We start from the raw sequence: 54,468 nt of genomic DNA, 5'->3' as shown, positions 1-54,468 counted from the left end.
GGCACCTCGACCGACAAGACCGGGCACCTCGTCAGAGGTCGGTCCAGCGGTTGCCGACCTGGACGGGTACGGCGTCGCCGGCGGTGAGCTCGGCGACCAGGGCGGCCAGGCCTCCGGAGCCTCCCGACGCCCGGTCCCCCGACACCGCCCCGTCCGCCGGCACACCCTCGTCCGCCGGTACGCCGAGGCGCAGGGTCACCCGGTCGGCGTAGGCCACGTCCAGGACGGTCACGCCGCGGGCGCGGAGCTCGGACTCGAGCCGGCCCGCGTCGGCGTGGGAGACCACCAGCTCGTGCTCGGCGAGCAGCGACCGGCGCAGGGTGCCGACCTCGTCGAGGCAGGCCCGGACCGCGTCGCCGTACGCCCGGACCAGGCCGCCGGCACCGAGCAGCACGCCGCCGAACCACCGGGTGACCACCGCGACCACGTCGGAGACCTCGCGACCGCGCAGCACCTCGAGCATCGGGGCGCCCGCCGTGCCGGCCGGCTCGCCGTCGTCGCTGGACCGCTGCACCGCCCCGGCCGGCCCGAGCACGAACGCCGAGCAGTGGTGCCGGGCGTCCCAGTGCTCCTTGCGCAGCCGTTCGACGACGGCCCGCGCGTCGGCCTCCTCGGTGACCCGCGCGACCGTGCAGAGGAACCGCGACCGCTTGACCTCGATCTCGGCGGTGCCGTTCCGGGCAACCGTGAGGTACGACGTGACCACGGTCAGCTCCACACGCCGAGGACGTCGCCGCCGATCCGGACGATGAAGGCCGAGACCACCACGATGAAGAACATCCGGACGAAGCCGGCACCGCGCGCGACCGCGACCCGCGCCCCGAGGTAGCCGCCGGCCAGGTTCGCCACGCCCATGAGCAGGCCGATGCCCCACAGCACCACGCCCTGCGGCACGAACACCACCAGCGCGGCCAGGTTCGTGGCCCAGTTCGCCAGCCGGGCCTTGGCCGAGGCCTCGAGGAAGCTGTAGCCGAGCAGCCCGACCAGCGTGATCACGAAGAACGACCCGGTGCCCGGCCCGAGCGCGCCGTCGTAGAACCCGATCGCCAGGCCGGTCACCATCGCCACCGCGGTGTGCCGGTGCCCGCTGAACCGGAGCTCGGTCCGCTCCCCCAGCTCCGGCTTGAACAGCACGTAGAGCCCGACCACGACGAGCACCACCAGGATGATCGGCTCGAAGACGTCTCGCGGGATCCAGAACGCCGCCGCTGCGCCGGCCATCGACCCGACGAACGCCAGCGCCATCAGCGGCAGGAACGTCTTGGGGTCCGGCCGCACCCGGCGGTAGTACGTCACCGAGCTCACCGACGTGCCGCAGAAGCTGGCCAGCTTGTTCGTGGCCAGCAGCTGCACCGGCGAGGCGGTCGGCAGGCCGATCACCAACGCCGGCAGCTGCACCAGCCCGCCGCCCCCGACGACCGCGTCGACGAAGCCGGCCGCGAGCGCGGCCAGCACCAGAAGCGCGACGACCGTCAGGGACGGCTCGGGCACCTCAGGCGCGAGCCAGGTAGGACAGCAGGTCCTGCCGGGTGAGCACGCCGACCGGCTTGCCGTCCTCGTGCACGAGGACCGCGTCCGCGCCCTCGAGCATCGCGACCGCGGCGGTGGCCGGCTCGGTGGAGCCGATCGCCGGCAGCGGCGGGGACATGTGCTGCTCGACCTGGTCGGTCAGCTTCGCGTGGCCCGCGAACAGCGCGTCCAGCAGGGTGCGCTCCGAGACCGACCCGGCGACCTCGGCGGCCACGATCGGCGGCTCGGCCCGCACCACGGGCATCTGGGACACGCCGTACTCCTGGAGGATGTGCACGGCCTCGGCGATGGTCTCGCCGGGGTGGGTGTGCACCAGGTCCGGCAGCTGGCCGTCCTTGCCGCGGAGCACCTCGCCGACGGTCTGCTCGGGGCCGCTCTCGCCGACCGGGAAGCCGTACGACGCCAGCCACTCGTCGTTGAAGACCTTGGTGAGGTAGCCGCGTCCGGAGTCCGGCAGCAGCACCACGATCACGGCGTTCTCGCCCTCGGGGGTGCCGGCCAGCTCGTGCGCCAGCTGCTTCGCGGCGTACGCCGCCATGCCGGACGAGCCGCCGACCAGCAGCGCCTCCTCGCGGGCCAGGCGACGGGTGTAGGCGAACGAGTCCCTGTCTGCGACCTCGATGATCCGGTCGGCGACGTCACGGTCGTAGCAGTCAGGCCAGAAGTCCTCGCCCACGCCCTCGACGAGATAGGGGCGGCCGGTGCCGCCGGAGTAGACCGACCCGGCCGGGTCGGCGCCGATCACCTTGACGTCGGGGTTCTGCTCCTTGAGGAAGCGGCCGATGCCGCTGATCGTGCCGCCGGTGCCGACGCCCGCGACGAAGTGCGTGATCCGGCCGTCGGTCTGCTTCCAGATCTCGGGACCGGTGGTCTCGTAGTGCGAGCGCGGGTTGTTCGGGTTGGAGTACTGGTCGGGCTTCCAGGCACCGGGCTGGGAGGCCAGCCGGTCGGAGACGTTGTAGTAGCTGTCGGGGTGCTCGGGGGCGACCGCGGTCGGGCAGACCACGACCTCGGCGCCGTACGCCTTGAGCACGTTGCGCTTGTCCTCGCTGACCTTGTCGGGGCAGACGAAGACGCACTTGTAGCCCTTTTGCTGCGCCACCATCGCCAGCCCGACCCCGGTGTTGCCGGAGGTCGGCTCGACGATCGTGCCGCCGGGCTGCAGCTCGCCGGAGGCCTCCGCGGCCTCGATCATGCGGGTTGCGATGCGGTCCTTCACGGAGCCGCCGGGGTTGAGGTACTCGATCTTCGCGAGCACGAGCGGGCTGTCCCCGAGGTCGTCGAGGGACTTGTCGAGCCGCACCAGCGGGGTGTTGCCGATGAGGTCCAGCACAGAGTTCACGTAGTCCACGGAGGTCACGTTAGCCCTGCGCGGCGTGCACCCCCGAATGCGCGCGACCCCCGCCCGGTGGTCTGGCCCGATCCGTAGAGTTGGGGACGTGGGGAAAGCAGGTGCGGCACGCAAGCTGGCGTCGGCCGCCGCCTACGGTGGCGGCGGCCTCTCGCTGCTCGGAGCGAGCCTCTACGGGGTGCTGACGGCCGAGGCCAAGCTGGCACGGAAGACCATCGGGACCACCCGGGACGAGCCGCCTCCGGACGCCACCGGCTGGTACGGCCGGGGCCGTCCGGCCCCCGCGATCAAGGTCGCGCTGCTCGGCGACTCGAGCGCCGCCGGGTACGGCGTGGACCGGGTCGAGGAGACCCCCGGCGCGCTGATCGCCTCGGGCCTGGCCGAGCAGGCGGACCGTCGGGTCTACCTCCGCTCGTTCGCGAAGGTCGGCGCGCTCACCTCCGACATGCACGGCCAGGTGGAGCGGGCGCTCCCGATCGAGCCGGACGTCGCGGTGCTGCTGGTCGGGGCCAACGACGTGACCCACACCGTGCTGCCGCAGACCTCGGTCCGCCACCTGTCCGAGGCCGTACGCCGACTCCGGGACGCCGGCGTCGAGGTGCTGGTCGGCACCTGCCCGGACCTCGGCACGATCCGACCGATCGCGCCGCCGCTGAAGCAGGTCGCCCGGATCTGGTCGCGCCGGCTCGCAGCCGCCCAGGCGATCACGGTCGTCGAGGCGGGCGGCCGCACCGTCTCGCTCGGCGACATCCTGGGCCCGGAGTTCGACGCGGCCCCGGCGCTGATGTTCGGCCCGGACCAGTTCCACCCGTCGGCGGAGGGCTACGCCTCGCTGGTCGGGGTGATGCTGCCGTCGACGCTGGCCGCGCTCGGCCTCGGCCGGGCCGAGGAGGCGCAGCCCGAGACGTTCCGCGGCGAGGGCGTGCTGCCGGTGGCCCGGGCAGCGGTCGAGGCCGCCCGCACGCCCGGCACCGAGCTGGACGGGACCGAGATCGGCGGCTCGCGGCGCGGCGTACGCGGGCTCTGGGTGGAGCTGCGGCACCGGCGACGCCGGCCGCGCACCGAGGGCGAGGCGCCCGAGGCCGCCCCCGGGGACACTCTCCAGGACGCCGCCGACAACGCCGCCGACAACGCCGCCGAGGAAGCCGTCGACGAGGACCTGTCCACAGGCTCCTGACCCGCAANGCCGACAACGCCGCCGAGGAAGCCGTCGACGAGGACCTGTCCACAGGCTCCTGACCCGCAACCACGCCGACCCGGCACATCTTGTGCCGGGTCGGCGCCTGAAATGCACGGTGACCCGGCACAGGATGTGCCGGGTCACCGATGTCGGAGCGTCAGTCCTGGTTGAGGATGGCCAGGATGCGCAGCAGGTTGGTGTAGATCCAGACCAGGCTGACGGTCAGCGCGAAAGCGGCGTACCACGAGTAGCGCTCAGGCAGGCCCTGGGCGATGCCCTGCTCCACGAAGTCGAAGTCCATGATCAGCATGAACACGCCGAGCACCAGGCCGCCGATCGCGAACAGGAGGCCCGCACCGCCGAACCCGAGGACGCCGGTGCCAGTGCCGAAGGCCAGAAGGACAATCTCAAGCAGGCCCAGCGCCACCATGCCGAACATCGCGGCGGTCACGAACGTGCGGAACTTGTTGCCGACCTTGATGTCGAAGAACTTGTACACAGCAAGCGTGCCCGCGAACGCCGCGAACGTGCCGATCACGGCCTGGACGACGATGCCGTGCCCGGGCGCGACTGCGTTGTCGAGGACCTTGGAGAACGCACCGAGCGCCACCCCCTCGAAGGCGCAGAACGCCAGGATCAGCGCCGGGCTGATCGTCTTCTTGAAGGAGTTCACGATCGACAGTGCGAAGGCACCGAGCGAGCCGACCATCAGGGCGAGGTAGAGCCCGCCCGCGGCCGCGTCACTGGTGAGGTCGGGCGTCATGATCCACGTGGCAGCGGCAAGCAGCACCACCACACCGAGGGAGATCGCGGTCTTCTGGACGACCGAGTCGATCGTCATCCGTCCCTGGTCGATCTGGGTGGGCGTGCCGGGCGTGCCGGTGCCCCAGGTGGAGGGGTCGGAGTAGCCCTGCTGGCCGTAGCCGGGGTAGGCGGCGCCGTTGCCCGGGTAGGCCATGTTCCCGTACGCGTTCGAGGTCTGGCCGTTGAACTCGGGCGACCGGTTGAACACCGGGTTGTTGCTCCTCATGTGGTCTCCTCCTTGGAGGCCGGGGGTGACCGTCGCTCTGACGGCTCACCGAGTGCGCCCCAGTCTAGGTGGAGCGATGTACTTGGGGAACGAACGGGAGTGACGGGTGGTTCCGATCGCCCGGTTCCGCGCGGGGTGTCGCCTCCCGCGCCGTGCGGGCCTACGCTCCCCCTGAGGTTCAGGGAGGCAGACGGGTGACGGACAAGGTACGCGTGGACGGGCGGGGCGTGACGCTCCCCTCCGGGATCGACGACCCGCTCGACGTGCTGGTCGAGGGACATCGGGTCTGGTCGTTCAACCCGGGGCGCGACGGCGCGCCCGAGGGTGACGGCCTCCGCGTGCCCTGGCACCCGGCGTTGCGGTCCTACCTGCGCGGCGCCGGGCACGTCGTCGTACGCCGGCACGTGGGCGAGGAGGTCCTCTTCGACGCCGAGGTGGCCTTCGGGAAGTCGGCGGACCGGGTCAACGTGACCGACGCGTCCGGCTACCAGCTCGCGGTCGACAAGGGCGGACGGATGCAGCGCACCTTCGCGAAGACCGACGCGGGCACGAAGGAGCTGATCGTCGAGGCGGTGCAGCGCGTGCAGCACGACCTGCGCCAGGAGTGCGGCCTCGAGGCGTTCCTGGCCTTCGGCTGCCTGCTCGGTGCGGTCCGCGACGGCCACATGATCGGCCACGACTCCGACGCGGACCTGGCCTACCTCAGCGCCCAGACCCACCCGGTCGACATCATCCGCGAGAACCACGCCGCCGCCCGCCGGATGCGCCAGCTCGGCTGGCAGGTGGTGCGCATGTCCGAGGCGGACTTCAAGGTCTGGGTCGACCTCGCCGACGGCCGCCGCTGCGGCATCGACGTGTTCGGCGGCTTCCACGTCGACGACACGTTCTACCTCATGCCCAACGTGTCCGCGCAGCTCGACCGGTCCTCGCTGCTGCCGGTCGCCCCGATGACGCTGGAGGGGCGCGAGGTGCTCGGCCCGGCCCGGCCGGAGGACCTGCTGGCGGCGACGTACGGCGCGGGGTGGCGGGTGCCGGACCCGTCGTTCAAGTTCGAGCCGGCCGTGGCGACCACGCGCCGTACCAACGGGTGGATGCGGGGACGCCGCAACCACCTGCGGCACTGGCACGAGTTCTACAAGAGCGACGCCGGCCAGGCCCTGTCCCGCGAGCACTCGGCGTTCGCGGCGTGGGTGGCCGAGCGGATCGACCCCGGCAGCCCGGTCGTGGACGTGGGCGCCGGCAACGGCCGCGACGCCGTCTGGTTCGCCTCGACCGGCCACCCGGCGACGGTCCTCGAGCCGGCCACGAACGGCATGCGGCTGGCCCGGCAGAACGCGTCGCAGCACCACGTCTCGCTCGAGCACCGGGGCGTCAACTTCAACGAGGTCCGCTCCCCGCTGCTGCTCGCGGCCCGGCTGACCCGCCGCGAGCAGGTGCCGCACCTGCACGCGCGGTTCCTGCTGGACGCCCTGACCCACCACGCTCGGCACGCGTTCTGGCGGTTCGCAGCGGTGGTGCAGCGCACCGGAGGGCGCACGTTCCTCGAGTTCCGGACCCCGGCCAGCGCGGGCGAGCGGACGACGTACCCCGACCACTTCCGGCAGTACCTCGACCCCGACGAGGTGGTCGCCGAGATCCGTCGCTACGGCGGCACGGTGGTCGAGCGCGAGCAGGGCCGGGGTCGGGCGGTGCTCGGGCGGGAGGACCCTGATGTGTGCCGCCTGGTGATCCGCTGGGGTGGCCCGCGCACGGCCGCTCCGGAGGAGCACCCGAAGGGCCACGAGGCCCGCCTGCACGCGGTGGCCCGCGAGGTGCAGGAGAGCCGCGGCCAGCACCAGCGGCTGGTCGACCTGCTCGACCTGGTCACGGGGGTCCTGGTGCCGGCCTCCGACCCGGACGATCCGCGCCTCGCGGAGGTGCTGGCCCGGCTGCGGGCGCTGCTCCCCGACGTCGGCCCGGACGCGGGCCCGGCCGGCGCCTGAGCCCGGTATCACCCGGAGCTCACACCGGGCTGGACGCGTGCAGGTGCGCGATCGCCCAGCCCTGCTCCGGGTCGCGCCGGCAGACCAGGGTCAGCCGGAACGGCATCGTCACGTCCCCCTCCCGGCGGGCGGCGGTCTCGCGGCCGAACGCGACGACCCAGCCGGCGTCCCCGGCTGCGTGCACCTCGCGGTAGTCCCACTCGAAGGTGAACCGGGTCTCCTGCTGGGCGTAGACGTCGAAGAAGAGGTGCAGCCGGTCGGTGCCGATCAGCGCCAGTCCCTCGGAGGTGACCAGGGAGGCGTGGTCGCGGGTGAACACGCGTTTGAGGCGCTCGGCGTCCTGCGCGCCGAACGCCTCCGAGAACTCGTCCAGGACGGCGTCCAGCTCGAGCATGGTTCCACCCTGTCCGGCGAGCGGCGGTCACCACAGGCCGGTCCGGACCAGCACGGGCCGTGCCCCCGGTGGGGCTCGAACCCACACTGGATCGCTTTTAAGGCGACTTCCTCTGCCGATTGGGATACGGGGGCAGGGACCAACCTAGAGGGCGGTCCGCGTCACCGAGCCAGGGCCCGTGCGCGGCCCAGCACGTCGTCGAGCATCTGCTCGGTCAGCTTCCCGGTGAACGTGTTCTGCTGGCTCGGGTGGTAGCAGCCGAGCAGCACCACCGGGCCGGCCGGGCCGACCAGGGTCGCCTCGGCACCGTGGCCGAAGCGCGGCTTGGGGGTGGGCACCGCGAAGCGGGCGCCCCGGAACGCGCGCAGTGCGGCGTCCCAGCCGAACGACCCCAGCGCGACCACGACGCGCGCGTGCGGGGCGAGCAGCCCGACCTCGCGGTTCACCCACGGGGCACAGGTGTCGCGCTCCTCGGTGGTCGGCTTGTTCAGCGGCGGGGCACAGCGGACCGCCGCGACCATCCGGGCACCGAGCAGGCGCTGCCCGTCGCCGGCGTGCACCGACGTCTCCCGGGCGGCCAGGCCGGCCCGGTGCAGCGCCGCGAAAAGCCAGTCGCCGGAACGGTCGCCGGTGAAGATCCGCCCGGTCCGGTTGCCTCCGTGCGCGGCCGGTGCGAGCCCCACGATCAGGACCCGCGCCTCCGGGTCCCCCCACCCGGCGATCGGGCGGCCCCAGTACGGCTCGCCCGCGAACGCCGCCCGCTTCTCCACCGCGACGTCCTCACGCCACTGCACGAGGCGCGGGCAGGCCCGGCAGACCGAGACCCGGGCGTCCAGGTCGTCCAGGCACGCGTCGCCGGCCAGGCGGCGTACGTCGTCGCGGTCGTGCGCAACCGGGGTGTCCGCCGTTGCCGGGTCGTCCGGCCAGCCGGTGCCGGGCGGCACCGGAGACGCGAACCGCTGCCCGATCACAGGATGGGGCAGCGGTACGGCGGACGGGACGGGGACGTCCCGGGCGTTGGTGCTCAGATCGTCGATCCCGGGGTCTCGGCGGCGTGCTCGCCTCCGCCCGGACGGACCTTGGAGACCGCGGCGCCGGCGGCGGCGGTGACCTTGTCGGCGACCACCGGGGCCTGGGCCTTCACCGTCTCCTCGGCCTTGTGCACGGTGCTCTGCACGGTCGGGTTGCTCGCGAACTGCTGGTAGCGGTTCTTGATCTGCTCGTAGCGGGCGCGACCGGCACGGGCGCCGAGCACGTAGCCGATGCCGACCAGCAGCAGGATCTTGAGCACGCGCATGGGGGACTCCTCCTCGAGACGTGGTGTCCCCCCGACCGTACCCAATCCCCCGCAGGGGCACACGACGGGCACCCACCTGGCGGGCTCACCCGTCGACGAGCGACCAGGCGATCCCGTCGAGGATGTCCGCCTCCGACACCACCAGCCCCGCGGCCCGGGTGCGGCGCAGCACCCGGTCGAGGACCAGCGCCCCCGCGCCGATCACGTCGGCCCGGCCCGGGTGCATGAACGGCAGCGCGCGGCGCTCGGCGAGCGTCATCGCCAGCAGTCGCTCGGTGGCGGCATGCACGTCCTCGACCGCGAGCACGGACTGGTCGATCGCGTCACGGTCGTACGTCGGGAGGTCGAGCACCGCCGCCGCCACCGTCGTGACCGTGCCCGCGACCCCGACCACGGTGGCCGCAGCCGCCGGGTCCACCGGGCAGGCGTCGAGGTGGGCGTCGATGTCCGCGGCCGCCGCCGCGACCTCGGTCGCGGTCGGCGGGTCGGAGCGCAGGTGCCGCTCGTGCATGCGGACCGACCCGATGTCCATCGAGTGCTCCGCGGTCGGCTCCCCGTCGCCGAGGATCAGCTCGGTGGATCCGCCGCCGACGTCGACCACCAGCACCGGCACGGCCGGCCGCTCGCGCAGGTGCCGGACCGCGCCGTCGTACGCCAGCCGGGCCTCGGCGGGGCCGGTGACCACGTCGGGGTCGACGCCGAGCCGCGCGTGGACGCCGGCCGCGAACACCGCGGCGTTGCCGGCGTCCCGGGTGGCGGACGTGGCGCAGAAGCGGATCCGCTCGACCGGGTGGCGGGTCACGAGCGCGGTGTACTCGTCGATCGCGGCGAAGGTGCGCTGCAGCGCCTCGTCGGCCAGCACCCCGGTGCGGTCGACGTCCTGGCCGAGCCGGACCACCCGGGACTCGCGTTCGAGCTCCGGTCCGTCGGGCAGGTCGGCGACCAGCAGCTTGATGGTGTTCGTCCCGCAGTCGACCGCGGCGACGACCGTCACTGCTCGTCCGGGGTCAGGCAGGGGCCGCTCGCCCACCAGTCGCCCAGCCGGTCGAGCACCTCGTCGCCGAGCGGGTTCACGCCACGGCCCTGGGCGAGGGACTGGCCGGCCAGCACGTGCAGGCACTTCACGCGGTCGGGCATCCCGCCGGCGGAGACGCCGTCGATCTCGGGGACCTCGCCGATCGCGGTGCGGGCGGCGAGGTAGGCGTCGTGCGCGGCGGCGTACGACACGGCGAGCTCGGGGTCGGTGCCGAGCCGGTCCTGCATCTCCTTCATCAGCCCGGACGCCTCGAGCGTGCCGATCCGGGACGCCGCGCGCGGGCAGGTCAGGTAGAAGGTCGTGGGGAACGGGGTGCCGTCGTCGAGGCGCGGCTCGGTGGTCACCACGTCGGGGTTGCCGCACGGGCAGCGGTGGCCGACCTCGTGGATGGAGCGCGGGCGGCGGCCCAGCTGACGCTCGACCGCGGCCACGTCGTCGTCGGAGATCACGGGATGCTCGCTCGGCTGCTCACTCGGACGGTGCCTCGATGGTGCCGGCGGGCTTCTGCTCGTCCTTCGCGGACGGCGGGTGGCCGGCTGCCTCGACCGACCGCCAGGTCGTCGACCACCAGGCGGTCGGCGCACGGTCGTCACCCGGCGTGGTCTCCGAGAGGGTGTCGCTGGGCTCGATCGGCTCGCCGTCCTCGCCGAGGAAGACGTAGCTCTTCTCCCCCACGAAGACGTAGTTGAGCCGCTGCCGCGCCTGCTGCGCGACGTACGAGTCGTCGTCCCAGCGCCGCTTCTCGCGCTCCAGCTGCTGGATGTCCTGGCCGGTCTCGGCGATCTGCGCGTTGAGGTCGTTGATGTGCTGCCGCTGCTGGAGGTACGCGCGGAGGCTGGACGCGTAGGACACGGTCAGCACCGCGAGCACCAGCACCAGGATCGCGGCGCGCCCGGTCAGCCGCGGGCGCCGGGTACCCCGGGGCCCTCCCGGCCGGCGCGGGGCGCGGCTGGAGCGGTCGGCAGCACGGTCGGCAGCACGGTCGGCGGCCCGGTCGGCGGGGCGGGCGCCGGGGGACGACGGCGTACGCCGCGACGGCCCGGGCGAGCGCCCGGGTCCGGAGCGGCTGCGCGGGCGCTGCCCCCGCGGCGTACGTCGGTCGTCGGCCATGTCTCCCCGTCAGCCCGTCCGGTCAGCGCTGGAACCGCGGGAACGCGGAGGCGCCGGCGTACCGGGCGGCGTCGCCGAGCTCCTCCTCGATCCGCAGCAGCTGGTTGTACTTCGCGACCCGCTCGGAGCGGGCCGGGGCGCCGGTCTTGATCTGGCCGCAGTTCGTGGCTACCGCGAGGTCGGCGATGGTGACGTCCTCGGTCTCGCCGGAGCGGTGGCTCATCATGCAGCGGAAGTTGTTGCGGTGCGCGAGGTCGACGGAGTCGAGGGTCTCGGTGAGCGAGCCGATCTGGTTGACCTTGACCAGCAGCGCGTTGGCGGACTGCTCCTTGATGCCGCGGCCCAGGCGCTCGACGTTGGTCACGAAGAGGTCGTCGCCGACGATCTGGGTCGTGTCGCCGAGCTGGCCGGTCAGCGTCGTCCAGCCGGACCAGTCGTCCTCGTCGAGCGGGTCCTCGATGGAGACGATGGGATACGACGCGACGAGGTCGGCGTAGTAGGCGGTCATCTCCTCGGCGGACTTCTTCTGGCCCTCGAAGGCGTACTTCTTCTTGTCGTGGAACTCGCTCGCCGCCACGTCGAGGGCGAGCGCGATGTCCTTGCCGAGCTTGAAGCCCGCGGCCTTGACCGCCTCGGCGATCAGGTCGAGCGCGGCCCGGTTGGACGGCAGGTCGGGGGCGAAGCCGCCCTCGTCGCCGAGGCCGGTGGCCAGGCCCTTCTTCTTCAGCACGGACTTGAGCGCGTGGTAGACCTCGGCGCCCGAGCGCAGCGCCTCGCGGAAGGTCGGGGCGCCGATCGGCGCGATCATGAACTCCTGGATGTCGACGTTGGAGTCCGCGTGCGAGCCGCCGTTGAGGATGTTCATCATCGGCACCGGCAGCAGGTGCGCGTTGGGGCCGCCGACGTACCGGTAGAGCGGGAGGCCGGCGCTGTCCGCCGCGGCCTTCGCGACCGCCAGGCTGACGCCGAGGATCGCGTTCGCGCCGAGGTTCGCCTTGTTGGGCGTGGCGTCGAGGTCGAGCATCGTCTGGTCGACGACGCGCTGGTCGTCGGCCTCGAGACCCTCGATCGCGGGTCCGATCTTGTCGACCACCGCGGCGACCGCCTTCTCGACCCCCTTGCCGAGGTAGCGCTTTCCGCCGTCGCGGAGCTCCACCGCCTCGAACGCGCCGGTGGAGGCGCCGCTCGGGACCGCGGCGCGGGCGAGCACGCCGTCCTCGAGGAGGACCTCGACCTCGACGGTGGGGTTGCCGCGCGAGTCGAGGATCTCGCGGGCGCCGACTGCTGCAATGGATGCCACGGCACTGCTCCTGCGCTGGTGGTTCGGGCTGGGTGGTCGGGGCTGATGGTTCGGGCGACGTGCCCGGGAACGACCCCGGGAAGCGGACGGCCCTCAGCCTAGCCCTGTCGGCCGGTGGTTCCCGGGAGCACCCGCTCGACGGGACCTCCTTCGCCCACGTGCCCGGAATTGCGCGCCGAGGTGCCCCGAGTTGCGCACCCGCGGCCGCAAGACCGGGCACCTCGGCCACCAAGACCGGGCACCTGGGCTGGTCAGCGGTCGGCGACGAGGCGGCGTACGGCGTCGCGGAGCGCCTGCTCCGGGTCGACCCCGGCACCGCGGGCCTCGGCCACCAGGGCGAGCAGCCGCTCGCCCACGTCGGTCGCCGGGTCGGCGGCAGCGGCATCGTCAGGGCTGGCCGCTCGGCCCGCAAGACCTGGCCGTTCGGCGCGCGGCTCCTGGCCTGTCGTGCGGGCGAGGCGGTCGAGGGCCTTGTCGGCGAGGAGCAGCGCGGGGAGCGTGGGCGGCAGGCCGTCGAGCACGGAGGTGCGCTGCTTCTCGGAGGCCTTGATCGCCTCCCAGACCTCGTTGATCGTGGCCGGGTCCGTCGCGCGAGAAGAGCCGTCGGCCCCGAACACGTGCGGGTTGCGGCGGCGCAGCTTGGCGATCAGGTCGCCGGCGACGTCGTCGATGGTGAACTCGCCGCGCTCGGTGGCGATGACGGCGTGGAAGTACACCTGCAGCAGGAGGTCGCCGAGCTCCTCGCGAAGGTGCGCCCAGTCACCGGACTCCTCGCCGGTGTCGATCGCCTCGAGGGTCTCGTGGGTCTCCTCGAGGAGGTACCGGGCCAGCGAGCGGTGCGTCTGCCCCGCCTTCCAGGAGCACTCGGCCCGCAGCAGCGCCATCACCTCGGCGAGCTCGAGCAGCGGCCGTCCGCTCTCGGACGACCCGGTCGGGTCCGGGCTGCCGGTCACCCGCAGACTTGCGACGGCGGCAGCGCGTCGGCGTACGCGGTGTCCCGGGAGTTGAGGGGCGGCAGCGTCGCGCCCTTGCGGGCCAGGTCGCTGACGGCGACCGAGAGCCCGCCGTCGGGGGCCACGACGTCGCCCTTCTCGTCGATCGTGCCGAAGCGCGGGTCGACGGTGACGTCCTGCTTCTCCATCCACTCCCGCAGGATCAGCCGGCCGCGGTCGTAGGCCTGCTGGTCGTCCAGCGGCTTGCCCTCCTGGATCAGCACCTCGCGGCCGGCGCGGACGTAGACCCACGCGGCGTACTCCTGCGCGGTGCGCACCTTCTTGAACGCCTCGACGTCGGAGGCCGGCACGTTGGCCTGCGTCGCCTCGTCGTCGAGGCCGGCGATGGCCTGACGGTAGGACGCGGGCGGCGTCCAGCCGCGCTCGTCGGCGTACCGGTGCAGCAGCTCGTCCTGGATCAGGATGTTGAGCGACAGGGCCCGCAGGGTCACCATCGGGAAGGCCAGGTCGCCCTGCTTGAGCGACGGCTCGTTGAGGGAGCAGAACTCGTCCGCGAAGTCGTCGGCGGTGCTCATCGAGATGTCGTGTCCCTCGACGACGGCTGCCTGGCCCGGGTGGACGTCGGCGGCGCTGCAACCGGTGGCGAGCGCGCTGACGGCGAGCGCGGCGACGGCGTACGTGCGGAGAGACCTCACGAACTGGGCTCCTTGGAATCGTTCGGGTCGAGCACGGAGTCGATCACCCCGCGGGCCCATTCAAGCAGGGCCTCGTCACGCAGCGCCTGCACCCCCATCCCGGGGCGGGGCACCAGCACGGTCTTCGTCGGCGCCTTGACCAGGGACTTCGGGTAGAGGCGGTTCAGGCGTACGACGCGCGAGTCGGGCAGGGTGACCGGGGCGAAACGCACGTTGCGCCCGGCCATGGTGACCTCGGCGATCCCGGCCCGGCGGGCGCGGGCCCGGAACCGAGCGACCTGGAGCAGGCTGGTGACCGGCTTCGGCGGGTTGCCGTAGCGGTCGAGCATCTCCTCGTGCAGCAACGCGACGTCCTCGTCGGAGCGCACCTCGGCCAGCCGCTTGTACATCTCGAGCCGCAGCCGCTCCGACGGGATGTAGTCGTGCGGCAGGTGCGCGTCGATCGGCAGCTCGATCCGGACCTCCTCGAGCTCCGGTTCGGCGTCACCCCGGAACTCGTGCACCGCCTCGCCGACCAGTCGGACGTAGAGGTCGAAACCGACGTCGGCGATGTGGCCGGACTGCTCGCCGCCCAGCAGGTTGCCGGCGCCTCGGATCTCGAGGTCCTTCATCGCAATCGCCATGCCACCGCCGAGGTCGGAGTGTTGGGCCAGCGTGGCCAGCCGCTCGTGCGCGGTCTCGGTGAGCGGCTTCTCGCTCGGGTAGAGGAAGTAGGCATAGGCCCGCTCCCGCGACCTGCCCACGCGGCCGCGCAGCTGGTGCAGCTGCGAGAGGCCGAGGGTGTCGGAGCGCTCGATGATCATCGTGTTCGCGTTGGACACGTCGAGGCCGGACTCCACCAGGGTCGTGCAGACCAGGACGTCGAAGCGCTTCTCCCAGAAGTCGAGCATCACCTGCTCGAGCTGGCGCTCGTTCATCTGCCCGTGCGCGGTCGCGACCCGCGCCTCGGGCACCAGCTCGTGGATCCGCTGGGCGGCCTTCTCGATCGACTGCACCCGGTTGTGGATGTAGAAGACCTGGCCCTCGCGGAGCAGCTCGCGCCGGATGGCCGCGATCACCTGGCGGTCCTCGTAGGCACCGACGTAGGTCAGCACCGGGTGCCGTTCCTCCGGTGGGGTCGCGATCGTGGACATCTCGCGGATGCCGGTGATCGCCATCTCCAGCGTGCGCGGGATCGGCGTCGCGGACATCGACAGCACGTCGACGCTGGTCCGCAGCCGCTTCATCTGCTCCTTGTGCTCGACGCCGAAGCGCTGCTCCTCGTCGACGACGATCAGACCGAGGTCCTTCATCCGGATGTCGGGGTTGAGCAGGCGGTGCGTGCCGACCACGACGTCGACGGTGCCGTCGGAGAGTCCCTCCATGACCTCCCGGGCCTCCTTGTCGGTCTGGAACCGGGACAGGCCCTTGAGCACCACCGGGAAGCCGCTCATCCGCTCGGTGAACGTCGACAGGTGCTGGGTGACCAGCAGCGTGGTGGGCACGAGCACGGCGACCTGCTTGCCGTCCTGCACCGCCTTGAACGCCGCGCGTACGGCGATCTCGGTCTTGCCGTAGCCCACGTCGCCGCAGACCAGCCGGTCCATCGGGACCTGCCGCATCATGTCGCCCTTGACCTCGTCGACCGTGGACAGCTGGTCGGGGGTCTCGTGGAACGGGAAGGCGTCCTCGAGCTCGCGCTGCCACGGGGTGTCGGGACCGAACGCGTGACCCCGGGTGGCCTGCCGGGCGGCGTACAACTTGATCAGCTCGGCCGCGATCTGCCGCACCGCCTTGCGGGCCCGGCCCTTGCGCCTGGCCCAGTCGGCACCGCCGAGCCGGTCGAGGCTGGGCTGCTCGCCGCCGACGTAGCGGGTGACCTGGTCGAGCGCGTCGGCAGGGACGTAGAGGCGGTCGGGCGGGCCGCCGCGCTTGGAGGCGCCGTACTCGAGGACGAGGTACTCGCGGACCGCGCCGCCGACCTCGCGCTGCTTCATCTCGACGTAGCGGCCGACGCCGTGCTGCTCGTGCACGACGTAGTCTCCGGGGCTGAGCTCGAGCGGGTCGATCTGCTTCTTGCGCCGGGCCGGCATCTTCCGCATGTCGCGGGTGGAGGCCTTCTGGCCCGAGATGTCCTCACCGGTGACCACCGCGATGCCCTGCGCGACGAACCCGTGCAGCAGGCAGCCGGTGGTGACCGTGACCACCGCGGAGTCGAGAGAGGCCGGCTCGTCGTCGAGGCGGGCGGCGAGGTCGTGCTCGCCGAGCGCCTCGACGGTGCGCTGCGCCGGTCCGTGCCCCTGATGCACGACCACCACCTTGCGACCCTCGCCGTGCCACTTCCGCATGTCGCGGATCGCGGCCTCGACGTCGCCGCGGTAGGCGTCGACCGGGTTGGCGTCGACGGTGCGCTGGGCCAGTCCGTCGTCGTCGACGACCATCTCGTCGTCGAGGCCGAACGGGCTCACCGACCACCAGGACAGGCCGGCGGCGAGGGCGTGCTCGCGGACCTCCCCGAGCTCGCGGTACGACGCGGCGCCGAGGTCGATCGGCGCCTGGCCGCCGCCGGCCGCGGCCGCCCAGCTGGCGCCGAGGAACTCCTCGCTGGTCGCCACCAGGTCGTGGGCACGGGACCGGGCCCGCTCGGGGTCGAGCAGCAGGACGTGGGTGTCCTTGGGCATCAGGTCGACCAGCAGCTCCATGTCGTCGACCAGGACCGGCGCCAGCGACTCCATGCCCTCGACCGCGATGCCGTTGGCGATCTTGTCGGTGAGCTCGACCAGCTGCGGGTGCCGCCGGCCCAGCTCGGCCGCACGCCGGCGTACGTCGTCGGTGAGCAGCAGCTCCCGGCACGGCGGCGCCCAGAGCCGGTCGACCTTCTCCAGGGTGCGCTGGTCGGCGACCGCGAACGAGCGGATCTCCTCGACGTCGTCGCCCCACAGCTCGACCCGGAGCGGGTGCTCCTCGGTGGGCGGGAAGACATCGACGATCCCGCCGCGGACGGCGTACTCGCCGCGCTTCTCGACCAGGTCGACCCGGGAGTACGCCGCGTCCGACAGGCGGCGGGACAGGTCGTCGAGGTCGATGGTGTCGCCGGGACGGAGGTCGACCGGCTCGAGGTCGCCGAGGCCCTTGACCTGCGGCTGCAGCACCGAGCGCACCGGTGCGACCACGACCTGCAGGCGGCCCTCGTCGGGGTGGCAGAGCCGGCGGAGCACGGCGAGCCGGCGGCCGACGGTGTCGCTGCGGGGGCTGAGCCGCTCGTGCGGGAGCGTCTCCCAGCTCGGGAAGTAGCCGATCGCGTCGGCGTCGACCAGGTCGGCCAGCGACTCGACCAGGTCCTCGGCCTCGCGCTGGGTCGCGGTGACCGCGAGCACGGTGCGGCCGCGGTCGGCGAGGCCCTTCACCACGAACGGGCGCAGCCCGGCCGGGCCGGTGAGGTCGAGCGCGGCGACGCCGTCGACGTCGCCCATCGCTGCGGTGAGGGTCGGGTCGGCGAGGACCGCGTCGGCGAGGCCTTGCAGGCGCACGGGTCGAACCTTTCGGGGGACAGCACGAGCGCCCCCTGCCGGCGACGGCGAGGGGGTGGACGGGGCGATTCTACGGGTGCGCCCCGGAAGACCGGACCGACGTCGAGGACGCACGGCGGGGTCTCGTCGCCACCGGTGACCCGGTGACCGTGACGACGGCGGACGGGCGGACGGTCTTCGACATGACCGAGTTCGGGTACCTCGACGCCGACTGCCCCGACACCGTCCACCCGAGCCTCTGGCGGCAGGCGCAGATGTGCGCGGGCCACGGGCTCTTCGAGGTGACCGGCGGGATCTACCACGGGAACCCCGCCGTCCTCGGTCGGCTCCTGTCGCTGCTCGACACGCCCGACCCGGCGTTCCCGATCGTCACGCCGTAGTACTCGTCGCCGTCTGCAAGGGTGGCGGCATGCTCTGGACCCGCTCGGGCGGCCGCGACGACGGACCGCTGCTGGTGATGCTGCACGGGCTCGGCGCGACCGCGGAGGTGTGGCGCGGTGTCGAGGCGCTGCTTCCGGACGCGTGGGAGGGCGGGTGGCTGGCCGTCGACCTCGCCGGCCACGGCCGCTCCCCTGCCCTGCCGACGTACTCCTTCGCCGGGCACGCAGCCGCCGTCGCCGACCTGCTGCCGGACGGCCGCGACGTGGTGCTGCTGGGTCACTCGATGGGCGGGATGGTGGCGCTGGACCTGGCCGCCGGCCGTCCCGACGTACGCCGCGTGGTGGCGTTCTCGGTCAAGACCTGGTGGCCGCCGGCCCACGTGGAGGGGATGCGGGCCCTGGCCGCGAAGCCGCGGCGGGTGCTCGCCACCCGCGAGGAGGCTCTGGTCCGGCACGCGAAGGTGGCCGGGCTGGCCGGCCTGCTGCCGCCCGACGACCCTGCCCTCGACGCCGGCGTCACGCAGACCGGGGACGGGTGGACGGTCACCCAGGACCCGGGCACCAACGACCTCGGCACCCCCGACATCGCGGCGGCCCTGGCCCGGGTCGGCGTACCGGTGGTGCTTGCGCGGGGCTCGGAGGACCCGTTCGTCCGCCCGGAGAACGTCAGCGACCTCGTGGACGACCCGGTCACGCTCGCGGGCCTCGGCCACAACCCGCACGTCGAGAAGCCGGCCGCGGTCGTCGACCTGCTGCGAGCCGTCTCGTTGTCGTAGTCTTTCCATTCCTGGAGTCGGGGTGTCGAACAGGCGCGGAGGTGACATGCACACCTCCATGCTGCCGGCCGCAGAGCTCCACCTGCACCTCGAAGGCACCCTCGAACCCGAGACGATCTTTGCGATCGCGGAACGGAACAAGATCGCGCTGCCGTACTCGAGCATCGACCAGCTGCGGGCACGCTATGCCTTCACCGACCTGCAGTCGTTCCTGGACCTGTGCTACACCAACATCGACGTCCTGCGGACCGCCGAAGACTTCGCCGACATGACGACGGCCTACCTGGAGCGCGCGGCTGCGGCGGGGCTGCGGCACGCTGAGGTCTTCCTCAACCCCCAGGCACACACTGCCCGGGGGGTCCCCCTGCCCGACGTCATGGCGGGAGTCGCCAGCGCCCTCTCCGGGTCGCTACGGACTCATGGGCTGAGCACCGGGCTGATCGTGGCGTTCCTGCGGGACGAGAGCGAGGAGTCGGCGATGGCAACCCTGGACGCAGCCCTGGCCCTGGACGCAGCGTTCATCGGCGTGGGTCTCGACTCCGCTGAGGTAGGGCACCCTCCGTCGAAATTCGCCACGGTGTTCCAACGCGCTCGCGCCGAGGGGCTGCACCGCGTGGCCCACGCTGGTGAAGAAGGTCCACCCAGCTACATCTGGGAGGCCCTCGACGTGTTGGGCGTGGAGCGGATCGACCACGGCGTGCGCTGCCTCGAGGACGACCAGCTCGTCCGGCGCCTCGTTGAGGACCAGGTGCCGCTGACCGTGTGCCCTCTGTCGAACGTGAGCCTGAGAGTAGTTGACGACATCGCCTCACACCCGTTGCCAACCATGCTGGAGCGAGGGATCAAGGTGACCGTCAATTCTGACGACCCGGCGTACTTCGGTGGTTACGTCGACGACAATCTCGACGCCCTCACCCAAGCCGGCCTTCTCACACGTGCAGACCTCGCGACGCTGGCTCGCAACTCGATCGAGGCATCCTTCGCCGATCCCGGACGCAAGCAGCAACTACTGACTGAGCTGAGCGTCGCGCTCAGCGAACCGGAGGGCAAGCACGGCGGGACTCCCGGCCGACCGACCTAGCCACAAGGCGTCCCTGGCGATCCTCATCTGGACCAACGACGTGTGCGACACGACCTAGGCGCAGCGCTCCCGGAGCGTCGCCACGCCGTCGTCGGTCAGCGCGTCACAGGCCACACCGCGCCCGGTGGCAGCCACCAGCACGTCGATCAGCACGTTGGAGCCCTTGTAGAAGTCGATCACCCGGCGCACGGCACCCGGGCTGCAGGTGTGCCGGATGCCGAGCGGACGCCGGATGTCCTCGCTGTGCACGATCGCCTCCCCGAGCCAGGAGGTCTTCGGCCCCGGCGACGCCTCAGTCGAGTCCTGCTTGCTCCGGAACTCCGCCAGCGTCGCGGCCGGGTCGTCGCCGAGAGCGGCCCGCTCCCGGGCCACCGTGGTCCACACGTCGCTCACGCCTCCAGCGAAGGGCGGTCTACGACGTACGGCGTGTGGTTGTGCGGTGCGCCCCGCACGCGGTTCCATGAGGGATGACCACCGAGCGAGGGCTGCCCGACGCCGACCCCGCCGACGTCGCGGAGCAGCAGCAGGACGTGACACCGGACGAGGACCGCGAGGTCTCCGACGACGACCGCGGCGACCTGCCGTGGAGTGCCGACGAGGGCGACGTCGCCGAGCAGCGGCGTGAGGTCCCGGCCGGCGACGACGACGACTTCGAGGGCTGACCGGAGCCATGAGCATCGTCACCCGCGGCTTCCGCGGCCGCCGGGAGGGAGCCGATGACCGGCTGCCGCCCGGGCAGTACCTCACCCACGACTTCCCGGTCCTCTCCGCCGGACCGACGCCGGTCGTGTCCCGGGACGAGTGGACCTTCACCGTGCGCAGCGAGGGCGGGGAACGTCGGACCTGGTCGTGGGCCGAGCTCACCGCGCTGCCGGTCGAGGAGGTCACCGTCGACATCCACTGCGTGACCCGGTGGAGCAGGCTCGACACCGTGTGGCGCGGCGTGTCGCTCGACGCGCTGCTGGAGGACGTCGAGAGCGCCGCGGACTTCGCGCTGGTGCACAGCCACGGCGGGTACACCACCAACCTGCCCCTGGAGGACCTCCTCGACGGACAGGCCTGGATCGCGTTCGAGCACGACGGCGACGACCTCAGCCCCGAGCACGGCGGCCCGGCCCGGCTGCTGGTTCCCCACCTGTACTTCTGGAAGTCCGCGAAGTGGGTCAGCGGGATCGACCTGCTGGTCCAGGACGAGCCCGGCTTCTGGGAGCAGCTCGGCTACCACGACTACGGCGACCCATGGCGCGAGCAGCGGTACCAGGGGGACTGAGGGCCCGCCGTACCTGGCGCCCGGCGGTGCTCGTCGAGCGCCATCCGGAGACGGCCGCCGCGAGCACGCTGGTGCTCCGGGTCGCGGACTGGCCCGGTCACCTCGCTGGCCAGCACGTCGACGTACGGCTGACCGCCGAGGACGGGTACCAGGCGGTCCGCAGCTACTCCCTCGCCGCGCCGGCCGACGGCGACCAGGTCGAGGTGACCGTGCAGCGCACCGACGGCGGCGAGGTGTCGCCGTTCCTCGCCGACGACCTCGCGGACGGCGACGCGGTCGAGGTGCGCGGCCCGCTCGGGGGCTGGTTCGTGTGGCGCCCCGAGACCCCCGGCCCGGTGCTGCTCGTGGCGGCCGGCTCGGGCGTGGTGCCGCTGATGGCGATGGTCCGGGCCCGCGCGGGCGCCAGCCGGGCGCCGTTCCGGCTGGTGCACTCGGTGCGGACGCCCGACGACCGGATCTACGGCGCGGAGCTGCGCCGCCGGGTCGCGGAGGACGCCGGGCTGGACGTCACCTGGATCTACACGCGGAAGGCGCCGGACGAGGACCGGCGCGGCACCGGCCGGCTGCAGCCGGAGGACCTGGCGGCCCACGGGTGGCCGCCCGACTTCGAACCGACCTGCTACGTGTGCGGCCCGACCGGGTTCGTGGAGGCGGCGGCGGCGATGCTGCTGGCCGCCGGCCACGACCCCGACCGGGTGCGCACCGAGCGGTTCGGCGGGTGAGAGGAGAAGCGACATGGCGGGAGCGACGTACGACGGGAACCTGCTGGCCGGCCCCTTGGCCGAGGTGTTCGCCGCCGAGGTGACGGTGGCGCACGCCCGGTGCGCCGGATGCGGCCGGGACTCGGTGGTCGCCGAGCTGGCGGTCTACGGACCCGACCCGGGGCTGGTCGCACGCTGCCCCGGCTGCTCGGACGTGCTGCTGCGGCTGGTGCGGACTCCGGACGCGACCTGGCTGGACCTCCGCGGCACGGCGGCGCTGCGTCTGCCGACCTGACTGGGTGTGTCCCTGTTGAGATCGAAGCGCCCGCTCATACAGCCGATGAGCGGGCGCTTGGTCGTGCTCGGGGCCAGGGGTTTCAGGCGGTGGCCGCTGACTGCTCCTCGCCAGTTTGCTGGTGGCGCAGGCGCTCCAGCGCGTCGCGGGCGTGCGACTTGACGGTTTCCACGGAGATGCCGAGAGCCGCAGCGGTGTCGGCCTCGGTGAGGTCGTCGAAGTAGCGCAGCACCAGCACCGCGCGCTGCCGCGGCGAGAGGCTGCGCAGGTCCTCGAGCAGCGCGATGCGGTCGGTGCCGTCTTGATGCATCACCTCCGGGACCTTCGCGGTGGTGACCTCTCGCCAGCGGCGACCGCGCCACCGGTTCACGGACTCTCGGACGAGCACCTGCCGGACGTAGCCCTCCGGGCGGTCCTGGATCCGCGTCCACTTCGGCACCACCTTGATCAGCGCCGACTGCACGAGGTCCTCGGCATCGTGATGGTTGCCGGTGAGCAGGTACGCCGTACGCAGCAGCGCGTCCCTGCGCGCGACCACGAAGTCCTCGAAGTCGACGTACCCGGTCATGACGCACCGCCAGCCAGGCCGAGCGCGTGCGCGATCAGGTCCGTGGCGAACGCGCCATGCCGCGGCGCATCAGGAGTAGCGACCACGTGGCGCAGCGACTCGTCCTCGACGCCGCGGATGTCCAGGGCGATCACCGCCCCGTCGCCGTCGTGGGTCAGTGCGAACTCGGAGCCGAGGCGACCCACGACGTCGCACAGCACCGGTATCTGCTTTCCCCCGGGGAGGTCTCGGAGGGACAGGCATTTCCGCGGATCGTCCGAGGTGAGGAACCACGGCTCCCGGCCGGCATTCTCCACGAGGTAGGGGGACCCGACGTAGGCAATGACGTCGACCTCCTTGGGCGCCGTACCCGGCTCCCACGCCCATCCCTCTGCGTCATTCAGCCATCCGTCCGCGTCCATGTCGGCGTGGCCGACCAGGTGGGTGGAATCGACCCAGGTGTACCCCTCGGTGGGCTCGAAGTCGGGCCCGAAGTCCTCGAACGCGGGCGCGTAGCTCTCTCCGCTCTCAAGGTCGTGGACCATCGGCTCGCCTGCCGACGGGTCCGACGTCTGATAGGCGATCCTGCGGCCGTCGGGCGACAGCGCGAAGTGCTTGCCACGGACGTAGTCCCTCGACACGTCGATCGGGAGCGTACCGAACTCCCCGGTCTCCGCGACGAGGCCGACCACCTCGGGCGCGCCGCCGCCTCCGCGAGGAACGAACCAGATCGCCGCCAGCGGTCCGGGCTTGTCCCCGAGATCCGGCAGCGCCTGTCCGACCGGGTACTCGATCGGCAGCGCCATGCCGGCGATCCCCGCCGGCGCGATGTCGGAGCGCTCGTCACCGCCATCGGCGAGGCGCACGCCGATCCCGGTGCCGACGACGCCCACCACCGTCAAGGCGGCCGCGAGTGCCCCGACCCGGAGGCGATGGGCGCGCTTGCCGCGCGCCCACAGCTCGGCCGCCGGCGCGCCGCCCGTGGGTGCGTCCTCGGCCAACTCCGCCAGCCGGTCGTGCAGCGTGTCCATGGGTGCCTCCGATCCGAAGAGCCTCTCACTCATCAACACGCAATGGAGTGCGGCTTTCGGGGGTCCGGTTCCGAACCGAGCTAGACCAGAGTCGTCAGGACCCCAAGGTGCCTCGGCCGTCGGAGGGGTCACGAGCGGACGCTGCCACCAGCAGCGCGCACGTCTACCGATGCTCCCCGACCGCGAAACGCGCTGTCATGGCCGCATTCCACGGCGCGTGGGTGGCACGTCGATCACGCGGCCAGCAGGCCTCTGCGTCGCTGAGTCTGTTCGCGCGAGAGGTGGCAACGTGGTCGCGATGCATGGTCGTCCTCACCCCACCCGGTGGACCTCGAGGTCGTGGTGCTGGCCGAGTATGCGGGCCGCGGCCGCGGTGACGCCATGGTCGACCAGGACCAGCTCGAGCCGGCCGGCGACGCCCTGCAGGGTCAGGTGTTCCAGCATCAACTCGCTGCCCCGGTTTCTCGTGGGTGGAGGCGGGCACGACCAGCGCCCCGACCGGGAGCCGGTGATGTCCACTGCCACGACCTGCTTGGCTCCGTTCGTGCGGCCGTACGGGCCTCCGCGGTCGTGGAAGGTGACCCCGCCGTTCGAGGCACCACGGGCCACGTGGGTGTCGATGACGACCAGTCCGCACTGGTCATCGGTCAGGGTCGCTTGGGTACGACAAGCCCGGCATGGTGACGACGCGCGCCACCGGCGCCATAGGGACACCCAGTGAGAGCCGTCAGGCCTCGGTGGCCCGCTCCGCCTCCGACCGCAGCACGCAGAACTCGTTGCCCTCGGGGTCGGCCATCACCACCCAGCCGACGCCCGGCCCGTAGTGGTTGCGCTGGTCGTCGATCTCCCGTGCCCCGATCCCGAGCAGCCGCTCGACCTCCTGGTCGCGCGAGCCTGCGGACGGACGCAGGTCGAAGTGCAGCCGGTTCTTCCCCGACTTCGCGTCCGGCACCTCGATGAAGAGGACGTGGTGGTCGCCCTCGGGGGTCTGGATCATGCACTCCGGGTGGCCCGGCTCGTTGGGGTCGCCGGGCACGTCGACGTACCCGAGGACCTCCTTCCACCACTCCGAGAGCTCGTACGCGTTGCCGCAGTCGACCGTGGTGTGCGAGATGTACGACGTCATGGCGCCAGTCTTGCCCGTCCCGTCATTTCGCGTCGACCGCATTCGCCGGGCGTGTGCCCTGCCCTGACCGGGTGACCCGCTGCGTCATCGGCCCCGCCATCCCCCTCCGCCTCGCACGACCTGGCCACTCGACACGCAAGACCTGGCCACTGGGCGATCAGACCGCGAAGCTCGCAACCACCGGCCGGTGGTCGGACCCGGGCTCGTCGACCCGGTCGCGGGGGTCGTCGTCGATCGACGGGGCGGGGCCGCCGGCAGACACCGTGCGGACGTCGTCGAGGAGCGCCCGGGACACCATCACGTGGTCGATGAGCTCGTGCCGGGTGCGGTAGACGCGGGAGTACCGCTCCTTCTCGGGGATCAGCTCGGCGAGGCTCCACAGGCGCTGCAGGTCGCCCCGGTCCGGGCGGTCGAAGCCGTCGGTCCCGATCTCGGAGCCGGGTGGCCCGAGCAGGATCTGGGTGGTCGCGGCAGCCGCCTCGTCGTTGAGGTCGCCGGCCACCAGCACCCGGTGCCGGTCGCCCTGGTTCGCGAGCAGCGTGGTGGTGAACGCGCGCACGCCAGCGGCCTCGGCCGCGCGACGGTGCAGCGCGTAGACGGCGTACCGCGCCCGCTCGTCCTCGTCCCGCGGCGCGAACCGGCCACCGGGGAAGGAGAGCAGCTTGGACTTCAGGTGGACCGAGACCACGTCGAGCAGCCGGCCACGCCCGGCCGCGTCGAGGCGGGTCGACCACGGCACCCGGACGCGCAGGCCGGGCCGGCCGATCGCCGCGAGCACCTTGCCCGCGTCGTTGACCTGCACCGGCCCGAGCCCGGCCGGGAACGCCGAGAACTGCTCGGTCTCCAAGATCCGCAGCCGCGACAGCACGCCGCACCGGATGTGGCGCTCGTCCGGCGGTGCGGTCGCGGTGTGCCAGGTACCGGGCAGCAGCGCGGCGAGGTCGTCCAGCGCGGCCGGGTCGCCGACCTCCTGCACGGCGAGCACGTGCGGCTGCAGCGCGGTGATCGTGGCCGCCAGCGCCGCCAGCTTCGCGTCGTACGCCGTCCGGTCGGTGGGCGCTCCCGCGTCCGTGCCCGGCCGGAACAGGTTCTCCAGGTTCCACGTACCGATCCGCAGCCGTGCCATGGCCGCACCTCCCTCAGGGCGTCCCTTCTCCGAGGAGGGGTCTGTGGCGAGCCGAGATACGACTGGTCCAGTCAGAGCCAGCGCCGCACCCGCCGCGCGTAGTCGTCGTACGGCGCGCCGAACCGCTCGTGCAGGAAGCGCTCCTCCGGGCGGATGGCACCCCAGAGCACGAGCAGCACCGCGACCGGGAACAGCACCAGCCCCCAGAACGTCGGCACCAGCAGCGCCAGCCCGAGGTAGAGCGCGAGCAGACCGACGTACAGCGGGTTGCGGGAGAGGCGGTAGGGCCCCTCCTCGATCATCGCCTCGGTCGACTGGCCCGGCAGCAGCCCGGTCGCGTGCCGGCGGAACAGCCACAGCGACCAGCCGTTCCAGCCCGCGAAGGACACCACCAGCGCCCACCCGAGCGGCACCCGCCACCCGCCGAGGTCGACGGGGTCGCCCCAGGCGGCCGTGACCAGGCAGCCGACGACCAGGGGCGCGCCGATCGCGACCGGCGGCCACAGCCGGAACGAGACGGTGTCGGAGCCCTCCCCCATCCCGTCATTGTGACGGGCCGGCGAGCAGCGCGTCGTCGAAGAACGCGAGCACCCGACGGGCGTACCCGTCGGGGTCGGAGTCGTAGCCGGCGGTGTGGCTGCTGTCCGTCTTCCAGAGCTGCTTCGGCTGGCCGGCCGCGGCGAAGTACTCCTCGGTCAACCGCTCCCCGCCCTGGCCCCGCGCGGCGTAGATGAGCAGGAGCGGGCGCGGAGCGATGCTCGGAACCAGGTCCTGGAGGCCCTCCGGCGGCAGGTGTCCGGAGAACAGCGCGGTTCCCAGGGTCGTCGACGTCCAGACGGGGAGCTCGAGCCACTTCTCCATCCCGGGCAGCGCGACGGCCTCGCGCGTCGAGCGGATGCCCGCGCCCTCGGACACCACGGCCCGCAGGTCCTCGTTGCCGGCCGCGGTCTCGAGCAACAGCTCGCCCCCCACCGAGAAGCCGATGCCCCCGATCCGGTCCGGGTCGACCTCCGGTCGGTCCCGCAGGAACGCGACACCGGCCTCGACGTCGGGTACGCCGCCCCAGCCGAGCGCGTTCGGGTCGCCCTCGTTGCCGCTGGCCCCGCGCCGGTCGTACAGAAGCACGCCGTACCCCGCGTCGGCGAGGAACCGCGCCGCGTCGTGGCCCGGCCCCCGGCCCGGGAACGCGATCACCGCCGCGCCGTTCCGCGACGGTACGTAGGTGCCGTTCAGGTCGATACCGTCGCTCGTGGTCAGCGTGACCTCGGTGTGCTCGTGGTCGCCGAGGTCGCCAGCGACCTCCCCGGTGCCGACGTGGGTGTAGCCGTAGGTCAGGAGGAACGGGAGGACGACGTACCCGAGCAGCAGCACCGCGGCCACGGTGATGCCGGCACGCCGGACGTAGCGGCGCAGGCGGCGGTCATCGGTACGCCGCGACCGCCAGAGGAGCACCGCTGCGAGCCCGATCAGGACGATCCCCGCCGGCAGCACGAGCAGCCCCGTCCAGTCGTCCCCGGACGCCCCGGCGTCGCTCCGCGCGGCCTGCCAGGCCTCGCCGGAGACCACCAGCGCGAAGAGCCCCAGCAGGAGCGCGATCACCGCACGCGCTCCCGGGCGGACGACGCCGTACCCCCACACCGCCAGCCCGAGCAGGCCGAGCGTGGCCAGCCCGGCGACCCAGTGGTCGGCGGCGGACGTGCCCGGCTCGGGCTGCACGAACGAGTCGTCGACGACGTGCACCGCGAGCACCGCGACCGCGCCGACGAAGGTCGCCCGACCGACGTCCATGCCCGATTCGACCACCGGGCGGGGTGCCCGGCAATGACCCGTGCGGGCCCGGTGGACGGCCCTCGGAGCGACCCAGCACAGCCTCACCCGTCTCGGGCGAGCCGGGGGCGGTGGCGCGCGGGCACGATGAGCCGGGACCGACGAGAGGAGCCCGGCATGACCACGAAGGACGACTTCACCGACGAGGAGTGGGCCCGGGTGGTGCGGGCTCCGTTCGTCGCCGGGCTGGCGATCACGCTGGCCGACCCCGGCGGCCCGTTCGAGGCAGCCAAGGAGACCATGGCGACCCTGAAGTCGGCGACCAACCCACCCAGCCGCGAGCAGCTGCTGGCCGACGTCGCGCTCGAGGTCCAGGCCATGTCCCAGGAGCACCAGCACCCCCTGAAGGGCTACCGGCCGGCCAAGGGGGAGGCCCCGGGCCGCCAGGTCCTCGACGAGCTCCGCGACGTGCAGGCCGTGGTGGCCGCCAAGGCGACACCCGAGGAGGCCTCGGCCTTCGCCGGCTGGCTGGTCGCGTCCGCCAAGGCCGCCGCGGAGGCGGCCAAGGACGGCGGGTTCATGGGGTTCGGGGCGCAGCAGGTCAGCGAGCGCGAGCAAGACATGCTGGACCAGGTCGCCGCGGCTGTCTCCGGGTGACCCGGACCGTCAGAGCCGGGACTGGATCCCGGCCAGGAGCTGGCGCGCCATCACGATCCGCTGCACCTGGTTCGTGCCCTCGTAGATCTGGGTGATCTTGGCGTCGCGCATCATCCGCTCGACCGGGTAGTCGCGGGTGTAGCCGTAGCCACCGAGCACCTGCACCGCGTTGGTGGTGACCTCCATCGCGACGTCGGAGGCGAAGCACTTCGCGGCGGCGCCGAAGAACGTGAGGTCCTTGTCGCCGCGCTCGGAACGGCCGGCGGCGGCGTAGGTCATCTGGCGGGCGGCCTCGACCTTCATGCCCATGTCCGCGAGCAGGAACTGCAGGCCCTGGAAGTCGGCGATCGGCTTGCCGAACTGCTGTCGCTCCTGGGCGTAGCCGAGCGCGTAGTCCAGCGCGCCCTGGGCGACGCCGACCGCCTGGGCGGCGATGGTGACCCGGGTGTGGTCGAGGGTCTTCATCGCGGTCTCGAAGCCGGTGCCCGCAGGCCCGATCATCCGGTCGGCCGGGATACGGACGTTGTCGAGGTAGACCTCGCGGGTCGGGGAGCCCTTGATGCCGAGCTTCTTCTCCGGCGCACCGAACGAGACGCCCTCGTCGGACTTCTCGACCACGAACGCCGAGATGCCCTTGCTGCGCGCCTCGGGATCGCTGACCGCCATCACCGTGTAGAACTCGCTGACCCCGGCGTTGGTGATCCAGCGCTTCACGCCGTTGAGCACCCAGTGGTCGCCGTCGCGGACCGCCTTGGTCTTCATGCTCACCGCGTCCGAGCCCGCGTCCGGCTCGGACAGGCAGTAGGAGAAGCCGCCCTCGCCGGCCGCGAGCTTCGAGAGGTACTTCTTCTTGAGCTCCTCCGAACCGGAGATCTGCACCGGCAGCGAGCCCAGCTTGTTGACCGCGGGGATCAGGCTGCTCGACACACAGGCCCGGGCGACCTCCTCGATCACGATCACCGTGGCCAGCGCGTCCGCACCCGCGCCGCCGTACTCCTCGGGCACGTGCGGGGCGTGGAAGTCCGCCGCCTGCAGCGCGTCGGCCGCCTCCTGCGGGTAGCGGGCGTTCTCGTCGACGTCCGTGGCGTACGGCGCGACCTTGGCGTCGCACACCGCCCGGACCGCCTCGCGGATCGCCTGGTGCTCCTCGGACAGGGCGTACATCGGGTACTCGTCGGCCATGCGGCGGATTCTAGTCCCGAGGTGAGCGTTCGTTAACCGTGAGGTACGTCTCCCCACTGGGTACGTTGGCCCCATGACCGAGTGGCAGGACCGGGCCAGCGTCGACCTGATGCTCGACGACCTCGAGACGTGGGCGATCGTCGGGCTGTCCGGCAACCCCGACCGCACGGCGTACCGCATCGCGCGGCTGCTCCAGCGTCGCGGCAAGCGGATCGTCCCGGTCCACCCGGACGCCCCGACCGTGCTCGGCGAGCAGGGCTACGCGAGGCTCGCCGACGTGCCGTTCCCGATCGACGTGGTCGACGTGTTCCGCCGCTCGGAGTTCGCCGGCGAGTTCGCCGACCAGGCCGTCGCGGTGGGCGCGCGGGCGGTGTGGTTCCAGCTCGGGGTGATCGACGAGGACGCGTTCAAGCGGACCGTCGCGGCCGGGGTACCCATGGTCATGGACACCTGCCCCGCCATCGAGTGGCGCCACCGGGCCGCATGAGCGCCGGTCGGCCGGGCAGCGACCTCCCGGTCCCGCCCGGCCCCGGCCTCCCGCGCGGGCTGGTGATCCCCGCCGCCGAGCTGGTCGAGCGATTCTCCCGATCCCCCGGGCCCGGCGGGCAGTCGGTGAACACGACGGACTCCCGGGTCGAGCTCGAGTACGACGTCGGGTCGTCGTCGGCGCTCACCGACGCCCAGCGCTCCCGGCTGCAGGAGCGGCTGGAGTCCCGGCTGACCGGCGGCCGGCTGGTCCTGGTCGCCTCCGAGCACCGCTCCCAGCACCGCAACCGGGTCGCCGCCCGCGAGCGCCTCGCCGCACTCGTGCGCACCTCCCTGGCACCCCCGCCGGCACCGCGCCGGGCCACGAAGCCGACCCGCGGCTCGCAGCGCCGGCGCCTGGAGGCCAAGCGCCAGCGCGGCGAGGTGAAGTCCCTGCGCGGCCGGGTCCGCGGCGACGGCTGAGGGGTTTCGAGACGGTTTTCGAGACGGGTCTCGAGACGGGTTTCGAGACGCTCGCTGGCGCTCGCTCCTCAACCACCGGTGGTCGAGGGCCGAGCCCATCGGTGGTTGAGGGGGCCGAGCCCATCGGTGGTTGAGGAGGGCCGAGGCCCGTCTCGAAACCACTACTTCGGACGCTGGTCGCTGATCCGCTTCGCCTTCCCGAGCGACCGCTCGAGCCCGTGCGGGTCGGTGACCTCGACCTTCGCGGTGACCCCGATCAGGTTCTTGATCCGCTCGGCGAGCGCGCGGGCGAGCGAGTCCCGGTCGACGTCGGAGTCGACCGCCTCGACGCGCACGGTGAGCTCGTCGAGGTTGCCGGGGCGGGTCAGCACGCACAGGTAGTGCGGGGCCAGCCCCTCGACGGCGAGGATCTGCTCCTCGACCTGGGTCGGGAACACGTTCACGCCACGCACGATCATCATGTCGTCGGTGCGCCCGGTGACCTTCTGCATCCGCCGGAACGCGGGGTACGCCGTGCCCGGGAGCAGCCGGGTCAGGTCCCGGGTGCGGTAGCGGACCACCGGCATCGCCTGCTTGGTCAGCGACGTGAACACCAGCTCACCCTCCTCGCCGTCGGGCACCGGCTCGAGGGTGACCGGGTCGACGATCTCGGGCAGGAAGTGGTCCTCCCAGACATGCAGCCCGTCCTGGGTCTCGCCGGCCTCCTGGGAGACACCGGGCCCCATCACCTCCGAGAGCCCGTAGATGTCGACCGCCCGGATGCCGGCCCGCTCCTCGACCGCGCGCCGCATCTCGTCCGTCCACGGCTCGGCCCCGAAGATCCCGATCTCCAGGGACGACGCGCGCGGGTCGATGCCCTGCTCCTCCATCTCGTCGAGGATGGCGAGGAAGTACGACGGCGTGACCATGATGATCCGCGGCCGGAAGTCGGTGATCAGCTGGACCTGTCGCTCGGTCATGCCACCGCTGACCGGGACCACGGTGCAGCCGAGCCGCTCGGCGCCGTAGTGCGCCCCGAGACCGCCGGTGAACAGGCCGTAGCCGTAGGCGACGTGCACGACGTCCCCCGGACGGCCACCGGCGGCACGGATCGACCGGGCCATCACCTCCGACCAGGTGACGATGTCCTCGGCGGTGTAGCCGACCACGGTGGGCTTGCCGGTGGTGCCGCTCGAGGCGTGGATCCGGTTCACCTGCTCGCGCGGCACCGCGAACATCCCGAAGGGGTAGTTGGCCCGCAGGTCGGCCTTGGCGGTGAACGGGAAGCGGGCCAGGTCGGCGAGGGTCTCGAGGTCGTCCGGCCGGACCCCGGCGCCGTCGAAGGCCTTGCGGTAGTGCGGCACGTGGGCGTAGGCCCGGCGCAGGGAGTCCCGCAGCCGGGTCAACTGCAGCTCCTCGAGGGCCTCCCGGCTCAGGTCGGGGATCTCTCCGCTCACGGCGCCTCCTCGAAGAACGTGCCGCCGATCTCCTTGCTGCGTCCGGTGAACTCGGCGACGACGGTGCCGTCGCGGGTGACGGTGACGTCATATACGCCGTCCCGGCCGGACCGGCTGCGCTCCACCGCGCTCGCGACCAGCACGTCGCCGCCGTGGGTGGGCGCACGGAAGCGGACCTCGGCGCCGGCGGCCACGGTGCGCCGGTTGTGCGAGTTGCAGGCGAAGGCGAACGCGGAGTCCGCCAGCGTGAAGGTCATCCCGCCGTGGCCGATGTCGTGGCCGTTGACCATGTCGGGGCGCACGGTCATCCGCAGCGTGGCCCGCCCCGGACCCACGTCCACGACCTCCATCCCGAGGGCCTGGCTGGCGCGGTCGTCGGCCCACATCAGGTCAGCACAGCGGCGGGCCTTCTCGTCCGGGGTCACCTGGACAGGCTAGGGCAGGTCGCCCGGGCAGCGCCCGGACCCGGCGCGCAGGGATGGTGGAACCGGGTCCGGGAGCCGACGTCTCAGGCAGCGGGGACCGGCATCTGCTCCCGCATGCGCGACAGCAGGCCGGCGAGGATGCGTGAGACCTGCATCTGCGTGACGCCGACCGCCTTGCCGATCTCGGCCTGCGTGCAGCCCCGCACGAAGCGCATCTCGAGGATCAGCCGCTCACGGTCGTCGAGCTGCTCGAACAGCGGCTTGAGCACCACCCGTGCCTCGGCCGACTTGAAGCCGGGGTCGGCACCGCCGAGCCGGTCCACGAGCCCGGCGTCGTCGGAGTCGCCGAGGTCGGCGTCCAGCGAGGTCGGGCTGAAGCAGCCGTTGGCGGCCAGCGCGTCGACGACCCGGTCGAGGGGGACGTCGAGCCGCTCGGCGATCTCGCTCGGTCGCGGCGAGCGGCCGAGCTCCTGGGAGAGCTCCCCCTCGATCGCGGTGATCCGGGCCTGCAGCTCCTGGATGGACCGCGGCGGGCGGACCGTCCAGCCGTTGTCGCGGAAGTAGCGGCGCAGCTCACCGCGCACCGTCGGGACGGCGAAGCTGAGGAAGTCGGTGCTGCGCGAGGCGTCGAAGCCCTTGACCGCCTTGACCAGCCCGAGCTGGGCGACCTGGTCGAGGTCGTCGGCCGCCACGCCCCGGCCGCGGTAGCGGCGGGCCACGTCGCTGGCGACGTTCATGTTGAGCCGGATGACCCGATCCTCCAGATCGGCGAGCTCGGCACCACGCGCGTCCATCGCTCGTTCGAGCAGGAGCCGGGTGGCTTCACGACGGGACAGTTCTGGGTATTCCGGGTCCGTATAGGCGGGTTCCGCAAGGGTTTGCCGCACGACGAACACCTCCTGGTCAACGTCGAACGCGGCAAGGGTCTGAACCACGTCATTGACGAATAAAGCACTAGTCCGTTCGGAACACAACCCCCTTAGGGGTGTAGTCCGTTCAGACCGGGTGGAGTAGCCCATTTGGGCTATGTGTGACTAGACCGTCCGCGACGACGAGGGCCAGCGCGCGGTCGAACCGCGCGGACTCCCAGTACGGCGCGCCGACCAGGCGTGCGAGGGCCTCCTGGTCCTGGGGGCCGTTGGCCTCCAGGGCACGGACGATCTGGCCCATCTCGTGGAAGACCTGACGGTCGCGCGGTCCCTCGGTGCTCGCCTTGGGGGGTGGCATGGGCATGGCGGGAGCTCCTCTCCGATGTCGGGATCTGGGGCGTTCAGGCGTGTGCCGGCTCGTTCTCTCCGGCCGGACCGCCGGGGCTGTGGGCGTCCTCGGCGGTGAGCGGCTGGGCGATGCTCTCCAGCGACTTCCCCTCGGCCTTGACGCCGAGCACCGCCTCGACCAGTCCGCCCGCGATCATCAGCACGGCGCCGATGTAGTACCCGATCGCGATGTGCGTGATGTCGCCCGAGGCCGACGCGTCGTCGATCAGCTTGCCGAACAGCAGCGGCCCGCTGATGCCGCCGGCCGCGGTGCCGACGGCGTAGAAGAACGCGATGCACAGGGCCCGGGTCTCCATCGGGAAGACCTCGCTGGCGGTGAGGTACGCCGCGCTGGCGCCGGCGGAGGCGAAGAAGAAGATGATCGCCCCGAACGCGGTGAGCGAGACGGCGGTCAGGTCGCCGAGCACGAAGCCGGCGACGCCGAGCAGCACGCCCGAGATCACGTAGGTGCCGGTGATCATCTTCACCCGGCCGAGCCGGTCGAAGAGCGGGCTCAGCAGCAGCGCGCCGAGGAAGTTGCTGAGCGCGAAGATCGCGAGGTACCAGCCGGTCTGCTTGACGTCGAGGAACGTGGTGAGGGTGTCGCCGTAGGTGAAGAAGAAGGCGTTGTAGAGGAACGCCTGCCCGATGAACAGCGACAGGCAGAGCACGGTCCGCCGCGGGTAGAGCGTGAAGACCGTCTTGGCGATCATCCCGATGCCGATGGTCTTGCGCTGGCGGATGGTGATGGTCTCGGAGACCGGCGGCAGGTCCCGACCGGTCTCGTGCGACACCGTCGACTCGATGTCGCGGACGATCTGCTCGCCCTCGTCCTCGCGGCCGTGGATGAACAGCCAGCGCGGGCTCTCCGGCACGTTGCGGCGCACCAGCAGGATGCCGATCGCGAGGATCGCACCGAGGCCGAAGGCGAGGCGCCAGCCCCACGCGGGGTCGATGATGGTCGGGTCGAGCAGCGGGATCGTGAGCAGAGAGCCGAGCGCGGCACCGACCCAGAACGAGCCGTTGATGGCGACGTCGACCCGGCCGCGGTACTTCGCGGGGATCAGCTCGTCGATCGCGGAGTTGATCGCGGCGTACTCGCCGCCGATGCCGGCGCCGGTGAGGAACCGGGCGATGAAGTACCAGGTGGCGCTCGGGGCGAACGCGGTGGCCACGGTGGCCAGCGTGTAGACCGCGAGCGTGACCAGGAACAGCTTCTTCCGGCCGAACCGGTCGGTGAGCTGACCGAAGAACAGGGCGCCGATGCAGGCGCCCGCGACGTAGACGGCACCGGCCATGCCGATGTCGGAGCTGCTCAGCCCGAGGCCGGTGGTCGGGTCCTTGAGGGCCTCGGACATCGACCCGACGATGGTGACCTCGAGGCCGTCCAGGATCCAGACGGTGCCCAGCCCGATCACCACCAGCCAGTGCCACCGGGCCCACGGCAACCGGTCCATGCGGGCCGGGATGTCGGTGGTGATCCGGCCTGTCTCCACGCTGCTCGACATGCGTTTCCTGCCTCTCAGCGCCCCACGGCGCGTTCGAGCTCGGCCTTGGTCATCGACGACCGGCCCTTGACGTTCTTGCGACGCGCCTCGGCGTACAGCTGCTCCTTGGTGCGACCTGCGGACCCGGAGTGCGAGCGCAACCCGCCGCGCCGCGACGAGGAGAGGTCCTCGGTCGAGGTGCGGCTGGCCCGGTCGGACTCCCCGCTGCGGGCCCGTTCCTTGTTGACGGTGCGCGCCGCGATCTCCTCGGCCTCGTCCTCCGACCGTCCCCGATCGGTGAGCCCGTCCTTGATGTGCTCGTACTGTCGTTCGCGCTTGCTGCTCCACTGCTGCTGGGGCACGGTGGCCACCTCCTGAGTGGTCTGGTCCACCGCGCTCTGTACCCACGGTCCCCCGGGCCATGCGCAGCCGGTTCCGGGACTGGGGTGGCGCATGCCCGGGAGTGCCGCGGGTACCACCGGGGGCGACCGGAAGGCCTCTCGGAAGGAGCCCCATGCCCGACCAGGTGAAGCTCGCGATCGTGTACTACTCGTCCACGGGGACCGTCGACGGGATGGCCCGGCACGCCGCGACCGTCGGAGGGAAGCACGGCGCCGAGGTGCGGCTGCGGCACGTCGCCGAGCACGCCCCCCGCGAGGTGGTCGAGCAGGACGAGGCCTGGCGCGCGCACGCCGACGAGGTCGCCATGGAGCCGATCGCCGAGCCCGACGACGTCGTGTGGGCCGACGCGGTCCTGTTCGGCTCGCCCACCCGCTTCGGGAACGTCGCCAGCCAGCTCAAGCAGTTCCTCGACAGCCTGGGGCCGCAGTGGGGCGACGGCGTCCTCGCCGACAAGGTGTACGCCGGGTTCACCGCCGCGGACACCGCGCACGGCGGCCACGAGTCGACGCTGCTGGCGCTCTACAACACCGTGCACCACTTCGGCGGCATCCTGGTCGCGCCCGGCTACACCGACCCCGTCAAGTTCGACGACGGCAACCCGTACGGCGCGTCCCTGGTCCGCGGCGGCGACGGCGAGGCCTTCGACGAGGCCGGCCGGGCCGCGGTCGAGCACCTCGTGGGGCGGGTCGTCGACGTCACCGGGCGCCTGCTGGCCTGACCCGGCTGGACCGCGTCAGGCCCCCCGCGTCACCTGGTAGACGAGGGCGCGGGCGATGTCCGCGAGCCGCACGTTGCTCTCGTTGCTGAGGCTGACCAGCCGGGCGAAGGCTTTCTCGGCGTCGATCGACTCCCGGCTCATGAGGATCCCCTTCGCCTGGTCGATGGTGGCCCGCGATGTCAGCGCCTCGCGGAGCTGCTCGGCCTCCCGCTCGAGCTCGCCGAGCGAGCGCAGCCCCTCCACGACCGCGGCCGCCAGGCCCACCAGCGCGACGTGGTCCGGGGCACCGTCAAGGGCGGCCCGGCACCGGTCCACCACCGCCAGCGCCCGGCCGCTCGGCGGCGCCACCTCGTCGACCCGGCAGAGGACGCCGGCGATCCCGCGGTCGCCGTGGATCGGCTCGTGGACCGGCACCCAGTGACGCTCCGCGAACCCGCCCGGCTCGCGCGAGTCGAGCACGTCGTAGCGACGTACGACGAGGTGGTTCGTGCGCGCCGTCGACAGCACCTTCTCGAAGGACCGCCCGAAGACCCCTTCCGGGTTGCCGTTCGGGTCGTCGGGGTTGCCCGGGTAGGCGTCGAACACGTGGCGGCCGAGGACCTCGTCCACGGCCTTGAACGTGGCCTGCAGCAAGGTGTGGTTGACCGCCCGGATCACCAGGTCCGGGTCGAGGGCGACGAGGCCGCTCCGCGCGTCGCGGAAGGCCGGGTCGTCGGCAAGGGCGGTGAGGTCACGGCGGGGCACGGTTCCGCTCCTGAGACGCGCAGAACGGTGCTCACCCCTGAACACCTCAGGGGAATTCCTATCACCCCGACGGCACGGCGGGGGCCGGGACCCTCCGGCTGTCTGCTCAACCGGAAGGTCCCGGCGGCGCGGACGGAGCCGCGCCTGCTGGAACCGTTCCCCGTCGTCGGCGAGGGATGCGTCGTCCGCGGCAGTTCCTCGGCGCGCCGGCCGGGTTCAGCCGGGCAGACGACGGGTCTCGACCAGCCGGGCCGCGACGTCGCGGAGCTTGACGTTGCGGTCCTGGGAGTAGCGGCGCAGCACCGCGAACGCCCGCTCCTCGTCCATCGCGAACCGCTCCATGAGGATGCCGGTCGCCTGGCCGATCAGCTGCCGGGCGTCGATCGCCTCCCAGAGCTGGGTCTGCTCGCGTGTGGAGGCGACGGCGACCGCCGCGTGCCGTGCGAGCACGTGGGCCACGTCGCGGTCCTCCTCGCCGAAGTGGTGCGGACGGACGTCGTACAGGTTCAGGCTGCCGATGGTCGCGCTGCCGGTGTGGATCCGGGTGCCCAGCATCGAGCGGATGCCGACCTCGGCGACCTCGCGGTTCCAGGTGGGCCAGCGCGGGTCGGTCGCGGTGTCCGCGACGAGCACCCCGAGCCGGTCGGCGATCACCTCGAGGTCGGGCCCCTCGCCGATCTCGAACTGCAGCCGGTCGAGGTCCTTGATGAGCGGGTCGGTGGCCGCGAACGTCTCCACCCCCCGGTCACCGTGCACGAAGATCACGCCCGCGAACGTGCAGCCGACCGCCTGGAGCGCGAACTCCAGGACCCGGCCGACGGTGTCCTCGAGCGTGGGTTCGTCGTGGAGCGAGAGGGCGAGCTGGGCGAACTCCTCCGCCGTGGTTGCCTGCATCCGTTCGAGTCAACACCGGATGCGGCCCGGTGTCCAAGGCGGTCGCCTCGGAGTGGCCGGGCACGGTGCCACCGACTGCCGGACGGGTAGGGAGTGGCACCGGACCCGTGGCCGCGACGTACCCGGACCAGACCGGTTCATGCACCCAGGTCGGCGGCCCCTCAGAAGCCGAGCCGGTGGCCCGCCTCGCCGCGGACGACCTTGCCCTTCTCCTTCGCGAGGTCGCGCAGCCCCGCCTGGAACTCGACGACCTTCGCGCGGAGGTCGGCGTCGGTCGCGGCCAGGATGCGTACGGCGAGCAGCCCGGCGTTGCGGGCGTTGCCGATCGACACCGTGGCCACGGGAACGCCGGCCGGCATCTGCACGATCGAGAGAAGCGAGTCCATGCCGTCGAGGTACTTCAGCGGCACCGGGACGCCGATCACCGGCAGCGGCGTGACCGCGGCCAGCATCCCGGGCAGGTGGGCGGCACCGCCCGCGCCGGCGATGATCACCGACAGCCCCCGGTCCGCCGCCTCGCGCCCGTAGGCGAGCATCTCGTCGGGCATCCGGTGCGCCGAGACGACGTCCGCCTCGTGCGCGACGCCGAACTCCTCCAGCGCCTCCGCGGCGGCCCGCATGACCGGCCAGTCGGAGTCGGACCCCATCACGATGCCCACCCGGGGCCCGTCGGTCCGCTGGCTCGTCTCGTCCGTCATCTCGCTCACTCGCTCTCGTTGCCGAGGTCGCCCCGGAACCACGCGGCCGCGTGCCGGGCCCGCTCCAGGCAGTCGTCGAGGTCGTCGCCGTACGCGTTGACGTGGCCGACCTTCCGCCCGGGGCGCAGCTCCTTGCCGTAGAGGTGCACGCGCAGGTGCGGGTCGCGGGCCAGCGCGTGCGGGTAGCCGTCGTACAGGCGGCCCACGTCGGGATTCGCTCCGCCCAGGATGTTGACCATCACCGTCCACCGGGCGCGCGGCGCCGGCGAGCCGAGCGGCAGGTCCATGACGGCCCGAAGGTGGTTCTCGAACTGGGAGGTGACCGCGCCGTCCTGGGTCCAGTGACCGGTGTTGTGCGGCCGCATCGCGAGCTCGTTGACCAGCACCCGGCCGTCGTTGGTCTCGAACATCTCGACCGCCAGGATGCCGGTGACGCCGAGCTCCCCCGCGACCCGCAGCGCGATCTCCTGCGCGTGCGCGGCCAGGTCGGCGTCGAGGTCCGGCGCGGGCGCCACCACCTCGTTGCAGATGCCGTCCACCTGGAGCGAGGCGACGACCGGGTACGCCGCGGCCTGGCCGCTCGGCGAGCGGGCGACGAGCGCGGACAGCTCGCGCCGGAAGTCGACGCGCTCCTCGGCGAGCAGGTGGACGTCGGCCTCCCGGGCGGCGCGGAACGCCTCCTCGACGTCCTGGACGGACCGGACGAACCACACGCCCTTGCCGTCGTAGCCGCCCCGGGAGGTCTTCAGCACGCACGGGAAGCCGAACGCCTCCACGTCATCGACCGAGTGCACCAGCGCGTTGCGCGGGCACGGCACCCCGAGCTCGGCCAGCCGCGCGCGCATGACGCCCTTGTCCTGGGCGTGCACCAGCGCCTCCGGTCCGGGACGCACGGCGAGCCCGTCGTCCTCCAGCGCGTGCAGGTGGGCGGTCGGCACGTGCTCGTGGTCGAAGGTGACCACGGCGCAGCCGTCGGTGATCTTCCGCAGCGTCTCGAGGTCGGTGTAGTCGCCGACCTCGTGGTCGGGGATCACCTGCGCGGCGGAGACGCCCTCGCCCTCGGCCAGCAGCCGCAGCGGCAACCCGAGCGCGATCGCGGGCTGCGCCATCATGCGGGCCAGCTGCCCGCCACCGATCACGGCGAGGGTGGGGGCGAGCGCGTCCGGACGGGCGGGGTCGGTCACGCCCGGGAGCCTACTGGGGCGGCCGACCGTGGTCGCGGGCGCCTACTGCCGGCGTACGGCGATCGGCTCGACCAGGCCGAACCCACGGACCGGCCGGGCCGGCAGCCGGCGGGTCTCGAACTGGTCGTCGGGCAGCAGCGCCGCTGTCGCCTCGTCGATGATCACCCGGTTGCGGCGGGCCACCGCGGTGAGCCGTGCGGCCATGTTCACCGGCGGCCCGAACACGTCCCCGAGCCGCATGACCACCGAGCCGCTGGCCAGGCCCACGCGCACGTCGGGCATGCGGGCGTCGCGGCCGATGACCTGGATGATCCCCTCCGCGATGTCGAGCCCGCGGACCGCGTCGTCGACGATGAACAGCACCGAGTCGCCGAGGCTCTTGATGATCCGGCCGCGGTGGGCGGCGACCACGTCGGAGCAGCGCGACTCGAACACCTCGACCAGGTCGCCGACCCGCTCCTCCCCGATCTCGTTGGAGAGCGCGGTGAACTGCACGATGTCGGCGAACCCGACCGTCACCTCGGTGGTCTTGAGGTCCTCGTCGGCGGACCCGAGCGCCTCGACCCGGGAGACGGCCGCGGCGAGGTGCCGGCGCCAGGCGTAGACGAGGAGCGCCTCGAACGGCCCGTTGACCTGCTCGACCATCGCGATCGCCGCAGCCAGCCGGCTGTCGCCGTTCTCGCCGGTGGCCATCCTCTGGTCCAGCCGCGGCAGCAGGGTCGCGACCTCCCAGTCCGCGAGCCGGGCCATGGTCTGCCCCACCGCCCGGGTGAGGTTGAGCGCGGTGTCGAAGTCGATGACGCCCGAGGCGACCGCCGTGCGCAGCGTGGCGAGCGCGCCCGCGTCGCCCTTCGTGAAGGCGACCTCCTCGCCGGGGTACTCCGGGAAGCCGAGCGCGCGCCAGAGGCGACGCGACTCCTCGAGGGCCTCCTCGTCACCGCCGGACACCTCTGCGGCGGTGTAGATCGGGGACTCCCGCAGGATCGCGCGCTCGAGGTCCTCGCGGGTCAGGGGCCGGTCGTCGCCGCGGGGGTCAGGTCCCATCGTCCGTGTGGTGCTGCCGGGGGTTGGCGAGGTTGTGCAGCTCCTCCGAGACCCGGAGCTGGACCTCCTCGACGCGGGGGACGTCCTCCAGCTCGACCCGGCCCTGCTCGCTGGCGTCGCTGACGATGAGCGTGCCGCAGCCGAAGAGGCGGTCGATCACGCCGATCTCGAAGTCCACCCCGCTGATCCGGTTGAGCGGGATCGTGCGGCCTTCCTTGGCGATGAGGCCCGAGCGCTTCATGAACCGCCGGTTGGTGAACGTGTACGTCGTGGTGGCCCAGCGGATCACCGGCATCAGCACCAACCACACGAGCACGACCAGGGCGACCACCCACACCACGATGGTCGGGACGTTCGCGAGCCGCCCGTCGATGGCCACCTGGGCCCAGGCGGCCGCGGCCACCACGAGGAGCAGCACCAGCAGCGGGAGGATCAGCACCTTGGGGTGCGTGCGCGTCGAGACGACGACGTGCTCGCCTTCGTTGAGGAGCCTGGGAGAGATCGCCACGGCTAGATCATGTCAAAGAGTCGGGACGCACGTGAACAACGTCACCGGCACCGACCACGGTCTCGCCGGCCGGCCCGGCGACCACGAGCCGTCCCTCGCCGTCGACGTCCATCGCGGTGCCGCGGACCTGCACGCCGCCCGGCAGCTCGACCTCGACCTCGCGGCCCAGGGTCGAGCACGCGTCGGCGTACGCCGCCCGCAGGGCGATGGTGTCCTCGAGCAACGGAAGCAGGCCGTCGATCGAGCCGAGCAGCTGGGCCAGCACCTCGGTCCGGTCCGGAGCCTGGGGCAGCTCCAGGGCGAGCGAGGTGGCCAGCGCGACCGGCAGCTCGTCGAGGGACTGGGAGACGTTGATGCCGATGCCGACCACTGCGGCCGGGCCGGTCGGGGTCTCGATCCGCTCGACCAGGATGCCGCCGAGCTTGCGCTCCTCGACCAGCACGTCGTTGGGCCACTTGAGCGCGATCGCCGGCAGCCGGTCGGCCAGCGCCGCCTGCACGGCGTACCCGGTCAGCAGCGGGATCCACGGCCACGCGGACGCGGGCAGGTTGGGCCGCAGCAGCACCGAGAACGTCAGCGCCGCGCGGGGCGGGGTCTCCCACGTGCGGTCGAGCCGGCCGCGGCCGGCGGTCTGGTGCTCGGCGACCACGACGGTGCCCTCGAGCGCGCCCGACCGGGCCCGGTCGGCGAGCACCGCGTTGGTCGAGGACGCCTCGGCGAGGATCTCCACCCCGGCCGGGAGCCGGTCGGCATCGAGGGGTGGGCGCGGGTCGGAGGTGGCATCCATGGGCACTAGATTGGCCGAAGCATCCAGAGGAGGCCAGCACACGTGAGCACGGCACAGTCCACTCCGGCCCAGTCGAACCCCGCGCCCGGCCAGGGCACCGACGTCCCGGACGACATCGACATCCACACCACCGCGGGGAAGCTCCAGGACCTCGAGCGGCGGCTCGACGAGGCGGTGCACGCCGGCTCGGCGAAGGCGGTCGAGAAGCAGCACGCCAAGGGCCGCAAGACCGCCCGTGAGCGGATCGAGATGCTGTTCGACGAGGGCTCGTTCGTGGAGCTCGACGAGCTGGCCCGGCACCGGTCCACGGCGTTCGGCCTCCAGAAGAAGCGCCCGTACGGCGACGGCGTCATCACCGGCTACGGCACCATCGACGGCCGCCAGGTGTGCGTCTTCTCCCAGGACTTCACCGTCTTCGGCGGCTCGCTGGGCGAGGTCTACGGCGAGAAGATCACCAAGGTGATGGACCTCGCCATCAAGACCGGCTGCCCGATCATCGGCATCAACGAGGGCGCCGGCGCCCGCATCCAGGAGGGCGTGGTCAGCCTCGGGCTCTACGGCGAGATCTTCCGCCGCAACGTGCACGCCTCGGGCGTGATCCCGCAGATCAGCCTGATCATGGGCTCCTGCGCGGGCGGCCACGTCTACTCCCCCGCGGTCACCGACTTCACGGTCATGGTCGACGGCACCTCCAACATGTTCATCACCGGCCCCGACGTCATCAAGACCGTCACCGGCGAGGACGTCACGATGGAGGAGCTCGGCGGCGCGCGCACCCACAACACCAAGTCCGGCAACGCGCACTACATGGGGTCCGACGAGGAGGACGCCATCGAGTACGTGAAGGCGCTCCTGTCCTACCTCCCGCAGAACAACCTCGACGAGCCCCCGGCGTACGACGACCCGGCCGTGGAGTCCTTCACCGACCTCGACCAGACGCTCGACGCGCTGATCCCGGACTCGCCGAACCAGCCCTACGACATGCACACGGTGATCGAGGCGGTGCTCGACGACGAGGAGTTCCTCGAGGTCCAGCCGCTGTTCGCGCCCAACATCGTGGTCGGCTTCGGCCGGGTCGAGGGTCGCCCGGTCGGCGTGGTCGGCAACCAGCCGATGCAGTTCGCCGGCACCCTGGACATCGACGCCTCCGAGAAGGCCGCGCGGTTCGTGCGCACCTGCGACGCGTTCAACGTCCCGGTGCTGACCTTCGTCGACGTCCCCGGCTTCCTGCCCGGCACCGACCAGGAGTTCAACGGCATCATCCGCCGCGGCGCGAAGCTGATCTACGCCTACGCCGAGGCGACCGTCCCGCTGGTCACCGTGATCACCCGCAAGGCCTACGGCGGCGCGTACGACGTGATGGGCTCCAAGCACCTCGGCGCCGACATCAACCTGGCCTGGCCGACCGCGCAGATCGCGGTGATGGGCGCCCAGGGCGCGGTCAACATCCTCTACCGCAAGGAGATCGCCGAGGCGACCGAGGCCGGCAGCGTCGACGAGCGCCGCGCCGAGCTGGTCACGGAGTACGAGGACACCCTGGCCAACCCCTACATCGCCGCCGAGCGCGGGTACGTCGACGCGGTCATCGCCCCGCACGAGACCCGGGTCGAGGTGGTCCGTGCGCTGCGGCTGCTGCGGTCCAAGCGCGAGACGCTGCCGGCCAAGAAGCACGGGAACATCCCGCTGTGAACGACGGACCCCAGGTAGCGCCCCGTGGTTTCGAGACAGGCGCTAGCGCGCCTTCCTCAACCACCGATGCTCCGGTGGTTGAGGAGCGGGCGCCAGCGAGCGTCTCGAAACCACTCCTGACCGTCGTCAACCCGGACGCCACTCCCGAGGAGGTGGCAGCGCTGGTTGCCGTGTTGGCCTCGCTGGGCGCACCCGCGACCCCGGCCCCGCGCCGTACCCCGGGGTGGCAGGCCCGGCACCGCTTGCTCCGGGCGACGCACCCCCACGGCCCGGGCGGCTGGCGGTCCAGCGGCCTGCCCCGCTGACCCCGGTCCGCACCCGCCGCATGCGGTGACCGCCGCTGGGGCATATTGACCCCTATGACCGAACTTGTCCTGGGTCCCCTGCTCCGCCACGTCGACGAGCACTCCGCGTGCCTCTGGGTCGAGACCTCGGCGGCCGGAACGGTCCGGGTGGTGGCCGACGGGCACGCGGCCGAGGCGCGGACGTTCGGCGTGCACGGCCACCACTACGCGCTGGTCTGCGTCGACGGCCTCGAGAAGGGACGGAAGTACCCCTACACGGTCGAGGTCGACGGCGAGCAGGTCTGGCCGCCGGCGGACTCGCCGTACCCGCCGTCGGTGATTCCGACCCTCGACCAGGCCAAGCCGCTGCGGCTGGCCTTCGGGTCGTGCCGCACGTCGGTCACCCACGACGAGGCCGGCAACAAGCTGCACGGCGTCGACGCGCTGCGCGCCTACGCGCTGCGGATGGCCGGGGTCACCGACCCGGCCGCGCCCGAGGACCCGGACCCGGGCGACGAGGCGCGGTGGCCGGACCTGGTCCTGTTCCTCGGCGACCAGGTGTACGCCGACGAGACCACGCAGGAGATGCAGGACTTCATCGAGTCGCGGCGCAGCATCGATGAGCCGCCGTGGACCGAGCTCAAGGACTACCAGGAGTACGCCGAGCTCTACCGGCTGGCGTGGACGGACCCGGCGAACCGGTGGCTGCTCTCGACGCTTCCGAGCGTGATGATCTTCGACGACCACGACGTCCGCGACGACTGGAACACCTCCCTGGCCTGGAAGAAGGAGATGGAGGCGACGTCGTGGTGGCACGGGAGGATCACGGCCGGGCTGGCGTCGTACTGGGTCTACCAGCACCTCGGCAACCTCACCCCCGACGAGCGCGCCTCCGACGAGATCTGGAAGGCGATCGACGCCCACGGCGGTGACGGCGAGCTGGACCTGACCCACACCCTCGACACGTTCGCCGAGCGCGCGGACCAGCACCCGGAGTCCTACCGGTGGAGCTACGCGCGGGAGTTCGGCGACCAGGCCCGGCTGGTGGTGGTGGACTCGCGGGCGGCCCGGGTGCTCGACCCGGAGCGCCGCACGATGCTCGACGACACGGAGCTGGAGTGGCTCGACCGGCAGATGCGCGGCGACGTCGACCACCTGCTGGTCGGCACGTCGCTGCCGTTCCTGCTCTCCCCCGGCCTGCACTACGTCGAGGCGTGGAGCGAGGCGCTGGCCGACGGCGGCTGGGGGCGGCGCGGAGCGAGGCTCGGCGAGAAGCTGCGGCAGGGCGGCGACCTGGAGCACTGGGCGGCGTTCCAGGACGGTTTCCAGAAGGTGCTCGCGATGTCCCTGGAGGTGGCCTGCGGCAAGCGCGGAGCGGCGCCGGGCACGGTGACGTTCCTGTCCGGCGACGTGCACCACAGCTACGTCTCCGAGGCCTACCCCAAGCACCCGGACCGTGACGGCGTCCCGGTCAGCCGGATCGTCCAGGCGGTCTGCTCGCCGATCCGCAACCCGATGCCGCGCCGGCTGCGGTTCCTGGTGGCGGTGATGGCCTACGGCATCGCCGGGCCGATCGGCCACGTGGTCGCCCGGTCCGCCAAGGTCCCCGAGCTGCCGGTCCGCTGGAACATGGTCAAGGGACCGTGGTTCGACAACAACCTGGCCACGCTCGAGGTCCGCGACCGCGGGCTGCACATGTGGTGGGCCACCGGCGTGGTCGAGGAGGGCCGGCACGAGCGGCCGCGGCTGGTCGAGGTCGCCTCGGTGGACGTCGACCCGCGATGACCGAACGGCTGGGCAACGCCGTGACCGACGTCCCGGGGATCCGGGTCGGGCACGCGCAGCGGACCGGTGACGGCTGGCTGACCGGCACGACGGTGGTGCTCGCGCCGCCCGAGGGCGCGGTCGGCGGCGTCGACGTCCGCGGCGGCGGTCCGGGCACCCGCGAGACCGACCTGCTCGACCCGCGCAACGCGGTGGAGCGGGTGCACGCGATCGTGCTGACCGGTGGGTCCGCGATGGGGCTGGCCTCGGTCGACGGGGTGGTGCAGCGGCTGTTCGCCGCCGGGATCGGCTTCCCGACGGGGCCGCCCGGCGAGGTGGTGCCGATCGTCCCGGCCGCGGTGGTCTTCGACCTCGGGCGCGGCGGCGTGTTCGGCCGGTACCCGGACGCGGAGCTCGGCGCAGCGGCGTACGACGACGCGTCGGGGGCGGTGGCCGAGGGCAACGTCGGCGCCGGCACCGGTGCCTCGATCGGCGGCCTCAAGGGCGGGGTCGGCACCACCTCGACCCGGCTCGAGGACGGCACCACGGTCGGCGCGGTCGTGGTGGCCAACGCGTTCGGGTCGGCGGTCGACCCGGCCAGCGGCGAGCTGTGGGCGGCCCGGCACTGCCTGCCCGGCGACCTGCCGCGGCTGGTCGCCCCCTCGGCCTCGGACCTGGCCGCCGCCCGGGAGCGCGCGGCTGGGTACCCGACCCCGATGAAGCCGGCCCTGGCCACCACCATCGGCGTGATCGCCACCGACGCGACCCTGACCAAGGCCCAGTGCGCGAAGGTCGCCGGGATCGGTCACGACGGCCTGGCCCGGGCGGTCAGCCCGGTGCACACGATGTTCGACGGCGACACCCTGTTCACGCTCGCGACGGGCGATCGTGAGGCCCCGGACCCGATCGTCTTCCACGCCCTGCTCGACGCCGCAGCCGGCTGCGTCACCCGGGCCGTCGCCCGGGCCGTCCTCGCCGCCACGACCACACCCGCCTCCGGCCCCGGCGGTGTGCCCCTCACCCTCCGCTCCTACCGCGACGCCTTCCCCTCCGCCTTCCCCACCCCCTGACTCTCCTCGCTGCCTCCCCCCGCCCCCAGATTTCGGATAGTCCCAAACCTTCGAGGGGATCCGGAGCCTCGTCGACCCCTCGAACGTTGGGGACTATCCCGCCACCACGCCCGGGTAGTCCCGCCACCACAGGAGGGTCAAGCGGTACGGCGCGGGCGGCCTGGGGCGAACAGGGCGGCGATCACCGCGACCCCGACGGCGGCGGCACCGGTCAGCAGGGCCGGCGCGATCGCACCGTCGTAGCCCCAGGGCGTGAGCTCGCCGCCGTTGCCCTCGAACACCGCGACCAGCAGCGCGATGCCGAGCGCGACACCGAACTCGCGGATCGTCGAGTTGGCCGACGATGCGATCGCGAACTCGGTCTCGGGCAGCCCGTCGAGCACGGCGGTGGCGCTCGGCGCGAAGGTCAGGCCCATGCCGACACCGGCCATCGCGAGCGCCGGCACGAAGTCGGCGTACGGCGCGATGTCCTGGGCCAGCCAGGCCAGCCAGATCAGCGAGCCCATCTGCAGCAGCAGGCCGGTCAGCAGCAGCGGCCGGAAGCCGACCCGCGGCACCAGGGCGCCGGCGATCGGGGCGACCACCATCGGCGCCGCGGTCCACGGCAGCGTGCGGACGCCGGCCTCGAGCGGGCTGTAGCCCTGCACGATCTGGAGGTACTGGCTGAGCAGGAACACCGCCCCGAACATGCCGAGCGTGAAGAACAGGCCGATCGCGTTGGCGCTGGAGAAGCCACGGCTGCGGAACAGCCGGAGCGGCAGCACGGCGTGGGCGCGGCCGCGCGCGTGCAGGACGTACGCCGGCACGAGGACCGCCGCCGTGAGCAGCGAGCCGAGCACCACCGGGTCGGTCCAGCCGTCGTCGTTGCCGTGCACGATGCCCCAGATCCCGAGGAACACGGCGCCGCCGAGCAGCAGGGTGCCGTGCAGGTCGAGCCGCTGCCAGGTGCCGCGGGACTCCTCGACGGCGACCAGCAGCAACGGCAGCGCGAGCAGCGCGACCGGGACGTTGAGCCAGAAGATGGCCTGCCAGCTCACGCCCTCGACGACGGCGCCGCCGACGACCGGGCCGAGCGCGACGCCGAGGCCGGAGATGCCGCCCCAGATGCCGATCGCGGCGGAGCGCATCGCGGGCGGGACGGCGGCCGCGAGCAGGGTCAGCGAGAGCGGCATGATCGCGGCGGCGCCGAGGCCCTGGACGGCGCGGGCCACGATCAGCGCCTCGGAGGAGGTGCTGAGCGCGGACCCGATCGAGGCCGCGGTGAACAGCACCACGCCGCCGATCATCACCCGGCGGCGTCCGATCCGGTCGCCGAGCGTGGCCGCGGGGAGCATGAACGTCGCGAACGCCAGCGTGTACGCGTTGAGGAACCACGACAGCTGGTTCACCGACGAGCCGAGGTCGGCCTGGATGACCGGCAGCGCGCTGGTGAGCACGAGGTTGTCGAGGGTCGCCATGAACATCGGCAGCGAGGTGGCCGCGATGGCCAGCCAGAGCGGGACGCGGCGCCGGGCGGGGACGTCGGGACGTACGTCGGGCGGTGCTGTCCGGCGGTCGGGGGCGGCCGACTGGGCCGGCAGGGTGGTGGTCACGATGGACTCCTGAGGCAAGGAAGGCATTGAATGATTACTTCGATTTCGAGGCTAAGTAATCGAGTGATAATCTGTCAAGCATGAATCCCCCGGAGGCCACCGTGACCCGACCGAGCAAGTCCCGGCTGACCGCCGACGAGCGTCGCGGTCTGGTGCTCGACGCGGCGATGCGCGCGTTCGCGCGATCCGGGTACGCCGGCACCTCGACCGACGCGGTGGCCAGGGAGGCCGGGGTCTCGCAGCCCTACGTGGTGCGGATCTTCGGCTCCAAGCTCGACCTCTTCCTCGAGGTCTTCACCCGGGCCACCGCCCGCATCGGCGAGGCGTTCGCGGCGGTCCTGGCCCAGGGGTTCGACCCGACGTCCGAGACCGACCGAGAGCGCCTGGGCGCGGCGTACACCGAGCTGCTGGCGGACCGCGACTTCCTCCTCGTGATGATGCACGGCTTCACCGCGTCCGGCGTGGCCGAGATCGGTGCCGAGGCCCGCGCCGGGATGGGGCGGATCTTCGAGATCCTGCGCGGCAGCGGCATGACCGACGAGGAGGTCCGCGACTTCATCGCCCAGGGCATGCTGCTGAACGTGATGATCGCGATGCAGGCGCCCGAGCACGCGCAGGCCGGCGACCCGCTGGCCGCGCTCACCGAGTGCGCGTTCGGCGAGATGCTGCCGCTGGTCACGCCGTGACCCTGCAGGCGGCGACCCGGCGTTCGGACGACGGGCTCTAGGCTGGCGCGGTGCCGCACCTCGTCCTGGCCTCCGCCTCCCCCGCCCGCCTCGCCACGCTGCGCTCCGCAGGCGTCGAGCCCGAGGTGATCGTCTCGGGCGTCGACGAGACGCAGGTCGACGGCCTGCCCCCGGCCGAGCTCGCGCTGCAGCTCGCCGAGCTCAAGGCGGCCGCGGTCGCCGCGCGGCTGGCCGGCGAGACCCTGGTGCTCGGCTGCGACTCGGTTCTCGAGCTGGAGGGCGTCGCGCTCGGCAAGCCCGACGACGCCGCCGACGCGGTCGCCCGCTGGCGGGCGATGCGCGGGCGCAGCGGTGTCCTGCACACCGGCCATGCGCTGCACGACCTCGGCTCCGGGCGGATCGCCGCCGCCACCGCCTCGACCGTCGTCCACTTCGCCGAGGTCACCGACGACGAGATCGCGGCGTACGTCGCGACCGGCGAGCCGCTGGCCGTCGCCGGCGCGTTCACCGTCGACGGCCTCGGCGGCGCGTTCGTCACCCACATCGAGGGCGACCACCACAACGTCGTCGGCCTCAGCCTGCCGCTGCTGCGCGAGCTGCTGGCCGAGCTCGGCCGGAGCTGGGTCGACCTCTGGCCCTGACCTCCAACGAGGGGCATCGATCGGTCACGCACGCTTGTGCCGCAGGTCGCTGCGGTTGGGGACCCAACCGCAACGTCGTCAGGCCCGGGTGAGCACCCGCCCCCGCGGCCGGCGGAAGACGTACCGCCGGGTCGCCCAGAACCGGAACAGCACTCCCAGCCCGAGCCCCACGACGTTCGCGGCCACGTTGTCGGCCAGGGCGCCGTCGAGCTCGAGCAGGTAGCGGCTCACCGCCAGGCACGCCATCGGGATCAGCAGGGAGACGACGTTCACGACCAGGAACCCGACCCGCCCGTTGGCCGGGCCGACCGGCTCGCGCCGCCGGAACGCCCAGTGCCGCGCCCCGCGGTAGCTCACCGCCATCCCGATCAGGTTCGCGAGCGCGAACGCCAGCAGGGGCTGGCCGTTCATCGGCCCGTCGCCGCCGACCCCGTGCACGAGCAGGTTGAACAGCACCAGCGCCACCACGGTCGCGACCGCACCGACCGCGACGAACTTGCCCCCTTCGGAGAGCACCCGAGTGCGTCTGCCCACGCCCGCAGCCTAGGCGATGCCCGCGAGCAGGCCCCTAGGCTGGCCGGCATGCCGACCGACCCCACCGCGAGCACCGAGTTCGACATCGACGGCCACGCCGGGCGGCTGGCGGCCCGGCGCTGGGAGGCCACGGACCCGACGTAAGTCGCGCTCCTCTGCCACGGGTACGGCGAGCACGTCGGCCGCTACGAGGAGGTCGCGGCCAGGCTGGCGGCGGACGGCGCGGCGGTCTACGGCGTCGACCACGTCGGGCACGGGCGCAGTGACGGGGAGCGCGTGCTGGTCGCGGACTTCGAGGGCGTCGTCGACGACGTACGCCGGCTCGAGCACGTCGCGCGGGCCGACCACCCGGGCCTGCCGGTGGTGCTGATCGGGCACTCGATGGGCGGGATGATCGGCGCTCGCTACGCCCAGCGGTTCGGCGCCGACCTGGCCTGCGTGGTCCTGAGCGGACCGGTCATCGGCCGCTGGGACGCGGTCACCGCGCTGCTGGCCGCGGACGAGATCCCGGACGCGCCCATCGACCCCGCCACGCTGTCGCGGGACCCGGCGGTCGGGCAGGCGTACGTCGACGACCCCCTCGTCTGGCACGGACCCTTCAAGCGGACGACCCTCGAGGCGCTGCGGGCGTGCATCGACACCATCAACGCGGGCGGCCCGATCGTGGCGACGCCGGTGCTGTGGCTGCACGGCGAGGAGGACCAGCTGGTGCCGATCGAGCCGTCTCGCGAGGGCTGGGCCCGGATCGCCGGACCGGCCGCGCGGGAGAAGTCCTACCCCGGCGCCCGGCACGAGATCTTCAACGAGACCAACCGGGCCGAGGTGCTCGACGACGTGGTCGCGTTCGTGCACGACCACCTGACCACGCCCGAGCCGCCCCCGGCCTGACCTCCCGCCGTACCATGCCCGCCTCCCCCGCCGTACGGGGATAGTCCCCAACGTTCGAGGGGTCGATCGGACCCGGGAGTCCCTCGAACGTTTGGGACTGTCCGGGCAGGGGAGGTCGGGATACTCCCCAACGAAACGGCGGCCGATCCGCGAGATCAGCAGCCGTTTCGTTGGGGAGTATCCGGTGGTGGGGGACTATCCGGTCGTGGGGGACTGTCCGGCGAGAGGTTGGGTCACTCGACGGGGAGGCCGAGGCCGCGGGCGATCAGCATCCGCTGGACCTCGGAGGTGCCCTCGCCGATCTCGAGCACCTTGGCGTCGCGGTAGAAGCGGGCGACGGGGTACTCCTCCATGAAGCCGTAGCCACCGAAGACCTGGGTGGCGATCCGGGTCGCGGTCACCGCGGACTCGGTGGCGTAGAGCTTCGCGATCGCGGCGGCCTGCTTGAACTCCTTGACCGAGCCGCCGGTGCCTCGGTCCATGGCGTCCTTGATCGCGGCCGCCTTGTAGGTGAGCAGCCGGCTCGCGTCGAGCATCACCTGCAGGTCGGAGACCTGGAAGGCGACGCCCTGCTTGCGGCCGATCGGGACGCCGAAGGTCTGACGGTCGCCGGCGTACTCCAGCGCCATGTCGAGGCAGGCCTGGATGCAGCCGACCGCGAGCGCGGCGATGGCGACCCGGCCGTCGTCGAGGGTGGCGAGGAACTGCGCGTAGCCGCGGCCGCGCTCGCCGAGAAGGTTCGTCTCGGGGACCCGGGCGTCGGTGAACGTCAGCGGGTGGGTGTCGGAGGCGTGCCAGCCGAGCTTGTCGTAGGCCCTCTCGGCGGTGAAGCCGGGGGTGCCGGACGGCACGATGATCGTGGAGATCTCGGCCTTGCCGCCCTCGCGGGTGCCGGTGCGGGCGGTGACGGTGACCAGCGAGGTGATGTCGGAGCCGGAGTTGGTGATGAACTGCTTGCTGCCGTTGACCACCCACTCGCCGTCGGCGAGCTCCGCCTTGGTGCGGGTGGCGCCCGCGTCGGAGCCGGCGCCCGGCTCGGTGAGGCCGAAGCCGGCGAGCCGCTGGCCGGCGACCAGGTCGGGGAGCCACTGCTGCTTCTGCTCGTCGGTGCCGTAGGTGAGGATCGGGTTGATGCCGAGGCCGACCGCCGCCTCGAGGGTGATGCCCATCGACTGGTCGACGCGGCCGATCTCCTCGATCGCGACGCACAGGCTGGTGAAGTCACCGTCCTCGCCGGCGCCGCCGAACTCCTCCGGCGCGGTCAGGCCCATGAGCCCGAGCTGGCCCATCTTCTGCACCACGTCGGTCGGGAAGTGGTGGTCGCGGTCCCACTGAGCGGCGTGCGGCGCGATCTCCTTCTCGGCGAAGTCGCGGACGCTGCGACGGAACTCCTCGTGCTCGCGGGACAGCTCGAACATCATTCCTCCGGCTTGGCTTACGCTGACGTGAACGTAAGGACGGTACGACGCTTACGTAACGTCACCGCAAGCCGACGCCGACAGGAGACCGCGGTGCCCGAGAAGAGCTGGACCATCCGCGACCTGGCCCGGGAGTACGACGTCACGCTGCGCACGATCCGGCACTACGAGGACCTCGGCCTGGTCACGCCCGAGCGCCGCGGCAGCACCCGGGTCTTCCACCAGCGCGACCGGATCCGGCTCGAGCTGGTGCTCCGCGGCCGGCGGCTCGGGTTCTCCCTCGAGGAGATCGCCCGCATCGTCAACATGTACGACGACCAGCCGGGCGAGGCGGGGCAGCTGGAGTACCTCCTCGACCAGATCCGGGTCCGCCGCGAGGAGCTGGCCCGGATGCGCGCCGACATCGAGCAGACCGAGCGGGACCTCGACGCCGTCGAGGCGCGTTGCCGGGAGGACCTGGCGAAGCTGCGCTGACCGTCGTACGGCTGCAATTGCGGCTCTTGTGACTCTTCTGTGGGTGGTCAGCGCGTCTGGAAGGGTGAGCACGCCGTTCCCTGTCTAGGTTTCTGGGCTGTCTAGGTCCGAAACCGGAGAGCGGAGAACGGCGTGCAGAACGCCACCTTATGGCGTGCCCTGTTGGGGGTTGAACCGCCCCGGGATGTCCGGAGACTTCATTAGTTGGAAGAGGATGGAGTCATGGCACGTCCCAGCAAGTACCCCCGGGAGCTGCGTGAACGCGCGGTTCGGGCGGTGGCCGAGTCGGTCTCCCAGGGCGAGTACCCCAGCGAGTTCGAGGCGATCCGCACGATCGCGGGCCAGCTCGGGATCGGCTCACCAGAGACGCTGCGCAAGTGGGTCCGCCGAGCCGAGGTCGACGGCGGGCAGCGTCCGGGGAAGACCACCGAGGAGCTGGCCGAGATCCGGGAGCTGAAGAAGGAGGTCGCCGAGCTGCGGCGGGCCAACCAGATCCTCAAGAGCGCCTCGGCTTTCTTCGCGGCGGAGCTCGACCGCCCACCCCGGTATTGATCGCGTTCATCGACGAGCACCGTGGTGACCCTGTCGAGGGCTCACCGGGGCGGGTGCTGGGGGTCGAGCCGATCTGCGCGGTGCTGTCCGAGCACGGCGTGAAGATCGCCCCGAGCACCTACTACGAGGCCCGCAACCGGCCGCCGTCGAAGCGGTCGTTGCGCGACGCCGAGATCGTCGAGCTGATCGCCGCGGCCCGGCGACAGCCGTTCCTGGACCGGTTCGGTGCCCGCAAGATGTGGCTGCATCTGCGCCGGCAGGGCCATGACGTGGCCCGGTGCACGGTCGAACGGCTGATGACAGCAAACGACTGGCAGGGCGCGCTGCGGGGCAAGCAGGTCCGCACCCCATCGCCGACCCGCAGGCCGCCCGCGCGGCCGACCTGGTCGACCGGGACTTCACCGCCCCGGCCCCGAACCGGCTCTGGGTCGCGGACTTCACCTACGTCGCGACCTGGTCCGGCACCGTCTACGTCGCCTTCGTCATCGACGTCTACTCCCGCCGGATCGTGGGGTGGCGGGCCGCCACACAGATGACCACCGAACTGGTCCTCGACTGCCTCGAGCACGCAATCTGGACCCGCCTCGGCGACGGAGTCAGCGACCTGACCGGGCTGGTGCACCACACCGACGCCGGCTCCCAGTACACCTCGTTCGCGTTCACCAGCCGGCTGGTCGAGGCTGGCGTCGACCCGTCAGTGGGTTCGGTGGGCGACGCCTACGACAACGCCCTGGCCGAGTCCCAGATCGGCGCCTTCAAGACCGAGCTGATCCGCCCCTACGGTCCCTGGCGCGACGTCGACCACGTCGAGCTCGAGACCCTGCACTGGGTGCACTGGTTCAACCACGAGCGCACCCACGAATCGATTGACGACCTCACACCCATCGAGGCTGAGAACGCCCACTACGCTGCACGAAACCGTCTCCGCCCGACCGGGTAGAGACACCGATCGAAGTGTCCGGAAACCCCGGGGCGGTTCAAAGTCTCCGGACATCCCGGGGCGGTTCAGAAACGTGCCCGCTGGGCGCTATGGAAGAAC

Annotated in this window: 59 protein-coding genes, 1 tRNA gene and 2 pseudogenes; 22 read left to right on the top strand and 40 right to left on the bottom strand. The window is 72.2% G+C overall.

Going from position 1 to position 54,468, the window contains the following annotated elements; genetic code table 11:
* Nucleotides 1-31 precede the first annotated feature (31 nt).
* The 3 genes from EKO23_RS19275 to EKO23_RS19265 are packed head-to-tail and all read right to left on the bottom strand — an operon-like array spanning nucleotide 32 to nucleotide 2,872.
* A complete protein-coding gene (locus EKO23_RS19275; protein WP_246051191.1) occupies nucleotides 32-718 on the bottom strand; it encodes a YigZ family protein in 687 nt (228 codons plus the stop codon).
* The gene (locus EKO23_RS19270; protein WP_134719752.1) at nucleotides 709-1,491 is read right to left on the bottom strand and encodes a sulfite exporter TauE/SafE family protein; all 783 of its coding nucleotides are present in this window, start codon (nucleotides 1,489-1,491) and stop codon (nucleotides 709-711) included. Before EKO23_RS19270 ends, EKO23_RS19275 begins: the two co-directional genes overlap by 10 nt.
* Nucleotide 1,492: 1 nt before the next feature.
* The gene (locus EKO23_RS19265) at nucleotides 1,493-2,872 is read right to left on the bottom strand and encodes a cystathionine beta-synthase (protein WP_425464411.1); all 1,380 of its coding nucleotides are present in this window, start codon (nucleotides 2,870-2,872) and stop codon (nucleotides 1,493-1,495) included.
* A gap of 97 nt (nucleotides 2,873-2,969) precedes the next feature.
* Between EKO23_RS19265 and EKO23_RS19260 the strand changes: the two genes are divergently transcribed.
* Complete coding sequence (locus EKO23_RS19260) at nucleotides 2,970-4,058, top strand: SGNH/GDSL hydrolase family protein (RefSeq protein WP_134719750.1); 1,089 nt, start codon at nucleotides 2,970-2,972, stop codon at nucleotides 4,056-4,058.
* A 160-nt stretch (nucleotides 4,059-4,218) separates the two neighbouring features.
* On the opposite strand, the gene EKO23_RS19255 is transcribed toward EKO23_RS19260, so the two are convergent.
* A complete protein-coding gene (locus EKO23_RS19255; protein ID WP_134719749.1) occupies nucleotides 4,219-5,091 on the bottom strand; it encodes a Bax inhibitor-1/YccA family protein in 873 nt (290 codons plus the stop codon).
* Between the two features lie 227 nt (nucleotides 5,092-5,318).
* On the opposite strand from EKO23_RS19255, the gene EKO23_RS19250 reads away from it, so the two are divergent.
* Entirely contained in the window at nucleotides 5,319-7,073 is a 1,755-nt protein-coding gene (locus EKO23_RS19250; protein ID WP_167880557.1) for a DUF6752 domain-containing protein, read from the top strand.
* A 19-nt stretch (nucleotides 7,074-7,092) separates the two neighbouring features.
* On the opposite strand, the gene EKO23_RS19245 is transcribed toward EKO23_RS19250, so the two are convergent.
* The 11 genes from EKO23_RS19245 to mfd form a co-directional block, all read right to left on the bottom strand.
* A complete protein-coding gene (locus EKO23_RS19245) occupies nucleotides 7,093-7,467 on the bottom strand; it encodes a nuclear transport factor 2 family protein (RefSeq protein WP_134719747.1) in 375 nt (124 codons plus the stop codon).
* A 60-nt stretch (nucleotides 7,468-7,527) separates the two neighbouring features.
* Nucleotides 7,528-7,601: transfer RNA gene (locus EKO23_RS19240), tRNA-Leu, on the bottom strand.
* Between the two features lie 27 nt (nucleotides 7,602-7,628).
* Entirely contained in the window at nucleotides 7,629-8,411 is a 783-nt protein-coding gene (locus tag EKO23_RS19235; protein ID WP_217702705.1) for a uracil-DNA glycosylase, read from the bottom strand.
* Between the two features lie 80 nt (nucleotides 8,412-8,491).
* Complete coding sequence (locus EKO23_RS25420; RefSeq protein ID WP_167880555.1) at nucleotides 8,492-8,764, bottom strand: hypothetical protein; 273 nt, start codon at nucleotides 8,762-8,764, stop codon at nucleotides 8,492-8,494.
* 85 nt (nucleotides 8,765-8,849) lie between these two features.
* Nucleotides 8,850-9,758, bottom strand: a complete 909-nt coding sequence (locus EKO23_RS19230; RefSeq protein ID WP_134719746.1) for a Ppx/GppA phosphatase family protein — start codon at nucleotides 9,756-9,758, stop codon at nucleotides 8,850-8,852.
* Complete coding sequence (locus EKO23_RS19225) at nucleotides 9,755-10,249, bottom strand: DUF501 domain-containing protein (protein ID WP_134719745.1); 495 nt, start codon at nucleotides 10,247-10,249, stop codon at nucleotides 9,755-9,757. The genes EKO23_RS19230 and EKO23_RS19225 overlap by 4 nt, the downstream gene beginning before the upstream one ends.
* Nucleotides 10,250-10,268: 19 nt before the next feature.
* The gene (locus EKO23_RS19220; protein ID WP_134719744.1) at nucleotides 10,269-10,910 is read right to left on the bottom strand and encodes an FtsB family cell division protein; all 642 of its coding nucleotides are present in this window, start codon (nucleotides 10,908-10,910) and stop codon (nucleotides 10,269-10,271) included.
* A gap of 22 nt (nucleotides 10,911-10,932) precedes the next feature.
* The gene (gene eno, locus EKO23_RS19215; RefSeq protein ID WP_134719743.1) at nucleotides 10,933-12,210 is read right to left on the bottom strand and encodes a phosphopyruvate hydratase; all 1,278 of its coding nucleotides are present in this window, start codon (nucleotides 12,208-12,210) and stop codon (nucleotides 10,933-10,935) included.
* A 251-nt stretch (nucleotides 12,211-12,461) separates the two neighbouring features.
* Nucleotides 12,462-13,163 (bottom strand): nucleoside triphosphate pyrophosphohydrolase, encoded by a 702-nt coding sequence (locus EKO23_RS19210; RefSeq protein ID WP_134719742.1) that lies wholly within the window; start codon nucleotides 13,161-13,163, stop codon nucleotides 12,462-12,464.
* Entirely contained in the window at nucleotides 13,160-13,858 is a 699-nt protein-coding gene (locus EKO23_RS19205) for a hypothetical protein (RefSeq protein ID WP_134719741.1), read from the bottom strand. Before EKO23_RS19205 ends, EKO23_RS19210 begins: the two co-directional genes overlap by 4 nt.
* Complete coding sequence (gene mfd, locus EKO23_RS19200; RefSeq protein WP_425464410.1) at nucleotides 13,855-17,310, bottom strand: transcription-repair coupling factor; 3,456 nt, start codon at nucleotides 17,308-17,310, stop codon at nucleotides 13,855-13,857. Before mfd ends, EKO23_RS19205 begins: the two co-directional genes overlap by 4 nt.
* Before the next feature lie 239 nt (nucleotides 17,311-17,549).
* Between mfd and EKO23_RS19195 the strand changes: the two genes are divergently transcribed.
* From EKO23_RS19195 to EKO23_RS19185, 3 genes are read left to right on the top strand one after another with little or no spacing between them, the layout of a single operon-like run.
* Nucleotides 17,550-17,747 carry an alkyl sulfatase C-terminal domain-containing protein gene (locus EKO23_RS19195; protein ID WP_134719739.1) on the top strand — a complete coding sequence of 66 codons (198 nt, stop codon included), beginning with the start codon at nucleotides 17,550-17,552 and terminating at the stop codon, nucleotides 17,745-17,747.
* A 29-nt stretch (nucleotides 17,748-17,776) separates the two neighbouring features.
* The gene (locus tag EKO23_RS19190) at nucleotides 17,777-18,523 is read left to right on the top strand and encodes an alpha/beta fold hydrolase (RefSeq protein WP_134719738.1); all 747 of its coding nucleotides are present in this window, start codon (nucleotides 17,777-17,779) and stop codon (nucleotides 18,521-18,523) included.
* Between the two features lie 46 nt (nucleotides 18,524-18,569).
* Nucleotides 18,570-19,604: an adenosine deaminase gene (locus EKO23_RS19185; protein WP_134719737.1), complete on the top strand. Its 1,035-nt coding sequence runs from the start codon at nucleotides 18,570-18,572 to the stop codon at nucleotides 19,602-19,604.
* Nucleotides 19,605-19,658: 54 nt separating this feature from the next.
* Here EKO23_RS19185 and EKO23_RS19180 read toward each other — a convergent pair whose 3' ends face one another.
* Entirely contained in the window at nucleotides 19,659-19,997 is a 339-nt protein-coding gene (locus EKO23_RS19180; RefSeq protein WP_134719736.1) for a hypothetical protein, read from the bottom strand.
* 74 nt (nucleotides 19,998-20,071) lie between these two features.
* On the opposite strand from EKO23_RS19180, the gene EKO23_RS19175 reads away from it, so the two are divergent.
* Genes EKO23_RS19175 through EKO23_RS19160 form a run of 4 tightly spaced genes read left to right on the top strand, consistent with a single transcriptional unit; the run spans nucleotide 20,072 to nucleotide 21,870 of the window.
* A complete protein-coding gene (locus EKO23_RS19175) occupies nucleotides 20,072-20,266 on the top strand; it encodes a hypothetical protein (protein ID WP_134719735.1) in 195 nt (64 codons plus the stop codon).
* Between the two features lie 8 nt (nucleotides 20,267-20,274).
* Entirely contained in the window at nucleotides 20,275-20,874 is a 600-nt protein-coding gene (locus EKO23_RS19170) for a sulfite oxidase-like oxidoreductase (protein ID WP_134719734.1), read from the top strand.
* Nucleotides 20,844-21,596: a ferredoxin reductase gene (locus EKO23_RS19165; protein WP_134719733.1), complete on the top strand. Its 753-nt coding sequence runs from the start codon at nucleotides 20,844-20,846 to the stop codon at nucleotides 21,594-21,596. The genes EKO23_RS19170 and EKO23_RS19165 overlap by 31 nt, the downstream gene beginning before the upstream one ends.
* Before the next feature lie 13 nt (nucleotides 21,597-21,609).
* Entirely contained in the window at nucleotides 21,610-21,870 is a 261-nt protein-coding gene (locus EKO23_RS19160) for a DUF6510 family protein (RefSeq protein WP_134719732.1), read from the top strand.
* Between the two features lie 82 nt (nucleotides 21,871-21,952).
* On the opposite strand, the gene EKO23_RS19155 is transcribed toward EKO23_RS19160, so the two are convergent.
* The 7 genes from EKO23_RS19155 to EKO23_RS19130 all read right to left on the bottom strand — a co-directional run bounded on the left by EKO23_RS19155 (nucleotide 21,953) and on the right by EKO23_RS19130 (nucleotide 27,488).
* Complete coding sequence (locus EKO23_RS19155; protein ID WP_134719731.1) at nucleotides 21,953-22,438, bottom strand: SigE family RNA polymerase sigma factor; 486 nt, start codon at nucleotides 22,436-22,438, stop codon at nucleotides 21,953-21,955.
* Nucleotides 22,435-23,448, bottom strand: a complete 1,014-nt coding sequence (locus tag EKO23_RS19150) for a hypothetical protein (RefSeq protein WP_134719730.1) — start codon at nucleotides 23,446-23,448, stop codon at nucleotides 22,435-22,437. The genes EKO23_RS19155 and EKO23_RS19150 overlap by 4 nt, the downstream gene beginning before the upstream one ends.
* A gap of 312 nt (nucleotides 23,449-23,760) precedes the next feature.
* Nucleotides 23,761-23,892: a hypothetical protein gene (locus tag EKO23_RS26530; protein ID WP_281280968.1), complete on the bottom strand. Its 132-nt coding sequence runs from the start codon at nucleotides 23,890-23,892 to the stop codon at nucleotides 23,761-23,763.
* A gap of 283 nt (nucleotides 23,893-24,175) precedes the next feature.
* Nucleotides 24,176-24,574 (bottom strand): VOC family protein, encoded by a 399-nt coding sequence (locus EKO23_RS19145; protein ID WP_134719729.1) that lies wholly within the window; start codon nucleotides 24,572-24,574, stop codon nucleotides 24,176-24,178.
* A gap of 157 nt (nucleotides 24,575-24,731) precedes the next feature.
* On the bottom strand, nucleotides 24,732-25,700 hold the full coding sequence (locus EKO23_RS19140) for an endonuclease/exonuclease/phosphatase family protein (protein WP_217702704.1): 969 nt from the start codon (nucleotides 25,698-25,700) through the stop codon (nucleotides 24,732-24,734).
* A 71-nt stretch (nucleotides 25,701-25,771) separates the two neighbouring features.
* Nucleotides 25,772-26,239, bottom strand: coding sequence for a methyltransferase family protein (locus EKO23_RS19135; protein ID WP_134719728.1), 468 nt, complete (start codon nucleotides 26,237-26,239; stop codon nucleotides 25,772-25,774).
* 4 nt (nucleotides 26,240-26,243) lie between these two features.
* Nucleotides 26,244-27,488 carry an alpha/beta hydrolase gene (locus tag EKO23_RS19130; RefSeq protein ID WP_134719727.1) on the bottom strand — a complete coding sequence of 415 codons (1,245 nt, stop codon included), beginning with the start codon at nucleotides 27,486-27,488 and terminating at the stop codon, nucleotides 26,244-26,246.
* Nucleotides 27,489-27,644: 156 nt separating this feature from the next.
* Here EKO23_RS19130 and EKO23_RS19125 point away from each other — a divergent pair, with 156 nt between their 5' ends.
* Nucleotides 27,645-28,124 carry a hypothetical protein gene (locus EKO23_RS19125; RefSeq protein ID WP_134719726.1) on the top strand — a complete coding sequence of 160 codons (480 nt, stop codon included), beginning with the start codon at nucleotides 27,645-27,647 and terminating at the stop codon, nucleotides 28,122-28,124.
* A gap of 9 nt (nucleotides 28,125-28,133) precedes the next feature.
* Here EKO23_RS19125 and EKO23_RS19120 read toward each other — a convergent pair whose 3' ends face one another.
* Nucleotides 28,134-29,306, bottom strand: a complete 1,173-nt coding sequence (locus tag EKO23_RS19120; RefSeq protein ID WP_134719725.1) for an acyl-CoA dehydrogenase family protein — start codon at nucleotides 29,304-29,306, stop codon at nucleotides 28,134-28,136.
* A 73-nt stretch (nucleotides 29,307-29,379) separates the two neighbouring features.
* Here EKO23_RS19120 and EKO23_RS19115 point away from each other — a divergent pair, with 73 nt between their 5' ends.
* Complete coding sequence (locus EKO23_RS19115) at nucleotides 29,380-29,793, top strand: CoA-binding protein (RefSeq protein ID WP_134719724.1); 414 nt, start codon at nucleotides 29,380-29,382, stop codon at nucleotides 29,791-29,793.
* Entirely contained in the window at nucleotides 29,790-30,254 is a 465-nt protein-coding gene (gene arfB / locus EKO23_RS19110; protein WP_134719723.1) for an alternative ribosome rescue aminoacyl-tRNA hydrolase ArfB, read from the top strand. The genes EKO23_RS19115 and arfB overlap by 4 nt, the downstream gene beginning before the upstream one ends.
* Before the next feature lie 161 nt (nucleotides 30,255-30,415).
* Here the strand turns inward: arfB and paaK are convergent, their stop codons facing one another.
* The 6 genes from paaK to EKO23_RS19080 all read right to left on the bottom strand — a co-directional run bounded on the left by paaK (nucleotide 30,416) and on the right by EKO23_RS19080 (nucleotide 35,250).
* A complete protein-coding gene (gene paaK, locus EKO23_RS19105; protein WP_134719722.1) occupies nucleotides 30,416-31,690 on the bottom strand; it encodes a phenylacetate--CoA ligase PaaK in 1,275 nt (424 codons plus the stop codon).
* Nucleotides 31,687-32,115, bottom strand: coding sequence for a hydroxyphenylacetyl-CoA thioesterase PaaI (gene paaI / locus EKO23_RS19100; RefSeq protein WP_246051190.1), 429 nt, complete (start codon nucleotides 32,113-32,115; stop codon nucleotides 31,687-31,689). Before paaI ends, paaK begins: the two co-directional genes overlap by 4 nt.
* An 83-nt stretch (nucleotides 32,116-32,198) precedes the next feature.
* Entirely contained in the window at nucleotides 32,199-32,909 is a 711-nt protein-coding gene (locus EKO23_RS19095) for a SigB/SigF/SigG family RNA polymerase sigma factor (RefSeq protein ID WP_134719721.1), read from the bottom strand.
* A gap of 202 nt (nucleotides 32,910-33,111) precedes the next feature.
* The gene (locus EKO23_RS19090; protein ID WP_134719720.1) at nucleotides 33,112-33,348 is read right to left on the bottom strand and encodes a hypothetical protein; all 237 of its coding nucleotides are present in this window, start codon (nucleotides 33,346-33,348) and stop codon (nucleotides 33,112-33,114) included.
* A 37-nt stretch (nucleotides 33,349-33,385) separates the two neighbouring features.
* Nucleotides 33,386-34,879: an MFS transporter gene (locus EKO23_RS19085; RefSeq protein WP_134719719.1), complete on the bottom strand. Its 1,494-nt coding sequence runs from the start codon at nucleotides 34,877-34,879 to the stop codon at nucleotides 33,386-33,388.
* A gap of 14 nt (nucleotides 34,880-34,893) precedes the next feature.
* Entirely contained in the window at nucleotides 34,894-35,250 is a 357-nt protein-coding gene (locus EKO23_RS19080) for a plasmid stabilization protein (RefSeq protein WP_246051189.1), read from the bottom strand.
* Between the two features lie 122 nt (nucleotides 35,251-35,372).
* On the opposite strand from EKO23_RS19080, the gene wrbA reads away from it, so the two are divergent.
* A complete protein-coding gene (gene wrbA / locus EKO23_RS19075) occupies nucleotides 35,373-35,978 on the top strand; it encodes an NAD(P)H:quinone oxidoreductase type IV (RefSeq protein WP_134719718.1) in 606 nt (201 codons plus the stop codon).
* 15 nt (nucleotides 35,979-35,993) lie between these two features.
* On the opposite strand, the gene EKO23_RS19070 is transcribed toward wrbA, so the two are convergent.
* The 7 genes from EKO23_RS19070 to EKO23_RS19040 all read right to left on the bottom strand — a co-directional run bounded on the left by EKO23_RS19070 (nucleotide 35,994) and on the right by EKO23_RS19040 (nucleotide 41,837).
* Nucleotides 35,994-36,722, bottom strand: a complete 729-nt coding sequence (locus EKO23_RS19070; RefSeq protein WP_167880556.1) for an ANTAR domain-containing protein — start codon at nucleotides 36,720-36,722, stop codon at nucleotides 35,994-35,996.
* Between the two features lie 216 nt (nucleotides 36,723-36,938).
* Nucleotides 36,939-37,616, bottom strand: a complete 678-nt coding sequence (locus EKO23_RS19065; RefSeq protein WP_134719716.1) for a GAF and ANTAR domain-containing protein — start codon at nucleotides 37,614-37,616, stop codon at nucleotides 36,939-36,941.
* A gap of 161 nt (nucleotides 37,617-37,777) precedes the next feature.
* The gene (purE, locus tag EKO23_RS19060) at nucleotides 37,778-38,314 is read right to left on the bottom strand and encodes a 5-(carboxyamino)imidazole ribonucleotide mutase (RefSeq protein ID WP_134719755.1); all 537 of its coding nucleotides are present in this window, start codon (nucleotides 38,312-38,314) and stop codon (nucleotides 37,778-37,780) included.
* A gap of 5 nt (nucleotides 38,315-38,319) precedes the next feature.
* Nucleotides 38,320-39,498, bottom strand: a complete 1,179-nt coding sequence (locus EKO23_RS19055) for a 5-(carboxyamino)imidazole ribonucleotide synthase (RefSeq protein WP_134719715.1) — start codon at nucleotides 39,496-39,498, stop codon at nucleotides 38,320-38,322.
* 42 nt (nucleotides 39,499-39,540) lie between these two features.
* Nucleotides 39,541-40,542, bottom strand: coding sequence for an adenylate/guanylate cyclase domain-containing protein (locus EKO23_RS19050; protein WP_134719714.1), 1,002 nt, complete (start codon nucleotides 40,540-40,542; stop codon nucleotides 39,541-39,543).
* The gene (locus tag EKO23_RS19045; RefSeq protein ID WP_134719713.1) at nucleotides 40,532-41,050 is read right to left on the bottom strand and encodes a PH domain-containing protein; all 519 of its coding nucleotides are present in this window, start codon (nucleotides 41,048-41,050) and stop codon (nucleotides 40,532-40,534) included. The genes EKO23_RS19050 and EKO23_RS19045 overlap by 11 nt, the downstream gene beginning before the upstream one ends.
* A 7-nt stretch (nucleotides 41,051-41,057) precedes the next feature.
* Entirely contained in the window at nucleotides 41,058-41,837 is a 780-nt protein-coding gene (locus tag EKO23_RS19040) for a biotin--[acetyl-CoA-carboxylase] ligase (RefSeq protein ID WP_134719712.1), read from the bottom strand.
* A 114-nt stretch (nucleotides 41,838-41,951) separates the two neighbouring features.
* Between EKO23_RS19040 and EKO23_RS19035 the strand changes: the two genes are divergently transcribed.
* The 4 genes from EKO23_RS19035 to EKO23_RS19020 all read left to right on the top strand — a co-directional run bounded on the left by EKO23_RS19035 (nucleotide 41,952) and on the right by EKO23_RS19020 (nucleotide 46,644).
* A complete protein-coding gene (locus tag EKO23_RS19035; protein ID WP_134719754.1) occupies nucleotides 41,952-43,526 on the top strand; it encodes an acyl-CoA carboxylase subunit beta in 1,575 nt (524 codons plus the stop codon).
* A gap of 74 nt (nucleotides 43,527-43,600) precedes the next feature.
* Nucleotides 43,601-43,831 (top strand): acyl-CoA carboxylase subunit epsilon, encoded by a 231-nt coding sequence (locus tag EKO23_RS19030; RefSeq protein ID WP_134719711.1) that lies wholly within the window; start codon nucleotides 43,601-43,603, stop codon nucleotides 43,829-43,831.
* 54 nt (nucleotides 43,832-43,885) lie between these two features.
* A complete protein-coding gene (locus EKO23_RS19025; RefSeq protein WP_134719710.1) occupies nucleotides 43,886-45,595 on the top strand; it encodes an alkaline phosphatase D family protein in 1,710 nt (569 codons plus the stop codon).
* The gene (locus EKO23_RS19020; protein ID WP_134719709.1) at nucleotides 45,592-46,644 is read left to right on the top strand and encodes a P1 family peptidase; all 1,053 of its coding nucleotides are present in this window, start codon (nucleotides 45,592-45,594) and stop codon (nucleotides 46,642-46,644) included. Before EKO23_RS19025 ends, EKO23_RS19020 begins: the two co-directional genes overlap by 4 nt.
* A 137-nt stretch (nucleotides 46,645-46,781) precedes the next feature.
* Here EKO23_RS19020 and EKO23_RS19015 read toward each other — a convergent pair whose 3' ends face one another.
* Nucleotides 46,782-48,236 carry an MFS transporter gene (locus EKO23_RS19015; protein WP_246051188.1) on the bottom strand — a complete coding sequence of 485 codons (1,455 nt, stop codon included), beginning with the start codon at nucleotides 48,234-48,236 and terminating at the stop codon, nucleotides 46,782-46,784.
* An 80-nt stretch (nucleotides 48,237-48,316) separates the two neighbouring features.
* On the opposite strand from EKO23_RS19015, the gene EKO23_RS19010 reads away from it, so the two are divergent.
* Together EKO23_RS19010 and EKO23_RS19005 are read left to right on the top strand one after the other, a co-directional pair.
* Nucleotides 48,317-48,922 (top strand): TetR/AcrR family transcriptional regulator, encoded by a 606-nt coding sequence (locus tag EKO23_RS19010; RefSeq protein WP_134719707.1) that lies wholly within the window; start codon nucleotides 48,317-48,319, stop codon nucleotides 48,920-48,922.
* A gap of 50 nt (nucleotides 48,923-48,972) precedes the next feature.
* Entirely contained in the window at nucleotides 48,973-49,563 is a 591-nt protein-coding gene (locus tag EKO23_RS19005; RefSeq protein WP_134719706.1) for a Maf family protein, read from the top strand.
* A 78-nt stretch (nucleotides 49,564-49,641) separates the two neighbouring features.
* On the opposite strand, the gene EKO23_RS19000 is transcribed toward EKO23_RS19005, so the two are convergent.
* Nucleotides 49,642-50,097, bottom strand: coding sequence for a GtrA family protein (locus EKO23_RS19000; RefSeq protein WP_134719705.1), 456 nt, complete (start codon nucleotides 50,095-50,097; stop codon nucleotides 49,642-49,644).
* A 162-nt stretch (nucleotides 50,098-50,259) separates the two neighbouring features.
* Here EKO23_RS19000 and EKO23_RS18995 point away from each other — a divergent pair.
* Nucleotides 50,260-50,985 (top strand): annotated as a pseudogene (locus EKO23_RS18995) (alpha/beta fold hydrolase); the annotation flags it as partial.
* A 233-nt stretch (nucleotides 50,986-51,218) separates the two neighbouring features.
* On the opposite strand, the gene EKO23_RS18990 reads toward EKO23_RS18995, so the two are convergent.
* Nucleotides 51,219-52,406, bottom strand: a complete 1,188-nt coding sequence (locus EKO23_RS18990) for an acyl-CoA dehydrogenase family protein (RefSeq protein WP_134719704.1) — start codon at nucleotides 52,404-52,406, stop codon at nucleotides 51,219-51,221.
* A 90-nt stretch (nucleotides 52,407-52,496) separates the two neighbouring features.
* Between EKO23_RS18990 and EKO23_RS18985 the strand changes: the two genes are divergently transcribed.
* Entirely contained in the window at nucleotides 52,497-52,877 is a 381-nt protein-coding gene (locus tag EKO23_RS18985; protein ID WP_134719703.1) for a MerR family transcriptional regulator, read from the top strand.
* A gap of 222 nt (nucleotides 52,878-53,099) precedes the next feature.
* Nucleotides 53,100-54,369 (top strand): annotated as a pseudogene (locus EKO23_RS18980) (IS3 family transposase).
* The last annotated feature ends 99 nt before the right edge of the window (nucleotides 54,370-54,468 follow it).

This window comes from Nocardioides guangzhouensis (assembly GCF_004519545.1).
In the GTDB taxonomy this organism is placed as follows: domain Bacteria; phylum Actinomycetota; class Actinomycetes; order Propionibacteriales; family Nocardioidaceae; genus Nocardioides; species Nocardioides guangzhouensis.
The sequence above is the reverse complement of the archived record's forward strand: the minus strand, read 5'-3'. Positions and strand labels throughout refer to the sequence as shown.

Coding starts and splice junctions, on each gene's coding strand:
- EKO23_RS19255 (WP_134719749.1), bottom strand. CDS start 5,091: ATGAGGAGCAACAACCCGGTGTTCAACCGGTCGCCCGAGTTCAACGGC.
- EKO23_RS19245 (WP_134719747.1), bottom strand. CDS start 7,467: ATGCTCGAGCTGGACGCCGTCCTGGACGAGTTCTCGGAGGCGTTCGGC.
- EKO23_RS25420 (WP_167880555.1), bottom strand. CDS start 8,764: ATGCGCGTGCTCAAGATCCTGCTGCTGGTCGGCATCGGCTACGTGCTC.
- EKO23_RS19220 (WP_134719744.1), bottom strand. CDS start 10,910: ATGGCCGACGACCGACGTACGCCGCGGGGGCAGCGCCCGCGCAGCCGC.
- mfd (WP_425464410.1), bottom strand. CDS start 17,310: ATGGGCGACGTCGACGGCGTCGCCGCGCTCGACCTCACCGGCCCGGCC.
- EKO23_RS19195 (WP_134719739.1), top strand. CDS start 17,550: ATGACCGAGTTCGGGTACCTCGACGCCGACTGCCCCGACACCGTCCAC.
- EKO23_RS19190 (WP_134719738.1), top strand. CDS start 17,777: ATGCTCTGGACCCGCTCGGGCGGCCGCGACGACGGACCGCTGCTGGTG.
- EKO23_RS19185 (WP_134719737.1), top strand. CDS start 18,570: ATGCACACCTCCATGCTGCCGGCCGCAGAGCTCCACCTGCACCTCGAA.
- EKO23_RS19175 (WP_134719735.1), top strand. CDS start 20,072: ATGACCACCGAGCGAGGGCTGCCCGACGCCGACCCCGCCGACGTCGCG.
- EKO23_RS19170 (WP_134719734.1), top strand. CDS start 20,275: ATGAGCATCGTCACCCGCGGCTTCCGCGGCCGCCGGGAGGGAGCCGAT.
- EKO23_RS19165 (WP_134719733.1), top strand. CDS start 20,844: ATGGCGCGAGCAGCGGTACCAGGGGGACTGAGGGCCCGCCGTACCTGG.
- EKO23_RS19160 (WP_134719732.1), top strand. CDS start 21,610: ATGGCGGGAGCGACGTACGACGGGAACCTGCTGGCCGGCCCCTTGGCC.
- EKO23_RS19155 (WP_134719731.1), bottom strand. CDS start 22,438: ATGACCGGGTACGTCGACTTCGAGGACTTCGTGGTCGCGCGCAGGGAC.
- EKO23_RS19150 (WP_134719730.1), bottom strand. CDS start 23,448: ATGGACACGCTGCACGACCGGCTGGCGGAGTTGGCCGAGGACGCACCC.
- EKO23_RS26530 (WP_281280968.1), bottom strand. CDS start 23,892: ATGCTGGAACACCTGACCCTGCAGGGCGTCGCCGGCCGGCTCGAGCTG.
- EKO23_RS19145 (WP_134719729.1), bottom strand. CDS start 24,574: ATGACGTCGTACATCTCGCACACCACGGTCGACTGCGGCAACGCGTAC.
- EKO23_RS19140 (WP_217702704.1), bottom strand. CDS start 25,700: ATGGCACGGCTGCGGATCGGTACGTGGAACCTGGAGAACCTGTTCCGG.
- EKO23_RS19135 (WP_134719728.1), bottom strand. CDS start 26,239: ATGGGGGAGGGCTCCGACACCGTCTCGTTCCGGCTGTGGCCGCCGGTC.
- EKO23_RS19130 (WP_134719727.1), bottom strand. CDS start 27,488: ATGGACGTCGGTCGGGCGACCTTCGTCGGCGCGGTCGCGGTGCTCGCG.
- EKO23_RS19125 (WP_134719726.1), top strand. CDS start 27,645: ATGACCACGAAGGACGACTTCACCGACGAGGAGTGGGCCCGGGTGGTG.
- EKO23_RS19120 (WP_134719725.1), bottom strand. CDS start 29,306: ATGGCCGACGAGTACCCGATGTACGCCCTGTCCGAGGAGCACCAGGCG.
- EKO23_RS19115 (WP_134719724.1), top strand. CDS start 29,380: ATGACCGAGTGGCAGGACCGGGCCAGCGTCGACCTGATGCTCGACGAC.
- arfB (WP_134719723.1), top strand. CDS start 29,790: ATGAGCGCCGGTCGGCCGGGCAGCGACCTCCCGGTCCCGCCCGGCCCC.
- EKO23_RS19095 (WP_134719721.1), bottom strand. CDS start 32,909: ATGGACGCGCGTGGTGCCGAGCTCGCCGATCTGGAGGATCGGGTCATC.
- EKO23_RS19090 (WP_134719720.1), bottom strand. CDS start 33,348: ATGCCCATGCCACCCCCCAAGGCGAGCACCGAGGGACCGCGCGACCGT.
- EKO23_RS19085 (WP_134719719.1), bottom strand. CDS start 34,879: ATGTCGAGCAGCGTGGAGACAGGCCGGATCACCACCGACATCCCGGCC.
- wrbA (WP_134719718.1), top strand. CDS start 35,373: ATGCCCGACCAGGTGAAGCTCGCGATCGTGTACTACTCGTCCACGGGG.
- EKO23_RS19065 (WP_134719716.1), bottom strand. CDS start 37,616: ATGCAGGCAACCACGGCGGAGGAGTTCGCCCAGCTCGCCCTCTCGCTC.
- purE (WP_134719755.1), bottom strand. CDS start 38,314: ATGACGGACGAGACGAGCCAGCGGACCGACGGGCCCCGGGTGGGCATC.
- EKO23_RS19050 (WP_134719714.1), bottom strand. CDS start 40,542: ATGGGACCTGACCCCCGCGGCGACGACCGGCCCCTGACCCGCGAGGAC.
- EKO23_RS19040 (WP_134719712.1), bottom strand. CDS start 41,837: ATGGATGCCACCTCCGACCCGCGCCCACCCCTCGATGCCGACCGGCTC.
- EKO23_RS19025 (WP_134719710.1), top strand. CDS start 43,886: ATGACCGAACTTGTCCTGGGTCCCCTGCTCCGCCACGTCGACGAGCAC.
- EKO23_RS19020 (WP_134719709.1), top strand. CDS start 45,592: ATGACCGAACGGCTGGGCAACGCCGTGACCGACGTCCCGGGGATCCGG.
- EKO23_RS19010 (WP_134719707.1), top strand. CDS start 48,317: ATGAATCCCCCGGAGGCCACCGTGACCCGACCGAGCAAGTCCCGGCTG.
- EKO23_RS18990 (WP_134719704.1), bottom strand. CDS start 52,406: ATGATGTTCGAGCTGTCCCGCGAGCACGAGGAGTTCCGTCGCAGCGTC.